Below are 54792 nucleotides of genomic sequence, written 5' to 3'. Positions count from 1 at the left end.
GCGGCCAGCTCCGCCGCGGTGACCCGGCCGCGGGACTGCATCAGCAGGAGGGTGGCGATGAGCCGGTCGGCGCGCATGACGAAAGTCTGTCAGGGAAAGTGCTCAGAAGATGAGCACTTTGAGCGAGAGGGTGGAGTCATCGCCCGGCAACCGGCCGGGCGGACGAACCGAGGGAGACCACCATGCTGCGCGGACTGACGACCGTCTCGATCTTCGCCGACGACCTGTCGGCGGCCAAGGCCTGGTACACCGAGCTGCTGGGCGTGGAGCCCTACTTCGAGGTGCCGGACGCGTACTACGAGTTCCGGGTCGGCGACTACCAGCACGAGCTGGGGATCATCGACCGGCGGCACGCCCCGGCCGGCCTGGGCGGCCCGCAGGGGCAGGTGGTCTACTGGCACGTCGACGACCTGGAGGCGACCGTCCGGCAGCTGCGCGAGCTCGGCGCCACGATCGTCGAGGACGTGCGCGACCGCGGGCACGGCTTCGTCACCGCGACGCTCGCCGACCCGTTCGGCAACCTGCTGGGGGTCATGACGAACCCGCACTACCTGGAGGTGCTGGAGCGCCGGGGCGCGGGCACGGACTGAGGGTGCGCGGGCGGCCTCGGCCGGAGGCCGCGAGGACGGCGACGTGATCGGCAGTTCGGTGCGTGATCGGCAGTTCGAACTGCCTATCACGCACCGAACTGCCGATCACACGGGCCGGGCCGGGGCCGGGCAGGCCGGGTCCGGGCCGCGGGACGCGCGGGTCAGCCCTGCGCGTCCGCCACCGCGAGCCAGCTCAGGGCGGGCGACTCCGTGCCGCCGTTGCTCGCCACCATGTAGGTGACCACGGCCGCCTCGGGCAGCGTGAACGTCCCCGAGACCACGGCGGACTGCCCGCTGCTCCCGTTCGGGAAGGCCACGGAGCCCACGGGCACCGTGGTGACGGAACCGTCGGTCGCGGTCCAGGAGACCGCCGTGGCCATGCGCCGCGACCGCCCTGAGCCCGGGTTCCACCACTCGGTGTGCCCGGACGACACGGTGTACGTGCCGGCGGGCAGCGTGAGCCGGTACTGGAGCGGCGTTCCCGTCCCGGACGTGTACCAGCCGGTCTCGCGCAGCTTGTCGTAGGGGTTCAGGTTGAGCAGCCCCTTGGCGCTGTACGACGCCGCGCGGCCCCAGCCCCGCTCCGCCGACCACGCGGCGTCCGCCTCGCCGTTGAGCAGCGCGCGGCCCTGGGCGGACGCCCAGGCGCTCACCGCCGGGTACGCGACGGCGTTCGGCGCGGCCGGGGCGTTCGCGTCGACGAAGTAGCGGAGCCCGGCGGGCACCACCTCCACGTGCACGGAGACCCGCAGCGACGGGTCCTTCACGAACGTCCCGTCGACACGGACGAGGGAGTACGGGGTACCGAACGCGCCCTCGGGCACGAACCACGAGACCTCGGCGTCGATCGTCGCCCCGGTGGCCGACACGGCCCGGACGGTCCGGGGCAGGTCAGGAGCCTGCCCGACGGCGGTCGCCGCCCGGGCCGGCGCCTCCACCACGGTGACCGGACGCTCGGCCGGGTCGGCCTGCCGCACCTTGGCGCCGCCCGTCAGCGCGTCGACGCCGTCGAGCGTGTACGTCCCGCTGACCACCCGCACGGTCACGCTGTGCGCACGCTGCTGCAGGCCGCGCAGCCAGTACGACGTCTGTCGGGTGCCCGTGGTGCCCACCTGCTCGGTCCGGGGCGCGCCGCCGTCGATCCGCACCTCGAGGGTCGCGGCGCCGGTGGCCCCGAACAGGTTCAGCCCTGTGCCGGTGAAGTCGATCTTCACCGACTGCCCGGCCCGCAGCACGTGCTGGGTCCGGTTGAAGTGCGCGAAGCCCGCCTGCGCGAACGTGAACCCGTCCGGGTAGGACAGGCGCGGGTCGGAGTCGTCGATCTTCTCCGACGACCACGCGTAGCCCTTGACCGGGGTGACGGCGAGGTTGTCGTACCGGGTGTTGTAGAAGCCGCTCACCAGGGCGATCCGCCCCGCCAGCACCGGATCGGCCGACGGGTCGACGTGCTGCACGAGCCGCGTCCCGTCGAGCGTCGCCGTGATGACGTTCTCGCGAGCCTCGACCGCCAGCGTGTGCCACGCGGCGCCGTCGAACCCGGCCACCGTGCCCGACGCGACCACGACGTCGAGCCTGCGGAGCTGCCACCGGCCGTCCTCGTGCACGCGGACCGCATAGGTGGCCTGGTCGCCGCCCCGCGCGTACGTCTGGCGCACGCCCAGCCCGGCGAAGTTCTCCAGGCTCGCGTCGCGGTCCACCGGGTCGAGCTGGAAGTCCACCGTCGCCGTGTAGTCCGTCCAGCGGTGGTCACCCAGCACCGTCGACGGCGCCGCCGTCTGGAGCACGTCCTGCCGGCCGTTGCCCCACACGTTCCAGGTGAAGCCACGGTTCTGGCCGTGGATCTGCTGCTGCAGCACGTGGCGGTGCGCCGCGTCGTCCGACCCGACCACCTCGAACGCGCCGTCCTGGTCGGCCGTGTACCGCGGGGTGCCGCCCCGCCGCTCCAGGTACGTGAGCTCCCGCCCGTTGACGGTGGTCACCGGGTAGTCGTCGTACTCGAAGTTGTCCCGGTACGGCAGCTCGAGGATCGTGTCCTCGGCGTCGGGCGCGAAGTCTCCTGGCACGTACTCCGCCGTCGTGCCGTGCACGCCGTCCTCCAGCGTCGACAGCGTGACGATCGAGTACGCCGGGACCTTCACGCGGTACACCGTGTGCTCCACGCCGCCCACCGTCTCCGTGCGGACCGGCGCGTAGAAGCCCGTCTTCTGGAAGTAGTTCGCGTCGTACGCCTCCCCGGCGCCCGGGCCGCGCGTCTCCCACGCGTAGAGCGGACGGTCGGCGGCGCCCAGGTCGGCCACCTTCACCTCGAAGTACCGGTCCGTGCGCGTGTTGTTCGCGTGCACCTGCGACCACTGCGGATCGCCGTCGGCGCTCGCGGGCGTGCGCGCCGTCAGGACGGTGCGCGTGGAGGTGTCCACGTTGGTGCCGCCGTCGCCCTTGGTGCCGTCACCGCCCGTGGCGCCCTCGACGTACTCCCAGCCGTCCTCGACGAACTGGTGGAAGTGCCGCACGGCGACCAGGCCCACGTCGCCCTCCCAGTACCCCGACCACGGGTCGGACGCGCGCACCAGGTGCTTGGGGGAGTACTGCGTGCCCTCGTACATGGCGCTGACCGCGGGCTGGAACAGGAACGTCGTCATGTGCGCCGGGTCGCTGCCCGCGCCGCTCCAGCGGTAGGCGTTGATGAACCGGTCGGCGATGTCGGCGGCGCCCACGGTGCCACCGATGCCGCCGCGGGCCGGGTCGGCCGCGACCCGGTACTGCGGGTCGATCATCGGCGCCACGCCCTCGGAGTACAGGATCTCCTTGCCGAACTCCTTGTTGAGCCGCGTGACGTTCGGGCCGCCGACGATGTCGTAGTGGTAGCCGAGGGCGTCCACCTGCTCGAGCGCGGCCGGGTCCGCGAGGATGCGGCCCGCGATCGCGTCGCCCTCCCGGTACGAGTCCAGGGCGACGATCTTGATCGTCGAGTAGTCGTAGCGGGCTCCGGGCGCGACGGCGTCACGCTCCAGCCACTGCGCGAACTGGACCGTCCAGGCCAGCTCGGACGCCTGGTAGGTGGCTCCGCGCACCTCGTTCTGCGACGGGCTCATCCAGTCGAACTCGACGCCGAACGTGTCGTACGCGGCGTCGATCGTCTCCTTGTACCACTGGTACCGCTTGACCGGGTCGTTCCCCGTCCACGACGGCTCGCCCCAGCGCAGCGCCTCGATCTCGATGTCGGGGTTGATCGACAGCGCGTCCGAGATGAAGTGGAACCCGGCCCCGCGCAGCACGTTCGCCGGCTCGTCGGCGCTCCGCTTCGTGGCCGGCTCCGCACCCGACGAGCTGTTGCTGTCGGCGCCCAGCTCCACCTTGATGTGCTTGAGGCCGGCGCCGGTCTCGGTGTCGAACAGCATGCGCATGATCGCCCAGTAGGCGTCCGGGTTCTCCTCCTTGTAGTCGAGGAGGAGGTTCGACGTGTTGTTGCACGAGACGGACCCGAAGCCGCCGAAGGTGTTGTAGGGAGTGCCGTCCGCGCGGCGCTCGACGTCGTCGCCGTCGACCACGAGCTCGCGCCAGGTGATCGACGGGTCGTCGAGGCGGAGCTCGGGGAGGGGGGTGGGGGTGGTCGTCGTGGCGGTGGTGGAGGTGGTGGAGGCGGTGGTGGAGGCCGGGGCGGAGGCGGCGGCCGGGGCGGGCGCGGCGCTCGCCGGCGCCATGAGGCCGCCGGCCGCGAGGGTGAGGACCGCGGCCGTGGCGGCGCCAGCGGCCGCGAGGCGGTGTGTACGTGGCATGGGAACTCTCCGTCGTCTTTGACTGGTCGTACGGAGAGAGCGGTGATCGATAGTGATCACTTATGACCGGATCAAGGCGGCCCGGAGGTGCTCTCTGGGCCTGAACGTACGGCGCGGTGTCTTGAAACGTCAATAATGTGATCGATAGTGATCAGTTGGGAGGGGCGGCGGCTGGCGCCGGCGCCGGCCCGGCCCTGGCGCTGCGGCCCTGCGCTGGCGCTGGCCCAGCCCTGGCGCTGCGGCCCCGGCGCCGGCCCCGCTCGATCGGTAGTTCGGTGGGGGGGGGGGCGGGGGGGGGGGCCCGGCCCCCCCCCCCCCCCCCCGCCCCGCCCCGCCCCCGGCTCTCGCGTTTGTTGGTGGGGGGCGCGCCCGTTACACGGCCCCCCCCCCCACCGAACTGCCGATCACCGCGCGATACCGGGGCCGGAGCGAGCAGGAGCCGCGCGCCTGCCCCGGTCACGCGCGCCAGGCTTACAGCCGCACGTCGGCCCAGACCAGCCGGTGGTCGCTGCTCGGGAACGGGTAGACGCCGGTCAGCCGGGAGAGCGGGTCGGCCGCCGTCGGCCAGAAGACGCCCGCGCCCACCGGGCGCAGGTCGCGTGACAGGAGCACGTAGTCCGCCCGGAGGTTGCCCGGGGCGGTGTCGGCGAAGTCCGCGGTGTCCAGTGCCGGGTCGCCCTCGTGCGTGAGGTTCGCGCCGCCCTGCAGAGCGGAGGCCTCGGACGCGCCGGCCGAGGTCGGCGAGGGGTCCACGATGCGGCGGTGGTCGAGGAGCTGGTCGATCGCCGCGTCCACCGAGTCGCCGTCCAGCGGGTCGGCGTTGTAGTCGCCCACGATCACGAACGACTCGCCCGCCTTGAGGCCGCCGCGGCGGCCGTCGTCGTCGTACACGTAGCGGCCCTTGCCCGGCGTCACGTAGTCGGCCCAGAACCGGATCTCGTCATGGTTGCGGAGCCCGTTGCGGTCCTCGGCCCCGTCGAACGTGGGCGGGGTCGGGTGCGCGGCGAGCACGTGCACCGTCTCCCGGCCCACGCGGACCGGGACGTCCCAGTGCGACTTCGACGAGAGCGGCAGCACGGCCAGCTCCTCCGCCGTGTACCAGTCGGCGGGCTCGGGCGTGGCCGGGTCGTCGGGGAGGAGGGCGCCCGGCATGTCCTTCCAGAGGAAGTTCTGGAAGGTCCGCACCCGCTCCTGCTGGATCGGGTACTTCGACAGCACGAGCATCCCGTACTGCCCCGGGAAGACGCCGAAGCCGAGCGCGTCGTCCCCGCCGCCGACCACTCCGTTGTTGTTGAGGTCGAAGCCGCTCGGGATGCCGGTGTTCGACGGCGCCACGAACGCGTACGGGTACTCGACCGCCTCGGCCGTGCCCTGCGGCACCTCGAGGTAGTTCTCGCGGAACAGGTCGGCGGCCGCGTACGGGTCGGCGTCGCCCGAGTAGTCGAACTCGTTGAGCAGCACCACGTCGGGGTCGGCGTGCTGGATCACCTCGGCGACCGTGGCGGCCTGGACGTCGTCGGGCGTCGACAGGTCGGCGACGAGCTCGCCCTCCACCGCGCGGTTCAGCGACAGGTTGTAGGTCGCGACGCGCAGCTCCTGGGGCGTGGGGCGGTGCTGGCCGACGGCGGCCTCGGCGCCCGGGTGCACCGGGGCGGCCTCGGTCGTGGCCGCGTGAGCGACACCACCGGTGCTCACCAGGGCGGCGGCGATCAGCGCGCCGGCGAGGCGCGAGGGGTTCGGGACGGGCATTGCTGCTCCTTCGTCGGGGCGGACTGTGCTGCCCGGCCACGGTAGGACCGCGGGCGCTCCGGCGGGTGAACACACGGTGAACTCACGTGCCGTACGGGTAAGGTCGGGAGCGACGGCTCGTCCGCCGGAGCCCCGCAGACCCGGGAGGGAAACATGCGCTGCACCGTCGCACCGCTCGTCCTCGTCCTGGCCGGAGCCGCTGTGCTGGCCGGGTGCACCGGGGGCAGGGCTGAGCCGCCCGAGGTGGCCGGCGCGGCTGAGATCGACGGCTGCTACGACGGCGACTGCGAGGTGGCCGTCGAGGCGCCCACCACGATCCCGCTGGACCCCGCGTTCGGTGTCGACGAGCTCGTGGTCGAGGGTGTGGGGCCCGAGCGGGTCTTCGTGAAGCACGAGGGCGGCGACTTCAGCATCGCGGTGGACAACAGCATGATGCTGGAGTTCGAGGAGGCTGATCTCGAGCTCTCGTGCACCCTGGTGTCCCTGACCGACGGCGTGGCCGTCCTCCGCCTGGAGCCCGTCGAGTAGGGCGGGCTCCAGGCGGAGGTCGCGGCGGAGGTCATGCCGTGCGGTCGGCTCGGTAGGCCCTGAGCACCGAGTCGACGACCGCGACGGCACCGCCCACGATCATCAGGACGGCGAGGCACAGGGCGACGACACCGCCGGGGCCGACGAGCGGGGTGAGCCCGTCCCAGCCCGCGTGGTCGAGGAACGACTGGTTGAACAGCCGGCCCTCGAGGAGCAGCAGGACGAACGGCGCCACGAACGCGACGTTCAGGAGGGAGTAGGCGCCGGCGAACCCCCACGTCCAGCGGCCGCGTGCGAGCAGCAGCCCGAGGACGACGAGCTCCACCGCGAGCACGGCCAGGAGGAACCACCGCAAGGTGGTCCACGAGGTCGGGTCGAAGAAGGGGATCACGTCACCGGCGGCGTCCCGGTACGGGAGGAACCGCTCGTGGAGCACGATCGCGAGCCCTGTCACGGCCACGAGCACCGCGCTGGCGATGGTGTCGACGCGGAGCGACGACTCCTTCTCGGCCCCGGTCGGCAGGAGGTCCGGCGTCCACTCCGCCACGCCTTCGCCGCCGGCGCTCCGTTCGACGAGGAAGAAGACCAGGGTGGTCCAGAACGCGATGTGGATCGCCACGCTGATGACGGTGGCGACCGTGGCGCCGAGGATCGCCCCGAAGGGCTCGCCGGCCAGAGCCTGCACGAGCGGGAGCACGATGGCTACCGCCGGGAGCACCGACGCCAGCAGGACCTTGAGCAGACGCTGCCAGGCGAAGTAGTAGCGAGGGCCGACCAGGTGCATCGGCCGGTCGAGGTACGTGGCCGCGACCGCGCCCGGTTCGCCGAGGGCGGTGAGGGCCTCGCGCTCCGCGTCGGCGGGGGCGGCACCGGCCTCGACCCGTGCGTCGACGTCGTCCCCGATGCGCTCGGCGAGCTCGCGCCGGAGCTCCTCCCGCTGCTGCAGGGGCACGGTGCGGGCCGCGGCCCAGAGGTAGCGGTCGGTGAGGCTGGTCATGGGGTCTCTCCTCCGGTGTCGGTGGTCGGGATGTCGGTGGTCGGGATGTCGGTGGTCGGGGTGCCGGGGGCGTCCGTGGTGCCCGGCCGGCGGGGCTGCGCGATACCGCGGATCGCTCCGTCGAGGCGGTTCCAGTCCTCGACGAGGACCTGCGCGACGGCGTCGCCCGCGGCGCTGGTCCGGTAGAACTTGCGCGGTCGTGCCTCGTCGGTGTTCCACTCGCTGACGAGCAGCCCCTGCTTCTCGAGGCGGCGGAGCAAGGGGTAGAGCGTGTTGGCGTCCGTGGAGACGCCGAGGTCCTCGAGGGACTCGAGGAGCGCGTAGCCGTAGTCGGGGCGGCGAAGCCGCACCAGGCAGGCGAGCACCACGGTTCCGCGGCGCAGCTCCTGCAGGTGACCGGCTGTGACCTCGTCGCTCGGTGAGGCGTTCATGACTCACACCATAGTGTGTCTCACACACTATGACAAGAGGCACATGGTTGTATCGCGCGTTCCGCCTGCATACTGCGGTGGTGGGCGAACGAGGGGGACGTCATGGACGGTGCTGAACCGGACCGCTGGTCCGACGTCGCCGCGGAGTGGGCGCGGCTCTGGGGCGCGCTCGCCGAGCCGGCCTGGTCTGCCGTGGTGGACGCGAGCGGGATCGGCGCGGGCGCCCGCGTCCTCGACGTCGGCTGCGGGAGCGGCGACCTCCTGGCGTACCTGGACCGGCTCGGCATGGCCGCCGCCGGTATCGATCCCGCGCCCGGCATGGTGTCGCTCGCGCGTGCGCGCGTCCCCGCCGCTGACGTGCGGCAGGGAGTCGCGGAGCGCCTGCCGTGGCCCGGTGGCTCGTTCGACCTCGCGGTGTCGGTCAACGCCCTGCAGTTCTCGGACGACGTCGACGACGCCCTCGCCGAGGTGGTCCGCGTCGTCGTGCCGGGTGGTCACGTCGCCGTGGCGAACTGGGCGGAGGGACGCCTGAACGATCTCGACGTCGTCGAGAGGGCCGTCGCGCTGGCTCGCGACGAGGAGCCCTTGCCCGACGGCGACCTCCGCGAGCCCGGCGGGCTCGAGGAGCTGTTCGTCGACGGGGGACTGGAGGTGGTCGCCTCGGGCCTGGTCGAGGTCCCGTGGCGTGCGCCCGACGACGACGCCCTCGTCCGCGGTGTGCTGCTCGGCGAGGACGACGACGTCGTCGCGGGGCTCAGCGCGACCGTCCTCGCGGCGAGCGCCGGATTCCGGACTTCTGCCGGCGGGTACCTGCTGCGCAACCACTTCCGGTACGTGGTGGGCCGGGTCTGAGGCTGGAGGGGTTCGGCCACGGCCGAAAGGCGGGCGGGCCGACGTGATCGTGGTCCACGATGCGGCCATGACTCGAACGGATCGAAGGTATCGGCGAGTTGTCAGCGCGCTCCTCGTGCTCGCCGTCGGAGTGCCGCTGCTCGCGGCGTCGTCCTGGGGCCCCGGCGCCGCGCCGGCCGAGGCCGACCCGCCCGTGGAGATCTCGGCCGACGTCGACCCGCCTGTGGACGCCCTGGCCGAGTCGCCGCGGCAGCCCCCGGCCGAGCCGGGTGGCGAGGACGTCGACACGTGCCTCGCCAGCGAGGAAGCCCACAGCAAGGCAGGCCGGGTGTACAACCGCTTCCTCTGGTGCCAGCGCTGGGAGCTGCACGCCGAGCGCGTGAGCGTCGGCGTCCCGTTCCCGGGCAAGCCTCCTACGCAGATGACGATGAAGTTCTCGGCCGTGGCCTACGGCAGGGACGACGGGCACCGGGGTGTGACGGTGTTCTTCCGCGGTGACGAGGCCACCTTCGACCCTGTACGGAAGGGGTACCTGCGCCCGACGTCCGTCCTCACGCAGGGGGTGGCGTGCGTGGCCTCGTGCGACACCAGCGCGCCCACCAGCAAGAAGATCGAGGACTGGTTGGGGGAGTGGACCCGGTTCGACATCACCTCCGACCCGGCGTCGGGGAACGGCCCCGACCTGGTGTCCACCGACAAGTGGCACTTCTCCGGCTCGGTGCTGGACGAGTTCAACTACCACTACGGCGACATCTACCCGGGCAGCTCCGCCGAGCCGCACACGATCCGCTGCGACTCAGCCACCTATTTCGGGACCAACCGTACGGGGGCCTGCGTCCTCGACGACGTCACCCCACGGATCACCTACTCGGTGAACGACCCACGGATGAACGAGGTGGCAGAGCACATCCGGTGCGCTCAGGCGGAGCCGTACTGCGAGCGGGACGGCGCGCCCTACCAGACGTACCCGCGAGAGGGCCACGAAAAGGTCATCCCCGGCGAGTACTCGCCCAGCGACCGGGACGAGGAGTTCGCGCTGAACCGGATCCGGACGGGTGAGGTGGCGCCGGACCCCTCGTACTCCGAGAACGTCAAGAGGCGAAAGGCCGAGTGCTCCGAGCTTCCCTTGCACGTCTACGACCCGGTCGCCGGACAGCAGTGCGACGAGTACCCCTTCGCGTCGGTGGCGGAAGGGCTGTCGCACCGAGACTGGGACTACTCCCTGCAGGGCGTCTCGAAGGACGACAACGAGTGTGCCGGCCGCGCCCTGCAGCACTACTACCGGATCGACCGGATCCTCAGGGCGTACCGCGACCAGGTCGGCGACCTCCACAAGGTGGACCCGTTCTTCGTCGACATCACCGACGATCCGCTGGTCGAGATCCCGGGGAACTGCGAGCCGGTCGGTCCCGGTGAGGGCGACGACGCCGTCGTCGTGCCGCCGGTGAACCTTCCGCCCACCGTCGACGCGGGACCTGACGTGGCCGGCGACGAGGGCTCGCCCGTGCAGCTCGGCGGTTCGGCGAGCGACCCCGAGGACGCGAGCCTGCAGCTCTCGTGGCGGGCCACGCCCGGCCCCGGCGTCGACCCCGGCGCGACGTGCTCCTTCAGCACCACTGTGAGCCTCGAGCCCTCCGTGTCCTGCACGGATGACGGGACGTTCACCGTGACGTTGACGGCCAGCGACGGGGTGAGTGCGGTGAGTGACAGCGCCACGCTGACGCTCGCGAACGTGGCGCCGGACTTCGGGCCCCCGCTCGTACCGACGGCTGTGCCCGGCACGCCGGTCGCGGCCGCTGCCGTCGCGACGGACGAGCCGATCGACACCCCTGGCGTGGTGCAGCCGCAGCCCTGGCAGGCGTTCCGGGCGGGTACGGAGGTGAACCTGGTCGCCCGGTTCGCGGAACCGGGCGCCAACGACACCCACACCTGTGTCACCGACTGGGACGACGGCACCACGTCGAGCTACGTACCCACGGATCTGGCGTGCCGCGCCACGCACGTCTTCGAGCACCCCGGGATGTACACGATCGAGACTGCGGCGCTGGACGACGACACCGGGTCGGGGGCGGTCGAGGTCATGGTGGTGGTCTACGACCCTGACGCCGGGTTCGCCACCGGCGGAGGCTTGTACGACGACGGAGGCGCCCGTGCGCACTTCCAGCTCAACCCCAAGTACCACCCGCACGACGAGGGCCCGGTGCCGAGCCTCGGCAAGGTCCGGTACCGGGTGCCGGGACTGCTCGACCTCGAGTCCACCGCGTTGGAGTGGCTCGTCGTCACGCCCGCGGACCTGGTGGCGGTCAAGGGGGTGGGGACGGTCGACGACGAGTCCGGCTACGGCTTCGTCGTCTATGGCGACGCGAACGATCCGGACCGGCTGCGTGTGACGGTGTGGCCTCTTGGCGCGGGCGCGTACCCGGCCGCCACGATCACTCACGACACGGCACCGGGTGCCGACTACGACCTCGACCGTGCGGAGCTCGAGCAGATCATGAACGGTTCGATCCACGTGGCGAGCTGAAGGTGGTGGCGCTCACCGGACTGCCTGGCTGCTTCGGGCGGCCTGGCCACTGCGGGTGGCCTGGCCACTGCGGGTGGCCTGGCCACTGCGGGTGGCCTGGCCACTGCGGGTGGCCTGGCCACTGCCGGGCGGCGGTGCCACCCTGGACGTATGGCGACGTGGCAATGGCACACCACCGAAGGTGACCCTGCCCGGGTCGCGACCCTGCTGCCCGGGTCTGGGTACACCACGGCAGGACCGCTCCTGCACTACGCGCGCGTCGCGCTGGCGAACCAGGGCTGGACCGTTCGGGCCCTCGACTGGCTGGAGCGCCCCGACACGGCCACGGCCCGCTCCGTCTACAACATCGCGGTGTCCGACGGCGGAGGGTCGGCCCTCCCGGGCGCGCGCCACCTGGTCGTGGCCAAGTCGCTCGGCACGCTCGCGCTGCCGGCGGCGGCCCGGCTCGGGGTGCCCGGGGTGTGGCTGACGCCCGTGCTGACCGGCCCCTCCGCGGACGAGGTCCGGGCCGCGGTGATCGACCTCGGGGCGGCCGACCTGCTGGTCGGCGGCACGGCGGACCAGCTCTGGGACGGTGCCGTGGCCGCCACGTCCGCGGCGCAGGTGCTGGAGATCCAGGGTGCGGACCACAGCCTGGAGATCGAGGGCGGGTGGCGTCAGTCGCTGGCGGTCCTGGAACAGGTGACGGCGGCGATCGAGGAGGTCGCGCGGTCGGTCGGCGGGGATCAGGCGTAGATCGCTGCGGATTGCGGCACCGATCAGCGGTACTCCGCGACCACCTCGATCTGCCCGACGATGTTCTGGTTGAGCTCGTCGAGGTCCTCCGCGGGGATCCAGTACTCGAGGATCGTCTGACCGCCGGCCTGCTGGACCTCGTACCGGTCGAGGAAGCCCTTCGCCACCTCGAACCGGGTCACGTAGCCGACGCCGCTGGCCTTGACGTTCCAGTCACGCGCGATGCGCGTCGCGTAGTCCTCGTTCAGCACCGGGTAGAAGATCGGCTGGTCCGGGAGCCGCGGTGGCCAGGTGCGCCAACCGGACTCCTCGACGAGCGCCAGCTCCTGCGGCCCTGTCGGCCGCCACAGCGTCACAGTCTCCATGCGGGGATTGTGGCGTCCTTGAAGAGAACCGCCGAGGTGATTTCGGGGAGACCTCTGCGTCGCTCGTGACGGTGGTGTGGGGGTGGGAGGCCGACCACAGGTCGTGGTTTCGGGGTTCTGTGCACAGATTGGCTGGTCAGCGGGCCGTCAGAACGCGTGTTCGATAGGATGGGGAGGGTCAGGAACGGCCGGATCATGCGGGTTTCGAGGGGGTGCGGGGATGGTCGTCGGAGCGATCGGTACGCGTGTCTCTGTGCCCGGGACGGGCCTGGCAGGGACTGACGCTGGGTCCGGCACGGACGCCACGGTGCCCCGTGCGACGCCCGCACCCGCGGGACTGTCCTCTGCCGGGCCTGTCACTGGGCGTTCGTTTGAGGTCGTGCTCGCGGACCTGGAAGCGGTCGCGGATGAGCTGGTCGCGGTGGCCGGGCCGGGGGCGCTGGACGCCCTGGAGGTGGCGGGCGGGTTGGTGGTCGCGCGGCTGGTCGAGGCGGGGACCCGGGTCCGGACCCTGACGAGCCGGTTGGACACGTTGCGCCTGTCGTTCCTGCCCCGGGTCGAGGCCGACGGGCGGTGGGGCACCGGGTCGGGGGCCGGGGCGAGGTCGTTCGCGACCTGGCACGCCGCGACGAGCAACATCTCCGTGCCCAGCGCCCGGCGTGAGGTCCGTGCCGCCCGGGTCCTGGACCAGGACCTGCCCGCCACGAGGGCCGCGGCCCTGGCCGGGACCCTCGGCCCCGACCACCTGACGATCCTGGTCAACGGGGCCCCCACCAGCCCGGCCCGCAAGGCGGCACTGGCAGCCCCCCTGCCCGGCACCGGGCCCGTGCCCGGCCCCGACGGCCCCTTCGGCCCGGACGGTCCGGCGGACGGCCCCGACGCCCCGGCGGGCGGTCCGGGCGCGGACGGTGTGGAGGCGGTCTCGGGTGAGATGTTCCTCCTGGCCCAGGCCCGCGCGCACCGGCCCGCGCAGTTCCGGCGGCTGGTGGCCCGGTTCGCGACCGTGACCGACCCGGACGCGGACGAACGCGGTCACACCCACGCGCGCGACCGGGAGCACCTGGAGCTGTCCAAGACGTTCGGCGGGTACCACCTGAACGGGTTCCTGACCGACGAGCACGGCCTGACCCTCGCCACCGCCCTGAACTCCGTCATCCGACCCCCCACCCCCGACACCGCACGCACCACCACCCAACGCCGCGCCCAAGCCCTGGCAGACCTGGCCCGCATCGTCCTGGACAACGGCCACACCGGCACCGGCGCCGCAGTACGCCCCCACCTGACCGTCACCGTCTCCTGGACCGAGCTGCAGACCCTGGCCGCCCGCACCGGCAACACCCTCACCGGCCTCGGAAGCTTCAGGGACACCCAGAGCGCGAGCACGGGCGGGGCGGTGTTCACCGAGACCGGCACCCCCGTCCCCCCAGCCCTGCTCGCCAAGATCGCCTGCGACAGTCAGGTCACCCGGGTCGTGTTCGGCCCCGAGTCACAGGTCCTGGACGTGGGCCGCACCCGCAGAACCATCACCGGCGAGCTCCGCCGCGCCGTCATCGCCCGCGACCGGCACTGCACCTGGCCCGGCTGTGACGAACCACCCTCCCGCTGCGAAGTCCACCACGCCACCCACCACTGGGCCGCCGGCGGCCACACCAGCGTCCCCAACAGCGCCCTGCTCTGCTGGCACCACCACAACCACGTCGACACCAACAACATCACCATGACCCACCACAACGGCACCTGGACCTTCACCGACCATCACGGCAAACCCATCACCGAGCCCCGACCCTGGCGACGACTGGCGACGACTGGCGATAGCCGGCGATGACGGGCCCCGCGCTGCCGTCGGTCCCCGGCAACCCCTCCGTCAGCTCCGGCTCGGAGGCGGCATCGGCTGGGTGCGGGCGTCCTCGTCATACTCGGAGAGCTCCTCGGACCGGGTCGTCTGGACGGTGCTCTCGGGATCGACGCCCTCGGAGCCCAGGCCACCGGCGTTGCCGCCAGGTTCGCCCGTCGACTCCTCCAGGCTCTCGGGGCCCATGCCTTCCCGTCCGCCCGACTGCAGCGGCTCCTGCGGCTCGAACTCTTCAGCGTTCTCGGTCATCTCGACTCCTCGCTGCGGTGCTTGGGAGGCCGGCCCACGCCGGCCGTTCGGGCGCATGGCGCCCGCGGGAAACATATGCCGGGCGGCGCCGACTCGCGATGCGTGAGATCTGCGGGCAGGTTCCGCGCAGATGAACAGCAGGTGACGGCGCTCCGCCCCGCTTGCGCGCCTGTATTGAACGCTGTCAACATAGAGACACGTCGATACAGACCGCCAGGGCCCGCGCCCGCCCACGACATTCCGAGCAGACCTGAGGTAGCCGCGATGAGCACGTCGTCCCCGCTGAAGATCGTTGTCGTCGGGTCGGTCGCCGCCGGCACGTCGGCCGCGGCCAAGGCCCGTCGCAACACCGAGACGGCGCAGATCGCCGTCTACGAGCGTGACCACGACATCTCCTACTCCGGCTGCGGGCTGCCGTACTTCGTCGGCGGTGAGGTCGCCGACATCGACGAGCTCACCCCCCGCGACGCTGCGTGGTTCAAGGCCCGGTACGACGTCGACGTGCTCACCGGTCACGAGGTCGTCGCCGTCGACTCGGCGGCCCGTACCGTCACGGTGCGCGAGCTGGCGACGGACCGCGTCGTCGTCGACACCTACGACGAGCTGGTACTCGCGACGGGCGTGCGCGCGGTCGTGCCGCCGGTCCCCGGCATCGATGCCCCCGGCGTGTTTTCCGTGCGCACCCCCAGCGACGCCCGGGCGATCCGCGGCTGGATCGAGTCCACCGGCGCTGCGCGCGCCGTCGTGGTCGGGGCGGGGTACATCGGGCTCGAGATGACCGAGCAGCTCGTGGGGCTGGGTCTCGAGGTCACGGTCGTCGAGGCTCTCGACCACGCAATGCCGCGGATGGACCCGGACATGTCCGCGCGGGTCGACGCCGAGCTCCGCAAGCACGGGGTGGACCTGCGCCTGGCCACCAAGGTCGTCGGGATCGACGGGAACGATGACGGCGTGACAGGCGTCGCGGTCCAGGGTCCGACGGGCGGCACCGAGCGCGTCGGGGCCGACCTCGTGATCGTCTCCGTCGGCGTGCGTCCCACCGTGGACCTGGCGGTGCAGGCGGGCGCGCGGCTCGGCCCCACCGGCGCCGTCGCCGTCGACCGGCGCCAGCGCACCAGCGTGGAGCACGTGTGGGCGGTCGGCGACGTGGCGGAGTCGTTCCATGTCGTCACCGGCGAACCGGTCTGGGTCCCGCTCGGCTCCACCGCCAACAAGACCGGCCGCATCGCGGGTGACGCCATGACGGGCGGGCCGCTGGAGCACCGCGGCATCCTCGGTACGTCGATCGTGCGGGTCTTCGACGTCGGTGTGGCGCAGACAGGGCTCACCGAGCGTCAGGCGCGGGAGGCGGGCTATGACGTCGAGGTGCTGCACAACCTCAAGCCCGACCGCCCCGAGTACCTCGGCGGTACGCCGCTGATCCTCAAGGCTGTCGCCGACCGCGCGAGCGGACGCCTCCTCGGTGCCCAGGCGATCGGCGCCTCCGGGGCGGACAAGCGCATCGACGTGCTCGCCACGGCGATCACCTACGGTGCCGACGTGGCCGACCTGTTCCACCTCGACCTGGCCTACTCGCCCACCTACGCGACCACCAAGGACCCGGTCCACTACACCGGTATGGCCCTGACGAACGCGATCCACGGGACGGCACCGCTGATCACGCCGGCGGAGCTGTCCCGGCGGCGCGCCCAGGGAGAGTGCATCCAGGTGGTCGACGTGCGGTCCGCCAAGGACCGCGCCCGGTCGGCGGTCCCTGACTCCGTCCACATCCCGCTCAAGGAGCTGCGCCGGCGGGCGGGCGAGCTCGACCCCGCCCTGCCCACCGTGACGTACTGCAACAAGGGCGTCACCGGGAACGCCGGCCAGAACGTGCTGCGCAACCTCGGGTTCGACGACGTCGCGAACCTTTCGGGCGGCAACCAGAACTATCAGTCGTTCGAGGCCTCGCCGGCCTGAGACGTCGCCGTAGCAGAGACCGCCTCGGCCGCCTGAGCCAGGAGCCGCGCGAGCGCTGCCGGCTGCGTGAACATGGGCCAGTGGCCGGAGTCGAGGTCCACGAGGTCCACGTGCTTCGCGCGCTCGAGCTCGGGCACGTCGCCGGAGCCGATCCACTCCCGGGCCTGGGCGGGGGAGAACTCAGCGCACACGACGGTGACGGGCACCTCGAACCTCCGCTCGTCCGTCAAGCGCACCACGCCCCTGGCCACGCCCTCGGGTACCGGGATCGCCGTGGTGGCCATGGCGTGCCGGGTGTCCTCGTCGAGGTCCGCGGAGCTCGGACCCTCGAACGGGGCCCAGCCCGGGAACGGCATGACGCCGTCGGTCACCTCGAAGAGGTCCGCGAACGGCTTGCCGTCGTCCCAGGGGAAGCCGCCCACGAGCGCCGCACCGGCGACGTCCTCCGGCCGGCGGTCGGCGGCCAGCCACGCGAGAGTGCATGCGGCGGAGTGACCCACCACGAGCGGCTTCCCCGCGGCGGCGTCGACGGCCGCGAGCACGGCGCCCACCTGGTCGTCGAGCGTGGCAGACGTCGTGCCGGCGCCCTGGCCCGGGAGCGTCACGGGCGTGGCGCGGTGCCCGAGCGCCTCGAGCTCAGGAACAACGTCGTCCCAGGCCGACGCGTCGAGCCACAGTCCGGCGATGAGGAGGATGTCCATGATGAGTGTCTTTCTCTCGTGCGGTCCGGAAGTCCTTCAGGACCTACGCTAGAACCGATTCCGGACGATCTACTTCCGGTACGCCAAAACTCGTTCTAGCCTCGTCGGATGGCCACCGAGCTCAGCCCCACCGCGCGGGCGCTCCGCGCGCTCGACCTGCTCCAGAACCGGCCCGGCACCACGGCGGACGAGCTCGCCCGTCGTCTCGGGGTGACCGAGCGGGCAGCACGCCGGTACGTGGGGATCCTCCGGGAGGCGGGCATCCCCGTCACCTCGACGCGCGGGCCCCACGGCGGGTACCGACTGGGACGCGGGACCCGGCTCCCGCCGGTCGTGTTCACCGAGAACGAGGCGCTCGGCCTGGTCATGGCCGTGCTCGACGGCCATCCCTCCGCCGCCGACGTCGACGACCTCGTCGGGACCGCCCTGGGCAAGGTGATCACGGCCCTCCCCGACCAGGTGGGGCGCCAGGCGGCCGCGCTGCGCGAGCACGCGGCGGCCGCTCCCGCCCGCTACGCGGCCCACGCCGACCCGGCGGTCACCAGCGCCCTGGTCGCAGCGGTCGCTGCCCGACGACGGATCCTGGTCACCTACCGCAGCGAGTCCGGCACCGAGTGGCAGGGCGAGGCCGAGCCGTGGGCCGTCGTCGTCCGCTACGGACGCTGGTACCTCCTGTGCCGCTCCCTGCGCGCCGACGCAGTCCGTACCTACCGGGTCGACCGGATCCTCGCCGTCGAGCAGACCGAGCACGCCTTCGAACCGCCATCGGACCTCGACCCGGTCGCTGCGCTCGAGGAGAACCTCGGCACCGGGTGGCGATACACCACGCGGGTGGTGTTCGACGAGCCCCTCGCCGACGTCGCCCCCTGGGTCCGCCCGCCCATGGGCCGGCTCGAGCCCCTGGGGGAGGGGTGCGTCCTCGTCGGCAGCACACGGAACGTGACGATGTACGCCCAGGAGTGGCTCGCGTCCCTCCCGTTCGGGTTCCGCGTAGAGGGCGGCCCGGAGCTGCGGGCCGAGATGGCGGCGCTCGCGGCGCGGCTGACCGCGGCGGTGGCGGACCCGGCGCCGTTGGGCCGTGCGCCGGCGGACCAGGGGGAGACGGCCGTCGTCCTACGGCTCCGCGAGCCGGGACCGCGCGGGGCGCGTGCGCCGGGCCAGCCAGGCGATGGGGAAGAACAGCCAGAACCCTGAGGCGGGTGTGAGCAGGACGCCCCACACCCCGGTGACCGCCAAGGCCGCGGCGAAACTGGCGGGAGGCCCGTCTCCGCGCCGCTCGGCGCGCAGCACCGTCCACCCGACGAGCCCGAGGAAGAATCCGACGGTCACGTACCAGAAGGCAGCACCGCGGAGAGTGGCCAGCTCCGGGTCCTTGTCGAGCGCGCCCACGACGCCGGCCTCGAGGATGCTGCGGACGGAGTCGCCGTAGAAGAGCGGCACCGTGGCGATGTGGGTCGCCGCGAGGAGGAGGGTCCAGAACCCCGAGCATCGTGCCAGTCTCATCAGGTGCTCCGTCCGTCGGCTGTCGATCCGTCCCGACGACCGTACCATACCGTATGGTACGGTCGGGCGCATGGACAGCGACCACACCTTCAGACTGCCCGACAGCGCCCACACCGCCGCCCCGTGGCGCATCCACGACGTCGCCCCCGACTTCGAGCTGGAGGACGTCTGGGCGCTGCCGACCCCCGGCGGACCCGACGACTTCCCGCGGCTGGTGCGGCAGTTCGCGTCGGAGGACGACGAAGAGCTGTCCGCCTTCGCCGTCCGGAGCCTCTTCGCCGTCCGCCGCGGGCTGGGCAGGGTCCTGGGGTGGGACAGCCCGGGGACCGGCATCGGCTCCGGCGTCCCGTCCCTGCGTGACCGCCTCCCCGACGACCTGTGGGTGCCCGCGGGCGACGGCTACCGGGGGCAGCTGGCAGCGCTCGTGAAGCCCGTCGGGAGGCTCGGCCGCACCTATATGGCCGGCATCCGGCCGATACGCCGTGCGGTCGTGTACCCGCCGTTCGTCCGCTCCGTCGGGCAAGCCTGGCCGAGGTATGCCTGAGGCGGGGCCGCCGCGCCCCGCAGGGTCGGCGTGATAGAACCGCAGGCATGACACCGAGGCGCAGATGGCTGGACGAGGGCCTCGACCTCCTGGCCGAGGCCGGCCCGGCGGGACTGACGATCGACGCGCTCTGCGGGCGGCTGGGCCTCAGCAAGGGCTCGTTCTACCACCACTTCAAGGGCATCGCGGGCTACCGGACCGCCCTGCTCGAGCACTACGAGGAGCGCGGCGCCCAGGTGTTCATCGACCTGGTCGAGTCGCTGCCCATGCCCGACGGCGCGGAGAAGCTCAGGCGGCTCGTCGAGGTGACGCTCGCGGACGAGACGCCCGACGAGGTCGAGATCCAGGTGCGCGCCTGGGCGAGCAGGGACGCCGAGGCGCGCGCCCACCTGGAACGCATCGATCAGAAGCGGGTCGACTACGTGCGGCGGCAGTGCCGGGCGGTCGTCGACGACGTCGACCTGGCGGACGACGTGACGCAGCTGATCTACCTCGTCCTCGTGGGATCCGCCTACGCCGTCCCTCCGGTGCCGGTGCGCGAGCAGGCCCGTCTGTGGAACCGGCTCATCGCCTACCTGGAGTCGGGAACCGCCGGCTCCGTGCGGTGACGTGACCGCCTCAAGGTGCGGGCGAAGACGAACCAGGGCATGGTCGACATAACGCAGCGCGACAGTGCGCTGTGCAGACCGAAGGAGACCGAGATGCCTACGTGGCTCATCCTCATCCTGGTCGGCGTTGTCCTCGTGATCTTGGGCGTCGCCACCGACATCGGCCAGTTCCTCATCTGGATCGGCGTGATCGTCCTGGTGGTCAGCCTGATCCTCGGCCTGATGGGCCGACGCAGGACATAGCCTCCGGCGACGAGGTCGGTGTCTCCTGACAGCGACCGAGAAGCGGAGACGAGCGAGGCCGGGTCCACTGCGGGCCCGGCCTCGCTCGGTCGTCAGAGGTCGTCGATCAGAGGATCGTCCGGGCGTCGTTCGCGTAGATGTTCCGGTACAGGCGGAGCGCCCGGTCGCGGAGCTCGTCCTGGTCGCCGCCGTCGAACCGGTCGACGGCGAGCTCGCGGGGAACGGGGCTGTCGGCGGTGAGGGCGTCCGCGAGGAGGCGGGCGGCGCCTGCTGCGTGGGTGACCCAGATCGCCTGAGCGACCCACAAGCCCGGCCTGCCGGGGTAGGCGCCGAGGAAGGGCAGGTTGTCCGGCGTCATGGCGAACACGCCGTTGACCTTGTCGGCGGCGTGAAACCGGGCCGGCTGCCGGAGCAGGCGCTGCGCGGACGTGATGGCCGGCTCGAAGGCGTGGGTCCAGCCGAGGCGTGCGCCGTCGGTGAGGTCGGTGCTGTCGACAGGGGAGGGCCGGTGGTCGTACGAGCCCAGACCCAGGCGGTCTCCGTGGTCGCGGGCGTAGACGTGGTGCTCCGGCCAGCGGACGAACGGCCCGGCGCCGAGGCGGGCGTCGGGAGCCGCGTCGACGGAGGGAGCCGAGTAGACGTAGGGGTGAGCCACGGGCACGAGCGGCAGCGTCAGGCCGGCCAGGCGGGCGAGGCCGGCGCCCCAGGCCCCGCCGGCCAGAACGACGTCGTCGGCCCGGAGCCGGGCGCCGCCGGTGCTGACGACCGTGAACGCGCTCGCCGGGTCGCCGAGACCTGAGGCGTGCCAGCCGCCGAGGAACACCGCGCCGGCGGCCTCGGCCTGGGACCGGAGCGATGCGGTGAGCACCGTCGGGTCGGTGACGGCGTCGTCGGGGAAGTGTGTCGCCGCGGTGACCTGCGTGGTGTCGACGAACGTGCGGACGCTGCCCGGGACGTCGGCGACGGACAGGGATCGCGCCGACAGTCCCGCGGCGCGTGCGGCCTCCGCCCGTCGCTCGATCTCGTGAGCGCCCGCGCCGGAGGTGGCGAGCTCCAGGCCGCCCGACCTGGCGAACCCCGCGCCGACGGCCTCGTACACCTGCGCCGAGCTGCGCGCCAGCTCCAGGAGCACAGGTGCGTCGTTGTAGAGGCCGATGAATCCTGGCGCGAACGCGGTGGAACCCCGTGGCGGGCCGTCGTCGCGTTCCACCACCGTCACCCGGACTCCCGGGCGGCGGGCAAGCTCCCTCGCCACCGAGACCCCGACGATCCCGGCCCCGACCACGATCACGTCACGCGTCACGACGGTCCCCCTGGGTGCTCGGTCCGGTGCTCCTCACCGTAGACGCGAGCGGGCCGGAGGGTGAGACGGGGCTTGCCAGGGTGGGAAACCGGTTACTAGAGTGCCGGAAACCGGTTACCCGAGGGTTTTGTGTGGTCTGTGCCTGGTCCAGCGCCGGGGCGGGCACGCCGCACCGGGCACGACTGCCTGTGGGCGGGTGCCCCGGGGGACGGCAAGTGCACGTTCTTCTCCCGCATTCAACGAAGAGTGAGGCAAGTTCATGAGAGCACGAGTGGGACTACGCGCCCTTGCGGCGGGGGCCACCCTGGCCCTGGCCGCCACGGTCGGCATCACCTCCCTGGCGGCGGCCCCGGATGCCCACGCGGCGACCGGGAGCGCGACAGGCTTCGCGACCGGTAACGGCGGTACCACCGGCGGTGCCGGTGGTCAGACCGTGCGGGCCACCACGGGGACCGCGATCCACGCTGCGCTGTGCGCCCGGCCGACCACGAGCACGCCGATCATCATCCAGGTCGAAGGCACCATCAACCACGGGAACACCACCGCGGTGTCCGGACCCGGGTGCTCCACCGCGGCCGGCGTGATCGAGCTCAAGTCGATCAGCAACGTCACGATCGTCGGCGTCGGCGCCGGAGCGGTGTTCGACCAGCTGGGCATCCACATCCGCGACTCGCGCAACATCATCATCCAGAACGTCACCGTCCGGAACGTCAAGAAGTCCGGCTCGCCGCTCTCCAACGGCGGCGACGCCATCAGCATGGAGAGCAACGTCCGCAACATCTGGGTGGACCACACCACGCTCGAGGCGTCCGGTGGCGAGTCCGAGGGCTACGACGGCCTGTTCGACATGAAGAACAACACCCAGTACGTGACCCTGTCGTACTCGATCCTGCGCAACTCCGGCCGCGGTGGCCTCATCGGCTCGAGCGAGACCGACCTGACCAACGGCTACGTCACGTTCCACCACAACCTGTACGAGAACATCGACTCGCGCGCGCCTCTGCTGCGTGGCGGCATCGCGCACATCTACAACAACTACTACGTGGGCCTCAACTCGTCGGGCATCAACTCCCGCGCGGGGGCGAAGGCCAAGGTCGACAACAACTACTTCAAGGACTCCAAGGACGTCCTGGGCACCTTCTACACCGACGCCGCCGGGTACTGGCAGGTCGCGGGCAACATCTTCGACAACGTGACCTGGTCGGCCCGCAGTGCCGACAACAACCCCGCCGGGCCCAACCCGACGTCGACGACGACCGTCAGCATCCCCTACGCCTACTCGCTCGACGGTGCGAGCTGCGTGCCCAGCGTCGTGGCCGCCACCGCGGGCGCGAACAAGGGCCTGCGCGTCTCGGACGGCAGCTGCACGCCGACAGCTCCGACGCCCACGCCGACCCCCACCCCGGGCGTCCCGACGCCCACCCCGACCCCGACCCCCACCCCGGGCGTCCCGACCGGGCCGAACCTGAGCCTCGGCGCCGGGGCCGACGGGACCAGCAAGGCCGACGGCACCAGCTACGGCAACGTGATCGACGGCAACGCCAGCACCTACTGGTCCCCGTCCAGCTCCACCGGCACCGTCTCGGTCAAGTGGTCCTCGGCCAAGACGGTGTCGAAGGTGGTCATCCGTGAGGCGTCCGGCGCGACCGGCCGGATCGGTGCGTGGCGACTGGTGAACGCCGCGACCGGTGCCACCCTCGCCTCCGGCACGGGCGTCACCACCACCCCCGTCACCTTCACCGCGACCTCGCTGACCAAGATCAGCCTCGTGATCACCAGCTCGAGCAGCACGCCGCGGGTGGCTGAGTTCGAGACCTACGCCGGATAACGACGTCTGTCTCCACCGACGGCTGTGGGTGGTGTCCTGAGGGAGTGCGGCGCTGCCTCCTCCAGGACGCCACCCGCAGCCTTTTCCGCTGTGGTTCTTCCGGGAACTGCGGAATTCTCCGGATGTCGCTGTTCAACCCTATTCGTCGGGTGAAATGACTGGTCGTCGATCGCATTCCCTGCGCGCGCGCACTTCCTCGCTTACCTTTCTCGGAGCAGGGGGGCGCATGGAATTTCACACAGTCGACAGGGGAGATGTCTCCGGTCCATGGGGAGCGGAGAACGAGTCAGACAGGGGCGGTGAGTCACCGAGGGCCGTACCGGAACGGTGGGGCCGGGTCGTCGGGCGAGAGCGCGAGTCCCGGGTCATCCGTTCCTTCGCCGCCGGATTCGACCTCTCGGCTCTTGTTGTGTCCGGGCCTGCCGGGATGGGGAAGACGGCCACCACTGTGGCCGCCCTGCGCGCGGCGCGAGGGCAGGCCGCGGCGGTGCGCCTCGGGGGCCTGAGCGCGGGCCGCCCGCACGCTGTCAGCCTGAACCGCCGCTACGGCATCGACCTGGCCCGGTGGTCCTCCCTCCGCCCGGGGTCCGACGGACAGCTCCTCACCGGCATGGACCACGGTGCGTTCCTGGACAGGCTGACGCAGGAGGTCGAGCGGCAGGGCGAGCGGGACCCGGTACGGCTCCTGTTCGTCGACGACGTCGGGCACCTGACGCCCGGCAAGGAGGACGCGCTCGACGCCCCGCCTGGTCGCCGTCGCCTGGCGGTGGGTCGCGGACTCCGACAGTGTCGAGGTCCGCCGCTCCCTGCTGGCCACAGCCTCGACCCCGGATGTCTACCTGCGGCTGGTCAAGGACCGCCGCGCCCTGGTCCGCCGCCGTGGCGCCGTGGTCGTGGGTGCGGCCGGCGCTGCCGGTATCGCCGGGACCGCCGTGCTGTCGTCCGCGCCCGAGCTCGTGCAGGCCGGCGCCGCCGTGCTCCTGGTCGGCGCCCTCGGCGTCCTGGGCCGCAAGGCGGACGCGCGGATCACGGACAACTCCGCCGTGAGCGCTCAGGTGCCCGTGCTGGACCAGGGACTCATCCGCGAGGCCCTGTCGGTCCTCGGTGTCGGGTCCCTGTCCTCGGTGGGCAAGGACCCGAACGCGATCCGGTTCGTCACCCCGATTGTCCGCGACGGTGCCGGCTACCGGGCCGACATCGACCTACCCCCGGGGGCGACCGCCACCCAGGTCATGGAGAAGCGTTCCCAGCTCGCCTCCGCCCTGCGCCGCCCCCTCGGGTGCGTATGGGTCACCGGAGACCCCGACGTGCACGAGGGCCGCCTCATCCTCTACGTAGCCGACCGGTCCCTGTCGCAGTCCAAGCCCACCGCCTGGCCCCTGGCCACCAAGGGCACCGCGAACCTGTTCGACCCCATCCCGCTCGGCGTCGACCCGCGCGGGCGCCTGGTGGAGACCACGCTGATGTTCTCCGCCGGGATCATCGGCGCCATCCCCCGCATGGGCAAGACCTTCACCCTGCGCCTCCTGCTCCTGGCCGCCGCCCTCGACCCCCGCGCCGAGCTCCACATCCACGACCTCAAGGGCGGCGCCGACCTCGCACCCCTGGGGAAGGTCGCGCACTACTACCGGTCCGGGGACGACCCGGCCGACATCGCCGCCCTCCTGGCGGACCTCAAGGCGATGCAGAAGGAGGTAGGCCGCCGTGCACGCCTGATCCGCACCGACCTCGCCGGCGACCCGCGCTGCGCCGAGGGGAAGGTGACCGACGAGCTCGCCTCGATCAAGTCCCTGGGCCTGCACCCGATCCTGGCCGCGTATGACGAGACCCAGGTGTTGTTCGAGCACCCCGACCACGGCAAGGAAGCCCGCGCCATCGTCGAGGACCTGGTCCGCCGTGGCCCGTTCGTCGGGATCATGGTCTGGCTCGCCACCCAGCGCCCCGACGACAAGTCCATCCCCAAGTCCGTCTCCTCCAACGCCGGCCTCCGCCTGGCGCTGAAGGTCATGGACGCCGGGGTCAACAACATGATCCTCGGACCCGGGATGTACGGGTCGGGGTACTCCGCCACCACGTTCGGCCGCAAGGACCGCGGCGTCGCCTACCTCGCCGGAGAGGGCGACGACCCCGTGATCGTGCGCACCGCGTACATCGACGGACCGACCGCCGAAACCATCGCCGACCGTGCCCGCGCGGTGCGGCAGGCCAAGGGCTACCTGACCGGCATGGCGGCGGGGGAGGACCCCGCCGACACGGACCAGTCCACGATCCTGGACCACCTGCTCGCGGTGTGGCCTGCCGAGGACCCCGAGTGGCCCAACGGGAAGGTCTGGGCCGACGACCTCGCCACGCGCCTTGCCAGCCACAAGCCCGACTACTACGAGACCTGGACCGGCCCCCAGGTCCTGGCCGCCGCGAAGAACCACGGCGTTCCGGGCGTGCAGGTCAAGCACGACGGCTCCAACCGGCGCGGCCTGGCCCGCGCCGATGTCGTCGCCGCCCTGGGCGAGACCACCGACCTCACCGAGGAGGACTGACCATGGACCACACCACCACGACGCCGGGCGGGTCGCGCCGCCTGGTCCTGACCCTCGCCGTCGCCGTCGCGCTGCTCTGCACCGGCGTGGCCTACGAGGGCATGTACGGCTTCGGCCGCGACATGCTCGACTGGACCGTTGCCGTGGCCCTGGCGTTCGCGGGGATCTTCGAGCTCGCACAGCTCACCGTCGCGCTGCTCGCCCGCGAGGCGATCAAGGACGGCCGCCCGGCCGGCACGCTGCTCACGATCACGTGGATGCTCGCCGGGGTCTCCGGGCTGCTGGCCGCGTGGCACGAGCTCGCGGCCGGCCACGGGCTCGGGGCGGCCTTGTTCCGCATCGCCGCCCCGGTCCTGGCCGCCGGACTGTGGCACCTGGTCCTGCTCGGTGACCAGCACCTGGCGACCGGGCGGACCTGGTCCCAGATCCGGCAGACCGCCCGCATGCACGCCCTGTTCCTGACCGTCGAGGACGCCGCCCGCGCCTACGCCGCCGGCACCGACACCCCCGCCGCCCGGCGGGCCATCGCCCGGGCCGAGGCCAGGCGCCGCCGCGCCCGTGCCATCGCGTTGAAGACCGTCCCCCCGACCGAGGTCGCCGCCGAGGTGTCCGCCTGGCTCAAGTCGCTGTCCGCCGTCGGTGACGCGGTCGCGGACGTGGCCCGTATGCACATCGAGACCAACAACCGCGTCGCCGGCCTCGCCCACACGCCCGCCCTGTCCGCCGTGTCCGGCAGCGAGTACGAGGACCGGGCCGCCGAGGCTGTCCGCGCCGAACTGACGGACATGGCCCGGGCGGACAGCGCGCACCTGGTGTCCGCTGCCGGACAGGACCGGCCCCCTGTCCGGGCCGCTGTCCGGACACACACGCCCCGCCCTGTCCGCCGCAGTGTCCGGCCCGCCGGACCGGCCGAGGCGGACAAGGCCACGGACAAGGCCGCCCGCCTGGCGATCGTGTCCGCCCTGCTCGCGGACCGTCCGGACGCGGACAGCGCCGACGCCCTCGCCGCGCTGACCGCCGCCGGTCACGAGGTCACCGACCGCACCGCCCGCCGCGACCTGGAGACCGTCCGCGCCGCACACGTCGAGGAGGTCAACGCATGAACGCCACCCCCGACCGGTCCTGGGCCGACTCCTCCTGGGCCGACCTGTACGCCATGACCGCGCGGCTGCCCCGCGACCTGGAGGCCATGAGCACCGCCGCCACCCACGACGAGCTCAACGCCCGCACCGCCTCCCTCCTGCTCGACGCGGCCGCCGCCCTGGCGAACCAGACCCCAGAGCTCGCGCACCGCATCGTGCGGCACGCCGCCATCACCTACACCGCCTGGGTCGCCGAGACCACCCGGCAGAACCAGGACGCCGACCGCGACGAGTGGCAGGCAGCGACCGCCCCCGACCTCGCCGACGAGCTGCGCACCGAGGGCATCACCGATCCACCGTTCTGACCCCGCGCCGAGCCCGCTCGCAGGTAGCAGGAGCCCTGCTACCGGTAGCGGCCCCGCTACCGGCACAAACCGCATGATCTGGCCGAAGTAGCGCGGTAGCAGCCCATCGCGCACCACCCCGAAACACCCTCCATCCCGCCCCGCAAGGGGTCCGGGTCGCGCTACCGCTACCCGGACCCCCTGCGTCAGCCATGCCCGAAACAGGGCTGGACCAGCACGGAAGGACCCACCGACATGACCGCCACGAACGTCGCGAACGCCGCCGGCCAGGTGCCGAACGGCGCGCTGCTCGCCTCCGCCCTGGAGTACGCCGCCCGAGGCTGGGCCGTGTTCCCCCTGATCCCCGGCGGGAAGCGTCCCGCCGCACCCCGGCACCCCGCCCACGAGTGCGACCGCCGTACCGACTTCTGGTGCCGCAACGGTCACACCGGCTGGCAGGAGCGCGCCACGACCGACCCCGGGCGGATCACGCGCGCCTGGTCCAGCCGTCCCTACGGCCTGGGCATCGCGACCGGACCGTCCGGCCTGCTCGTCATCGACACCGACGCCCCCAAGCCCGGCGCCCGCACCCCAGCCGAATGGACCGGGCGTGCGACCTGCGGTGAGGAGGTGCTGTCCGCGCTCGTGACCGACCACGAGCCACTGCCGGACACGTGGACCGTGCGGACCCCGTCCGGCGGCACCCACCGCTACTACCTCCGCCCCGACGGCATCGAGCTGGGCAACACCGCCGGACGCCTCGGCTGGCTGATCGACACCCGCGCCGCCGGCGGGTACGTCGTCGCCCCGCCGACCCGGACCAACACCGGCCTGTACGAGGTCACGAGCTACGCCGCCCCGGCGCCGCTGCCCGCCTGGGTCACCGCCCTGCTCGCCGGACCAGCCGTCCCACCGCCCGGCACCCGCCGGACGACCTCGACCGACCTCTACGGGGTGACCGGGTACGTCCGGGCCGCCGTCGAGGGCGAGACCGCCCGCGTCCGGCAGGCGACCGAGGGCACCCGCAACCACGCCCTGTTCATCGCCGCCGTCGCCCTCGGGCAGCTCGTGGCCGGCGGCGCCCTGACCGAGGCCACCGCGACCGGGGTTCTGCTCGACGCCGCCGCCGGGCACGTCACCGCCCGCGCGTTCACCCAGGCCGAGGCGCTGGCAACCGTCCGATCCGGGATGCGCCGCGGCGCCAACAACCCCCGCACCCTCACACCCCGCCCGGCCCACCACCGCGCCGCCTGAAACGGAGCCCACGCCATGAGCCTGACCACGACCGCGCGGCGCATCCTCGCCGCCCTCACCACAACCCGCCCCGCGCCCGCGCCCGCGCCGGCCGTCGAGCCGTGCGCCGTGCAGCTCATGGTCTGGGACGTGTGGGACGAGCACCTCGAGGACGGGATCTTCCACCTCGACCCGCCCTGCCGCGCACCCGCCGTCGCCACCGTGCACACCTACTGCCCCGACTGCGGCACCGACACCCACGAGCCCGCGTGCGCCGAGTGCGCCGGCCACGGAGCGACCGCACCGCTCGACCTCGACGGCACCTGCCCGAGCTGCGCCTACCCCGCCGCGCACTACGCCATCCGCCCGCGCTGAACCAGAGGGAGAACGCCATGACCACCACGCCCGCACCCGCCAGCACGCCGGCCGCCGCGCCGGAGCTGCCGCCCACCGACCCCTACCAGGCCGCCGACTGGCTCGTGAACCGCCACGAGTGGGCGCGCCAGCTGGTGGCCCGCGTGATCCCTGGCGGGACCACCGACCCGGACTGGCTCGACCACTACGCCCACGTGTTCGCCGCCTACGAGGACCACGTCACCGCGTGGAAGACCTACCGCGAGACGCACTGGATCTCCGACTACGCCACCGACGCCGAGTACGACGCCTGGCAGGCTGCCGGCCCCCAGGCACCACCCGCCGCCGCAAGCCTCGGGGGCATGTCCTCGGGGGAGGCGCGCATGTGCCGCCTGATCGCCACCCTGCACCCCGCCCAGCGCGTGGCCTGGAGCCTGGCGGACGTCGACTTCGACGCCCGAGGCATCGCGTTCTTCGCCGACCTGGCCGCCGTGGCCATGCGCCCCTACACGCACTGCTACCCCGTCGCCGCCCGGGCCGTCATCGCCCTGGCGACCGCCACCACCAAGGAGACGAACTGATGACCGCCACGACCGCCAAGGCCGGCACCACGTCTGCCGCCCGCGCACTGCTCACGCCCCAGGAGGTGGCCGACCTGCTGCGCATCCCGGTCCGGACGCTGTACGTGCAGCGGTCCGCCGGGCGCCCGACCCCGCCCGGGGTCAAGATCGGCCGCCACCTGCGCTACCGCCTCGCGGACGTCGAGGCGTGGATCGAGGAGCAGTTCACCCGGAGCGCAGCATGAGCGCCCGCAACCCGGAGCCGGAGCCGGTTCCGGCCGAGGACACCGCGACCACGGCGACCGAGACCGCGCCCGAGACGCCGGCAGGCGAGCCGGCCGCCGAGCGGAAGTCTGCTGCTGCCCTGCTGGCTGACCTGGCCCTGGAGCGGTACGACCTGGGCTGCACCCCGGACGGTGACCCGTACGCGGTGCCCAGGTCGGGCGGGAACGTCGTGCGCACGCTGCGTAAGGACGCCCTGCGCGCGGAGCTGGCGAAGGTGTACCGACAGCAGACGGGCGCGATCCCGCCGGGACAGGCACTGTCGGACGCGCTGCTCGTGCTGGAGGGCATGGCCGCCGACACCGAGCCGGAGGAGGTCCACCTCCGGGTCGCCGAGCTCGGCGGGGCAACGTGGATCGACCTCGGCGACACGACCGAGCGGGTGGTCCGCGTGGACGGGCGCGGCTGGCAGGTGGTCACCGAGTGCCCGGTCCTGTTCCGCCGGAGCGTGCTCACCGCTGCGCTGCCGACCCCGGAGCCGGGCGGGAGCCTGGACGAGCTGTGGGCGCTGCTGAACGTCACCCCGGAGGACCGGCCGCTCGTGCTCGGCTGGCTCGTGGCCGCCCTCGGCTTCGCCCGCATCCCTCACCCGATGCTGGCGCTGCTGGGCGAGCAGGGCACCGGGAAGTCGTCCGCGTCCAAGAACCTGGTGCAGCTCGTGGACCCGTCCCCGGTCGCCGTGCGCAAGCCGCCCAAGGACATGGACACGTGGGTCACGGCGGCTCAGGGGTCCTGGGTCGTCGGGCTGGACAACATGTCCACCATCCCAGCGTGGCTGTCGGACTCCCTGTGCCGGGCAGTCACGGGGGACGGTGACGTCCGCCGCGCGCTGTACAGCAACGACGGGCTCGCCGTGTTCTCGTTCCGCCGCGTCCTGGTCATGAACGGCATCGACGTGGGCGCGATGGCACCGGACCTCGCGGACCGGTCCATCGTGGTCAACCTCGACCGGATCACCGAGGACCGCCGCCGCCCGGAGTCGCAGCTCATGAGCGCGTGGGAGGCCGCGTGGCCGCGCATCTTCGGTGCCCTGCTGGACCAGGTCGCCGCGTGCAAGGCTCGCATCGGCTCGGTGCGTCTGGAGTCGATGCCGCGCATGGCTGACTTCGCCATGGTGCTCGGTGCGCTGGACCAGATGCACGGCACGGACTCCCTGACCGCGTACCGGGACCAGGCGAGCAACCTCGCGGCCGACGCCGTGACGTCGGACCCCTTCCTCGCGGCGATCACCGAGCACGTGCGGGCGCCGTGGGAGGGAACCGCCGCGCAGCTCCTCGCCTTGGTCCAGCCTGACGGCGTGCTGCCGCGAGCCTGGCCGCGCAACTCCCGGGCCGCGACCGGCGTCTTGAAGCGCAACGCACCCGCCCTACGGTCCGCCGGCTGGGCCGTGGACGACCTCGGCGCGGCGAACAAGAACGGCGTGACCGTCTGGGGACTCACACCCCCAGAGACGGCACGGAATCCTTCCCCGCCTTCCCCGCCTAACCCGTCTGTGCAGGTCAGGACGCTGCACCTGGCGGGGAACGGCGGGGAGAGGCGGGGAACCGGCGGGGAACCGTTCCCCGCCCATCCCCGCCATGACCCGCCCATCCCCGCCACCTCCGACGCTGTGACCTGCGACGACGGGGAGGCGGGGAAGGCGGGGAACGAATCCGGGGCACCTGAGGACGTCGCCTGCCCCGACTGCGGCGAACCGCTCACCGGCCCGGGCTTCACTGCCCGCTGCCGCCCGAACCACACCGTTACCACCCTGGGAGACCGTCACCATGTCGCGTAAGCCACTGCCCGTGGGATCGCACGGGAAGATCAACACCACGCCGTACTACAAGGGCACGCGCCTTGAAGGGTCAGGTAAGAGCTGGCACACGCCGGCGGGGGAGAAAGTGCCCGTCAAGGCGATCCGCTGGGCTGCCCGTGCTCGCTTCCGTGACAACGACGGCCGCACCCGCCCCGTCGAGGCGTGGGGGAGTTCCCTTGCGGAAGCAGAGACCCGGCTCCGCGAGGAGCTGACAGCGCGCAAGCGCACGTCGTCGGAGCTCATCACTGCTGACACGCGCCTGGAGGTGCTGGCGGACTACTGGCTCCGTACGAAGATCGACACGAGCACCCTCGCGGTGAACACCAAGCAGCGATACCGCTACACCACTGAGCAGTACGTCATCCCCGGGCTGGGTGGCCTTCGCCTTCGGGAGTGCATGGTCTCGCGGCTGGAGGCGTGGGTGGCCGGCGAGGTGGAGAAGCACCCGGCTAACGCCCGGCTCGCCCTGACGTGCCTCAAGGGCATGCTCGACGTGGCGGTCCGTGAGGACGCCATTACCGCCAACCCGGCCCGGTCGGTGTCACCGGTCCCCGCGACCGGCGGCGGAGACGTCAAGGCGCTGACGGTCGAAGATGTGGTCCTGCTGCGTGCGGCTCTGGCCGCCGACCCGCGCGCGACCGCGCAGAACCTCGGCGACCTGGTGGACGTCATGCTCGCTACCGGCTGCCGCATCGGTGAAGCCCTCGCGCTCCGCTGGGAGGACGTCGACCTCGACAAGCACGTGGTCTATCTGACCGGGACCGTCGTCCGTGAGTTCGGGGTCCGACTCTTCCGGCAGGACACCACCAAGGGGAAGAGGCCGCGCGGATACCTGGTGCCGCTGTTCGCAGTGAAGATGCTGGAGCGTCGGCTCTCCGAGGTGCCGGCCAACGAGCTCGGACTCGTGTTCCCCTCGATCCGCAACGGACTCCGCGAGGTCTCGACCGTCGACAAGCAGTGGCGCAAGTTCCGTGAGCGTCACCCGGAGTGGACGTGGATCACGCCGCACACGTTCCGCAAGAGCGTCGGGACGGCTGTGGAGCGCGGCGCGGACATCGAAGCGGCCGCCAAGCAGCTCGGGCACAGCGGGACTGTCGTGACGGCCAAGCACTACGTCGCGGCGCCCGATCTAGGGCCGGATCACCGGAGCATCCTGGAGCAGTTCGGAGGCTGACGGCCTGCATTGCGGGGCCCTGACGTCGTGCTGTCGGGGCCCCGCTCGGACGTCGCCCTACTCGGTGTCGGCCCGACACCCATGGGGACGGGAGTAGTCGCGCATCGCCGTACGTCAAGGAGACCACACCCAGCATGGAGCCACCCAGCACGTCGAGCACGCACGAGAGCGCCCCGCCCCCAACGAAGGGGGAACGGGGCGCCCAGCAGGGGGCTTCGGGCTAGCCGGGAAAACCGCCCTGCGCGTCGGCATCTGACTCTTCCTCGGAGGAGGAGTCCTTTTCGCTAGGAGTCCCCTCAACCGCCGCCACCCAGACGTGATAACTCACAAGAGGGTCTATCCCTCCACGAGAGCGCCGACGGTCGCGGGCCTGGCGTAGGCGGTCGTTGAGTGAATCAATCGCCTCGTCGAGTTGTTCAAATCGGGACGGCTCGATAAAGAGTGAACGCACTCTCCCGTCATGTACAGGCGGAAGAAGCGCCGATGAGACCCCGAAGCGGGACTGTGCGGCCTGTCGGGTCACGCCTAGAGTGCGGCCAATGTCAGCCCATGAGTAGCCGGCCTCGCGCGCAGCGTAAACCGCCTCGCGTAGCTCGCTCTCTGCGGCTGACAGGGCGCGCTGAGACAGACCTATGCGGCGCAGCTCTGCGGGGTCCTTGACCTCAACCTCAGCAGGGGAGGCCGTTTCCAGGCTCTCCAGCCATGCCTCTACAGGTGTCGTGGTGTCGTTGTTCGTGGTTTCTGTCGTGGCGTTTTTTGTCTGTGTCATGGGGGTGTCTACCTTCGACGGTTCCCCTCGAGAGGGAATCGCTGAGTTGCCCGGTCGCTATCGGGCGAGGGTGCTGATTGACCTTGCTCAGAGATGCTTGTGAAGGCTGCTCCTTAGCTTCATCGCGTGGATAACACGCGGGTTGTCTGATTCGGGGTCGGCTATCACAAGCTCCAGCAGTTGCGACGAACTATCCGCCGCGATGACTAACAATTTGTCCGAAGCCTGACGAATTTCGCGCAAGGGCACTTGTAGGGCAGATCGGATCTGTCGGTCGGTGATGCCGTGCTTGTGCGCGTCGTCGAGGATTCGCACCTGTCAAGGTTCTCTTGACACCCTGCCTCCTGTCAAGACTTCCTTGACATGGGTGGCGATGGTGCCGCTCGCTGGTGGTCTCTCTGAAGAGCTGCGGGTGTCGTAGAGCGCCCTGAGGTGGCACGACATTGCCCAACTTCCCCGGCGGGGGCTGTCGTGCTGTTGGTGGGGCCGTCCGGCGACGATCACGGGCACTGTCTCATCGGTGTGGGCGGGGGTGGCGTCGAGCTCGCCGGTCTCCTCCTGGCCGTCGTCGTCGGTGATGAGCTCGGCCCGGGCCCGCCGCCGCCCGTGAGGGCGTGCCTGAACCAGTTCGGGGGTGGGTCTTCGCCTATGCGCCGCGGCAGGCAGTTCCCAGCGACTGGTTGGTGCCGATCCCTGTCCGGAACGTGCATCTGGATCGTGTGACGCTTCGTCGCGAAAGCCGCTGGGGATCGTCGGTGAAGACGTTGCCAACCGATGGCGCGGACTGACGGAATGCCGCTGGGTTTCCGATGGGTCGGAACCTAACAGCGGGAGCAGTGGAGGCCCGGAGCCGCAAGGTTCCGGGCCTCCGGTGCCCCGTACAGGACTTGAACCTGTGACCGAGAGATTATGAGTCTCCTGCTCTGACCAGCTGAGCTAACGGGGCGCTACCGGCGAGAATACCGGTTCGCATGGCCTGCCCGGCCATCGGGGACACCCCGCCGGCTCACGCCTTCAGCGGATCGCCCAGCAGGACGACGCCGGCGGGGAAGCGGCCGTCCGCGACCTGCTGTACCTGCCGTCGGACCTCGTCGGCGGTGCCCGTCGCGCGCACGTGGAGCTCACGGGTCGTCGGGCCCGGGTCGGGACGGTCCGCGCTGTCCTGCGACCCCAGCGCCTCGTCGACCACGTCGGCGTGCAGCCCGGCGGAGCGCAGCGCCCCCACAAGCGCCTCCGCCTCGCGCGTAGCCATGTCGAGGTCCGGGAAAGTCACGGGCACGATGTAGCTGTCCATGCCCCATGGTGGTGCGCGCTCGGCGGGCCTCGCATCCGGGGGCGACCACGGCCGCCGTCGGCCATGATGGTGCTAAATCGCTGGTACCCGCCCGGGCCGTGGCCCTAGGTTCTGCGAGCGGCGCGGACGCGCCGCACGGCGCCGAGCGCGCCCACCCGAGGGCGCCGACCGGCGCCAGCCCCTGGACCGACGAAGGAACCATCATGTCCATGACCTTTCCGGTCGCCCTGTCGGGCGCCCGGGCCGAGACCCTGATGTGGGCGCACGAGCACGAGGTGGAGCCGGCCGCGCTGAACCAGCTGCGGAACATCTCGCGACTCCCCTGGGTGGAGGGCCTGCGTGTCATGCCCGACGTCCACCTCGGCAAGGGTGCGACCGTCGGCTCGGTGATCGCGATGCGGGACGCTGTCTCGCCCAACGCGGTCGGCGTGGACATCGGCTGCGGCATGATCGGTGTGCGGACCTCCCTCACGGCCGACGACCTGCCCGACGACCTGGGCCGCCTGCGCTCCCGGATCGAGGCGGCCATCCCGGTGGGCTTCCACGCGCACGAGGAGCAGGTGGACCTGCGCCGGCTGCGCCCGGTCCGGGGATCAGGCGGCGCGGAGCGGCTCCGCGGGGAGCAGGCGTTCTGGGACCGGTTCGAGACGCTGCACCCCAAGGTGCGGCAGCTCGAGGCCCGGGCGCGCAAGCAGCTCGGCAGCCTAGGTGGCGGCAACCACTTCGTCGAGGTGTGCCTGGACCAGGACGACGCCGTCTGGCTGCAGCTCCACTCCGGCTCGCGGAACATCGGTAAGGAGCTCGCCGAGCACCACGTCGGCATCGCGAAGCGCCTGGACCACAACCAGGGCATCGTCGACCGCGAGCTCGCGGTCTTCCTGGCGGGTACCCCCGAGATGGACGCATACCTCAACGATCTCTGGTGGGCGCAGGAGTACGCGGCGCGGTCGCGCGCCGTGATGATGGCGCTCGCGGTGCAGGCGTTCCGGGACGAGTTCCCGAGGGTGGACGTCACCTTCGACGAGGGCGTCAACGTGCACCACAACTACGTGGCGCGGGAGCAGGTCGACGGGGCCGAGCTGATCGTCACGCGGAAGGGTGCGATCCGCGCCGGCAAGGGCGACCTCGGGCTGATCCCCGGCTCGATGGGCACGGGCTCCTACGTGGTGCGCGGGCTCGGCAACCCGCGGTCGTACTGGTCGGCGTCGCACGGGGCGGGCCGCCGGATGTCGCGGACCAAGGCCAAGCTGGTCTTCACCACGGACGACCTCGCCGCGCAGACGGCGGGCGTCGAGTGCCGCAAGGACGCCGGGGTGCTCGACGAGATCCCGGGTGCGTACAAGGACCTGGACAGCGTCATCGCCGCTCAGCAGGACCTGGTGGAGGTAGTCGCCCGCCTGCGCACGGTCCTGTGTGTGAAGGGCTGACCCGTCCGTCACCCGCAATGTCCGACGGCGGCGCCCGCCTTCTCGAGATGGGCGCCGCCGTCGGCTCGTGTGATGCTGATCCCCCGTGGTGAGGGCCAGCGTCGATCCCGCGTCGCGCCGACGCTCGGGCAGGGCGCTCAGCCCACCTGGTGCAGCCAGCGGACGGGCGCGCCGGCACCGGCGTACCGGAAGGGCTCCAGCTCGTCGTCCCACGCGGCACCCAGGGCGAGGTCGAGGGCGTCCCGCACGGCTCGGGGGTCCTTGAGCTCGATGGCGGCGCGGACCCGGTCCTCGGGGACCACCACGTTGCCGTGCACATCGGTCATCGCGTGGAAGATGCCGAGGTCGGGGGTGTGGGACCAGCGCGCGCCGTCGGCGCCGTGGCTGGCCTCCTCCGTCACCTCGTAGCGCAGGTGCGACCAGCCGCGCAGCGCAGAGGCGAGCTGCGCGCCCGTGCCCTGGGGCCCCTGCCACGAGTACTCGGCACGGTAGAGACCACGTCCGGCCGGCTGCGCGGTCCAGTCCATGGATACGCGCACGCCGAGGACGTTCCCCGCCGCCCACTCGATGTGGGGGCACAGGGCAGTTGGCGCAGAGTGCACAAAAAGCACGCCGCGGGTGATGGCACCGGCCATGTCTTCCTCCCTGGGTCGAGGTACGTCTTCCCCTACGTCCTCACCCGGGCGGTGACGCTGTGGCACGGAGCACGCGCGGTGTTCCGATCCACATACTGCCCGACTCCCCGGCGTCCTGCGAGGCGAAACGGCGCGAGACTTCAGGAAAATCATCCATGCATGACACCTTCGTGCCGCACATTCTTGCCGAAACGGGCGTACCGGGACTAGTCCTTCTTCGCATTTTCCTGATAACACTTCATGGCGTTCTCGTTACGCGAAGCATCCGGGCGCGCGCGCACGACGCGCCGGACGGCGCAAGATTCCCACCGAAATGTCACGGGTTGACCCGCGTGGCGACGGCCCGACACGCCGGGCCGGGCGGAGCGCTCAGAGGCGCTCGCGCAGCTCCCGCATGGCCTGCTTCCGCACCGAGCGCTCGAGCCGGTCGAGGTAGAGCTTTCCGTCGAGGTGGTCCGTCTCGTGCTGGAGGCACCGTGCCATGAGGCCCGTGCCCTCCACGACGACCGGGTTGCCGTCGAGGTCGATGCCCTCCACCTTCGCGTACCAGGCGCGGGTGGTCGGGTACCAGAGGCCGGGGACCGAGAGGCAGCCCTCGCCGCCGTCCTGCGTGTCCTCGGACAGCTCGACGATGCGCGGGTTGATGACGTAGCCGATCTCGTCCTCGATGTTCCACGAGAAGGCGCGGAGGTTCACGCCGATCTGGTTCGCCGCCAGGCCGGCGCGTCCCTCCAGGTCGACCGTCTCCACGAGGTCGGCGACCAGGCCGCGTACCCGGTCGTCGATCGTGGTGATCTCCTCGCACGCGGTCCGCAGGACGGGGTCGGGGATCACTCGGATGTCACGCATGGCCATGTCCGGCATTCTTCCACGTGACACCGACAGAGCCCGTGCCGGACGCCGGCACGGGCTCTGTGACGTGCTCCGACCGGGTCGGGGCGTGAGCGGTCAGGCGGTGATCAAGCGTTCGTCACGACCAGTGCCACGTTGTGGCCGCCGAACCCGAACGAGTTGTTGATCGCCGCGATGTCGCCGCCGGGCAGCTTGGCCGGCTCGTCGCGGACGAGCGGCACCTGGAGCTCCGGGTCGGGGTTCGCCACGTTGATCGTGGGCGGGGCCAGCCGCTCGGCCACGGCCTTGACCGTGAAGATGGTCTCCAGCGCGCCGGCACCGCCGAGCAGGTGCCCGGTCATCGACTTGGTGGCCGACAGCAGCACGTGGTCCGCGTCGTCACCGAGCAGGGACCGGATGGAGCGCGTCTCGGTGAGGTCGCCCACCTTCGTGGACGTGGCGTGGGCGTTGACGTGGGCCACGTCACGGCCGGTGATGCCGGCCTCCTCGACCGCGCGGCGCATGGCCGCGACCTGGCCACGGCCCTCCGGGTCGGGGGAGGTGATGTGGTACGCGTCGGAGGACAGGCCTACGCCGGCGATCTTGGCGTAGACGCGCGCCCCGCGGGCGGCGGCGTGCTCGGCGCTCTCCAGCACCACGACTCCCGCACCCTCACCGACGACGAAGCCGTCGCGGTCGACGTCGTAGGGCCGCGACGCGGCCGCCGGGTCGTCGTTGCGCAGGGACAGCGTGCGCGACGCGGCGAACGCCGCGATCGGCATGGGGTGGATCGTGGCCTCGGTGCCGCCGCACACCACGATGTCGGCGCGTCCGGAGCGGATCATGTCGACGCCGTAGCCGATGGCCTCCGCGCCGGACGCGCACGCCGAGACCAGGGCGTGAGCCCCGGCCCGCGCGCCGAGCTCGAGCGACACGTACGCCGTCGGCGAGTTCGGCATGAGCATGGGCACCGTCATGGGCAGCATGCGGCGGGCGCCACGCTCGCGCAGCGTGTCCCACGCGTCGAGGGTGGTCCAGATGCCGCCGATGCCCGACGACACCACGGCGCCGAGCCGGTCGCCGTCCACCTCGGGGGAGCCGGCGTCGGCCCAGGCCTCGCGTGCCGCGATGATCGCGTACTGCGCGGACGGGTCCATCCGCTTGAGCTCGGGCCGGGGGAGCACCTCCTCCGGCTTCACCTTGATGGTGGCCGCGAAGTTCACGGGGATCTCGTAGCGCTCCGCCCAGTCGTTCTCGAGCGTGCGCGCGCCCGACTGGCCCGCGAGGGCGGCGTCCCAGGTGGACGGCACGTCCCCGCCGAGCGGCGTGGTCGCGCCGAGGCCGGTGACGACGACGTCGCGCAGGGTCCGGTCGGAGGTCATGTGGTTCTCCCTCGTGGTGGTGTGCTCGGTCTTCGGTGCCCGACGCCGGAGCCCGGCTCTCGTACGAGAGGTGACCACCCGGCGCCGGACACTATGAAAAGAACGTCAGGCCTGGGCCTTGGCGATGAAGTTGACGGCGTCGCCGACCGTGGCGAGGTTCTTGACCTCCTCGTCGGGGATGCGGACCCCGAACTTGTCCTCGGCGTGCGTGACGATGGTCATCATCGACAGGGAGTCGATGTCGAGGTCGTCCGTGAAGGACTTCTCGAGCGAGACAGCGTCCGTGGGGAGACCGGTCTCCTCGGCGACGATCTCGGCGAGGCCCTCGAGGATCTCCTGCTCGGTGTTGGCCATGAAACTTCCTCTACTTTCGTGATGGGCAACCGGCGGCGTGGATGCCGGATGCTGTTCTCCGTCGTACGGGGGCGTACGTGCGGAAGATTACGGCAGCACGACCACCTGCGCGGCGTACACCAGCCCCGCCCCGAAGCCGATCTGGAGCGCGAGGTCGCCCGGCTGGGCGACGCCCTCGCTCAACAGGCGCTCGGTGGCGAGCGGGATGGACGCGGCGGAGGTGTTGCCGGAGTCGGCGATGTCGCGGGCGACCACGACGGTGTCCGGCAGGCCGAGCTGCTTGACCATCTGGTCGATGATCCGCATGTTCGCCTGGTGCGGCACGAAGACCTTGATGTCCTCGGGCGTGACACCGGCCTCGGCCATCGCCTTGGCGGCGACCGGGGCCATCTGGAAGCTCGCCCACTTGAAGACGGTCTGGCCGTCCTGGCGCAGCGTGGGCCAGCCCAGCTCGGGGTCCTGGCGCAGCTCGGTCCAGGAGTGGGTCTGGCGGATGGACGTGGCCTTGCTGCCGTCCGAGCCCCAGACCGTCGGGCCGATGCCCGGGGTGTCCGAGGGGCCGACGACGGCTGCCCCGGCCCCGTCCCCGAGGAGGAACGAGATGGTCCGGTCCGTCGGGTCGATGATGTCGGAGAGCTTCTCGGCGCCGATCACCAGGACGTTGCGGGCGAGGCCCGAGCGCACCAGCGCGTCGGCCTGGCCGATGCCGTACGCGTAGCCCGCGCAGGCGGCCGAGATGTCGTACGCGGCGGCGGGCGTGGCACCCAGCCGGTCGGCGAGGATCGCGGCGCCCGACGGCGTCTGGTGGAAGTGCGTGATCGTCGACAGGATCACCGCGTCGACGTCCGCGCCGGTGAGGCCCGCGGCGTCGAGCGCCTTGCGGGCCGCGGCCTCGGCGAGGTCCAGCACGTCGACGTCGGCCCCCGCGCGCACGCGGGTGACGATGCCCGTGCGCTGGCGGATCCACTCGTCCGACGAGTCGATCGGGCCCGCGATGTCGTCGTTCGTGACGACGTTCTCGCCGCGCTCCGCGCCGATCGCGAGGATCCGGGAGAACTGCGTGGGCTGAGCCTGCTGGAGGAGAGTCACTGAGGTGCTCCGGTCGTCGAGGAGGAGGCGTCGCTGTGGCGGGCGATCAGGTCACGGGCTGCGTCCACGTCGTCGGGCGACTTCACCGCGACCGTCTCGACACCCTTGAGGCCGCGCTTGGCGAGGCCGGTGAGGACCCCGCCCGGCGCCAGCTCCAGGAGCGCGGTGACGCCGCGTGCGGCGAGCGTCTCCGAGCAGAGGTCCCAGCGCACCGGCGCGGTGACCTGGCCGGCGAGGTTCGTCAGCACGTCGGACGCCCGGCCGTGGCCGTGGGCGCCCCCTGTGTAGGCCGTGCCGTCCAGGTCCGCGAGGAGCGGCAGCACCGGGTCCGAGGCACTCCAGCCGAGGGCGACCGGCTCGAAGGCCGCGCGCGCCGGCTCCATGAACGGCGTGTGGAACGCGCCGGCCACCTGGAGCGGGATCACACGGGCGCGGGCCGGCGGGTTCTCGGCCAGCTTCGCCAGGCCCTCGTGCGACCCGGCCGCGACGACCTGCCCGCTGCCGTTCACGTTCGCGGGCCACAGGCCGGCGGCCTCGATCGCGGCGAGAACCTCGTCCGGGTCGCCGCCCACGACGGCGCTCATGCCCGAGGGCGCGGCCGCCGCGGCCTGCGCCATCGCCCGGGCGCGGTGCGCGACCAGCCCGGCCGCGCCGTCGTCGGACAGGACGCCTGCCACCGCAGCGGCAGCCAGCTCGCCGACCGAGTGGCCGGCGGTGACGTCCACGACGTCGGCGGCCTCACGGCCGTCCAGGACGACGCGCAGCGCGAGGAGCGAGGACGCGACGATCAGCGGCTGCGCCACCGCCGTGTCCCGGATCGTGTCCGCGTCGGAGGTGGTCCCGTGGAGGGTCAGGTCGACCTGGGCCGCCTCGGAGGCCGAGCCCAGGCGTTCGGCGGATCCGGGCAGCTCCAGCCAGGGGCTGAGCATCCCGGGGGTCTGAGAGCCCTGTCCAGGGCAGACGACGGCGAGCACCCGTCAACTGTGCCAACCGCCGGGCCGGACCGGACGTCGCGACCCGTACCAACCTTGGAGAGGGCGGTTGTGCGGAACCTACAAGGCGCGGACGGGCACCGCGTGCGACCGCCCGCTCAGGACTGCTCGCCGGACGTGCCGAGCTGGCCCAACGCGAGGGCCACCTGCAGCACGAACGACTCCCGGGCGTCGAGCGGGTCCCACCCGGTGATCTCCGAGACCTTGCGGAGGCGGTAGCGCACCGTGTTGGGGTGGACATACAGACGGCGGGCCGCCGCCTCGAGCGAACGGCCCGTGCCGAGGTACGCCGACAGCGTCTCCAGGACCGCGCCACCCGCCTCCTCGAGGGGGCGGAATGCCTGCGCTACGAGGGCGCGGCGAGCCGTGACGTCGCCGGTCAGGACGCGCTCCGGCAGGAGGTCGTCGGCCCGCACGGGCCGCGGGGCCTGCGGCCACGCCGGAGCCGCGGCGAGACCTGCGAGCGCCGCGCGAGCAGACCGTGCCGCGTCGGTGAGCGACGGCACCGCGGAGCCGATGACGACCGGGCCCGGGCCGAACCGCGGGAGGAGGGCCGCGGCCGCGGCCGTGAGGTCGCCCTCCCCGCCGAGGACGAGGACGAGCCGGTCGCCGTGGATGCCGACGAGCGCGTCCCCCGCGGCGCGACGTGCCACGCGGCGCAGCTCCGCCGTCCGGACGTCGTCGAGGGCGGCCGTGGCCGAGCCGACCACCACCAGGGCGCTGCCACGCCCGCTCCAGCCGAGGGCGGAGACCCGGGAGCGCAGCGAGTCGTCGGCGTCGCCGCGCACCAGGGCGTCGACGACGAGCGCCTCGAGGCGCGCGTCCCACGCACCGCGCATCTCGGCCGCGCGGGCGTACACCTCGGCCGCGGAGAACGCGACCTCCCGGGAGTAGCGCAGCACCGCCTCGCGCAGGTCCCGCTCCGCGCCGGGCGCGGCGATCTGGTCGGAGTGGGTCTCCACGACGTCCACCACCATGCGGACCAGCTGCAGCGTCTGCTGCAGGGAGATCGAGCGCGTCAGCTCCGGGGGAGCGGCGGAGAACATGTCGCCCACCCCGTGCGGAGGGGTGTTCGGGTTGGTGAACCACGACGTGAAGGCGTTGATGCCGGCCTGGGCGACGAGGCCCACGTAGGACCGGTCCTCGGCCGGGAGGTCCCGGTACCAGGAGAGCTCCTCGTCCAGCCGGCGGAGCGCCGAGGCCGTGAGGAGGCCGCTCGCGTCACGGACCCGCTGGAGGTTCTGGCCTGCCTCGACGTGCCCCGCGGACGGGCTCGCGGGCGGGAGGCTGGTGGTGCGACGGGTGGCTGACACCCCGTGAGCATACGAGGGTGACTTGTCGACAGTCCACAAACGGGCAGAGTGCTCGCACGACCAAGCGGGCGAAACGGTAGGGTCAAGGTATGCCCCTGTTGCAACGGCTTCGTCAGCTCCTCCGGCGGCCCCTGTCCGCGTCGACCGTCGGAGTGCGCCGACAGTCGCCGTCCGCGCCCAAGCGCGGCGACACGGTGCACGAGGACGCGCTGCGGGCTGTTCTGGTGGACGACCCCAACAACGAGGAGGCGTTCCAGGCGCTTGCGGAGCTGGTCCGGCGTCGGGCGGCGGAGTCGCCGGGGCCGGATGACCCGCTGGCGGCGGCGCCCGACGACCAGACGGCCGAGGAGCTGCGCGCCCAGGCCGCCGACCTGGCGGTGTGGGCGCTCGCGGAGGAGCTCGCGGGCCACCCCCGCGGCTGGTACCCGCTGCTGGAGCTGGGCCGCCTCTCGCTCGCGGACGACTCGGAGGGTGCGGTGCGCCGGCTCACCACGGCGGCGGAGCGGGACCCGTCGGGGCGTGCTCTCGCCGAGGGGCTCGCCATCCTGCGGGACGCCGGGATGCACGTGGAGGCGCTGGGGCTCGGCGTGGGCCACTGGCGGGTGCGGGACCACACGCCGGACGTGGGGCGGCACCTCGTGCTGGCGGCGATCGACGCCGACCGCGTCCACGAGGCGCGCCACCACCTCGACGCGCTCGCCACGCACCCGGACCGGAGCGCCGTGGCGAAGCTGCGGCCGGAGCTCGAGCGGGTCATCAGCGAGGCCGAGGCGGCGCGCGGCGGCGCACCGGCCTGAGGCCCGCCGGTCAGATCCAGCCCTCCTCCCACGCCCGGTGGGCCGCGGCGTGGCGCGTGGCGACGCCGAGCTTGGCCATCGCCGACGACAGGTAGTTGCGCACGGTGCCCGGCGCGAGGTGCACGGCGGCGGCGATCTGCGCCACCGGCGCCCCGGTACGCGCCTCCCGCAGCACCTCCAGCTCCCGGTCCGTGAGCGGGCACTCGTTCTCCGTGAGCGCGGACGCGGCGATCTCGGGGTCCACGTACCGGCGCCCGGCGGCGACGTCGCGCACGATCTGCGCAAGGCGCGCCACCGGCGTCGACTTGGGCACGAAGCCGCTCACGCCCGCGGCGAGGGCGCGGCGCAGGACGGCGGGCCGGGCGTGCCGCGTCACGATGACGACCCGCGGGGCCGTCCCGTCGGTGACGCCCAGGAGCTGCGCGGCCGCGTGCAGGCCGTCGGTGGGCGGCATCTCCAGGTCGAGCACGGCGACGTCCGGCCGGTGCTGCGCGGCGAGCCGCACCGCGTCCGTGGTGGTGGCCGCCTGTGCCACGACCTGGAGGTCGTCCTCGAGGTCGAGCAGGGCGCAGAGGGCCCCGCGGAGCAGCTCCTCGTCGTCGGCGAGCAGGACGCGGATCATCCGGCCACCGTCGCGGTGACGACGAACCGGTCGCCCTCGCTCGCCCACGTCAGCCGCCCGCCGACGGCGTCGAGGCGCTCTGCGAGGGAGGCGAGGCCGGTGCCGTCGCCCGTCCCGGCCGGGCGGGCACCGTCGTTGTCGATCACGAGGCGGGCCCCGGCGTCGTCGGGCACCAGGACGATCGCGGCACGCGTGGCGCGGCTGTGCCGCAGCACGTTCGTGGTGGCCTCGCGGACCACCAGGCCGAGGAGGCTGCGCGGCGCCGGGGGCAGGGACGCGGCGAGGCCGGCGTCGACGTCGGTGCGGACGTCCACGCCCGCGGCGGCCAAGACCTTCGACGCGTTGGCGATCTCCGCGTCCAGGGTGGTGCGCCGGTAGCCCTGGACGAGCGCGCGGGTCTCGCGCAGCGCGTCGCCGGCGAGCTGCTGGACCTCACGCATCTGGTCGGCGGCGCGGGCCGGGTCGGCCTCGGCGAGCCGCGCGGCGAGCTCGCTCTTCAGGGCGATGACCTGCAGGTGGTGCCCCTGGATGTCGTGGAGGTCGGCGGCGAAGCGGAGCCGCTCGTCGGCGACGGCGAGGTCGCCGGCGAGCCGCCGCGCCTCGTCGAGGCGGGCGGCGACCTGCCACGCGCGCAGCATGCCGAGCATGGCCGGGCCGAAGGCCACGACCATGAGCGCGGGCATCCACGTCGCGTGCCCCACGTGCGGCTCGCCCATCGACCGCGCCGCCAGGAGACCGACGACCGGCAGCACCACGAGGCCCGCGCCGAGCGCCTGCCACGCCCGCCGGGACGGCAGGAACATCACCAGCACCGCGAGGGTCGCGGCGGGCGCGATCGACCAGAGCCCGAAGTTGCCGACGGCGAGCGGCGCCGCCCCCGCGAGCACCGCCGCGCAGCCGGCGGCCACGAGCCAGGCGGCCGACGGCGGCTCGTCGCGCACCCGCCGCGCGAGCAGGACGCCGCACGCCACGACCGTGGCGACAGACGCCAGACCGGTCAGGGCGCGCACCGCGGGCGGGACGTCCGGGTCGAGCACCCAGTCGCCGACGGCGAAGCCCAGCACGCACGCGACCGTCCCCGCGAGGCCCCACCACGTGTTGCGGCGGAAGGTCGCGAGGCCGTCGCCGTCGTCCGCGACGGCCGGGGCGGTGCTCATGACGCCATCCTGCCAGCGGGGGCGCGGGTCGGGGACGGGCCGCGAGGCCTTCATGACATCTGTCATGGCAGGTGGTGACACGTGTGCGGGCGCGGGTGCGGTCCGGCACTACTGGGCCGGCACGCCGTCGGACAGCGTGGGGAGCGAACGCGGCGAGGAGCGCCGCCCGGGTGGAGGAGACCGAGATGATGGCGGAGACGACAGACCAGGTTCAGGCGGTGGTGCGCCGGGGTCCTGGTGCTCACGGGACGCACGAGACCCACGGGACGCATGCGGTGCCGTCCGCGACGGCCGGCCGGAAGGTCGGGAGGTTCCTCGCGCACCTGGCCGAGATGGTCGTGGTGATGGTGCTCGGCATGATGCTGCTGGCCCCCGCGTGGGACTGGGCCGGGGCGGCCCTGGGGGTCGAGGCGCTGCTGGCCCGGCCTGACGTCGCGGCGGTCGTGATGGTGCTGGACATGGTGGCCGCGATGACCGTGTGGATGCGGTTCCGCCGGCACCGCTGGGCCGCGACCTGGGAGATGAACGCCGCGATGGTGGTGCCGTTCGTGGTGCTGCTGGCGATGTACTGGGCCGGGGTGGCGACCCCGGGCGACGTGATGCTGTGGGGGCACGTCCTGATGGTGCCCGCGATGGCGGGGGCGATGCTCCTGCGGCCGGCCGAGTACGCCGAGCACGTCCACGGCGTGGACCTGGCGTGGGTAGGCCGCCGCTGGCCCGTGCTGCTCGGGCTGGTCCTGTTCGGCGCGACGGTCGCCGGGGGAGCGGAGGGGACGCCCGCCTGGCTGGTGCTCGGGGTGGCCCTCGTGTACCCGGTGGTGGGAGTGCTCCGGCGGAGCATCCGCGGTCGGTCGTCGGCCCTGCTGCAGGCCGCGGGGATCGTGGTGTTCGCGGGGGTCAGCCTGCTGGCGTGGGTGCTCGCCGGGCAGGACACCGGTGCCCACGTGGTCGCGGCGGGACTCGTGGGCCACGCGGTCTGGGACGCGTTCCACCACCGGGCGAACGCCGTGGTGTGGCGGTGGTACGCCGAGGCGTGCGTGGTCTACGACCTGCTGCTCGCCGCGGCGGTGGTGGCCGTCGCCGCGGCGAGCTGACCGCGGGGGCCGGGGGGGGCGCCCCCGGGGGCGCCCCCCCCCCCGCCCCCCCGCGGGGGGGGGGGGGGGGGGGGGGGGCCCCGGCCGGGGCGGCCCCCCGGCGCCCGCCCCCCCCGGAGGGGTCGGTGCTCAGAGGGTCCAGCGCTGGTTGGTCCCGGTGTTGCACGTGTACTGCTTCAGCCGCGTGCTGTTCGCCGTGGACCCGCTCGGCACGTCCAGGCACTTGCCGGAGTGGCGCGCGACGAGCTGGACGTAGCTGCCCGCGGCGCGCAGCTCCCACTGCTGGTTGGTTCCGCTGCCGCACGTGTACTGGATGATCGCCGCGCCGTCGGCGGTGGAGGCGCCGTTGACGTCCAGGCACTTGCCGGAGTGCTGGGCCACCACGTTGTAGTAGCCGTTGCCGAGGTTCTGCAGGGCCCACTGCTGGTTGGCCGCGCCGCTGCAGGTGTACTGGGCCACCTCGGCGGCGTTCGCGGTCGAGGCCGAGACCACGTCGACGCACTTGCCCGAGTTCTGGTTGACGATGTCGGTCACCGTGGTGCCTCCGCCTCCGTTGCCCGCGTTGGGGTCCACGTTGTCGCCGAAGGCGTACTTGTAGCGGTTGGCACCCGACGCGTTGCGGATGGTCAGGTTGATGCCGGTGCCCGTGCCGCTGCGGGAGAAGATCGAGTACCCGTCGTAGCCCAGGTCGCCGGTGTACTTTCCGCCGAGCGCCGGCCAGTAGGTCCCGCCCAGGTTCTGTTCGCGCATGATGTCGGTCAGGGTGCGGAAGTAGCGCACGAAGCTGGGGGCGGTGCTGCTGGGGTCGCCGTAGTTCAGGCCCGTGTGCATCGCGGCGCCGAACTCCGTGATCACGGCGCGCGAGGCGCAGCTGCCCAGGCGCGTGGTGATGTTGGTGCGCCAGGCCGCGGGGGTCAGGTCGCCGTAGAAGAACTCGTAGGTGTGGAACGAGAACAGCGTGCCGGCGAACCGGGTGTCGCCGCACAGGTCGCGCAGGTCCTGGCTGTAGCCGGTGCCACCGATGAGGATGCGGCCGTGGGGCACCGAGGTACGCGCGCTCATCCAGCTCGCGGCGACGTCGCGCCACTCGGCGGAGGAGTAGCCGTGCGGCTCGTTCATGGGCTCGAAGTAGACCAGGCTGTTGGAGCCGTACTGCGCGACCACGGTGTTCCACATGGTGTTGAACGCCGACATGTTGGTGATCCGGCCGCCGGACGCGGCGCCGTCCTCCCAGTAGGCGACGATCACCTTCCAGCCGCGGGCGGTGGCCGCGTCGATCACGCCGCGGTACGCGTTCCACCACGTCGTGCCGACGGTGTGGGTGTTGATCGGGATGCGCACCGTGTTGGTGCCCAGCAGCGACGCCATGTCGTCGTACACGGCGTTGGCCTTGGCCTGGACGGTGGCGTTGCTGTCGGAGGTGCTCAGGCCCTCCAGGACGAGCGGCCCGGTGGTGAAGTTGTCGCCCAGCATGGCCCAGTTCGAGCCTCGGAACTGGTTGGTGGCGGCCGTGGCCGGAGTCGTGACGGCCAGTGCCGTGAACGGCAGAAGGACCAGGGCGGCCAGCATGCTGAGGAGGACCCGGTGGAAGGGCCGTCGCTGCCCGGGCAGGGCGGACCGGCGGTGAGGTGTGTTCATGGTGATGACCTATCTCGTGCGGCGTTGCACGTAGCAGGGCGTGAACTCTGGATGACGTCGGCGTGGGATGTTAACGTCAACATCGGCGCCAAGTTTCACACCGGGTCTCTGTGCAGTCAAGGAATGTTGCCCCAGGCCGGGTGACGCGGCCGTGGGTCTTCGCTACCTTGGCGGCAGGGAAGGCGGGGCGGACGAGGGGCGGGGGGCATCGGATGACGGTCACGCGCCATGCGCGCACGGACGACGGGCTGCCCCTCGCGGGTCTCGTGCTCCTCTCCGCCCTCGCCGGCGCCGCCTTCGGCACCGGTACGGTGCTCCTCAACCACAGCGACCACGGTGCCCTGAGAGGGCTGGCGGCGGTCGTCGGAGCAGCCTCGGGCTGGGCGGCGGCGGGGGTGCTCGTGGGCTGGTGCGCCCTCCGGCTGATGCAGCCGGCCTGGCGCACCGCGCTGCTGTGCACGGTCTTCCTGGCCTGCGCCTCGGTGGCCTACTTCGTGGCCGACCACCTGTTCGCGCTCGCGGCGTACACGCCCGTCCCGGTCGGCGTGCGGTTGCCGCCGGGAGGGACGGAGGCCGGCCCGCCCGGCTTTCACACCAGCGAGACGATCTTCTGGGTGGCCGTGTCGCTCGTGTGCGGTCCTGCGTGCGCCGGGGTTGCGTGGCTCGCGCGCCGCCCGGGGATCCCCGGCCTGCTCGGAGGGCTCTGCGTCCCCGCGGGGATGGCGCTCTGGTCGGGCCTGCTCCTCACCAACCGGTTCGAGTTCCCCCGCGGGCTGCCGGTCTGGGCGGCGCACTGGACGGTGATCGCGGTGTGCGTGGTGGGGGCGGGCGTGCTCGTGGCGCGGCGGGTCGCGGCCGTCCGGCCTCGGCTCGCGGGCTGAGTCGCGCGGGCTGAGTCGCGCTCGCTGACCCCGCTGCATCGACCCCCGCTGCATCGGCCCCCCTGCTCGGGAGCCGTCAGGTGACGTCCCAGCCCGGGGCGACCAGGACGCCGTCGTGCACCGTGGCGGGGACTGTGCGGACCACCGCGCTCACCGGGACCGCGCCGTAGGCGTGGGGGAAGAGCTCGCCGCCGGGGTCGCGCGGGTCGCCGGGCTCGGCCCGGACCTCGACGCCGGCGGCCGCGAGCGCGGTCGTGCTGATCCCCAGGAGGACGAGCGGGCCGGCGTCGGCGTAGACGGCCGCCGCGACGCGGCCCGTCTGGTCGGTGTCGAACGACGCGTGCAGGTAGCCCACGTCCGCGACCGTGCGCCCACGGGTCGAGACGGCGTAGGTTCCCGCCTGCCGGGCGTCGCTCCAGTCGCGGTCGAGCGCGATGTGCCAGATGATCGGTACCACCCGTGGAACGTAGCAGCGCCGCTGCGCCCAGTTGCCGGCACCCGCCCGTGTTCGACAGGCGAACATGGACAGTTCTTTGGTGCTTCCTTGTCGATTCTCACAGACTTGTGTGGCGATTCGCGTATACCCGCCTGGTCTGGCCGTTTTGCCGGTCCTGCCTGCCGCCGGGTGCCGCTACCGTCGCGCGCCATGGGGATTCATTGCGAGTATGCGCGGCTTGCGTCAGGGGAGCTCGACAAGGCTCGGACCGACGAGGGGTGGGCGCTCGAGAAGCTCGACGCGCTCGCCGACGAGTGGGTGGAGTACGACCTCCCGCCGGAGGACGCCCGGTACTTCAGCCTGGGACGCGCCTGGGGGCCGCTCCACGGGATGCTGCTCGCCCAGCCGGGGATGCCGGTGGACGTGGTCCAGGGGGGTTCGCCGCTCGGCCTGGACGGCGGCATCGGGCCTGTGCGCTACCTGACCCCCCATGACGTGCTGTCCGCAGCGGTCTTCCTGGGGGCCACGCCGTTCACCGCCCTGGCGGAGCGGTACGACGTGGCGGAGACCTGCGGCGGGGAGCCGTGCGCCGACCCGGACGAGCACCTGCCGGAGGAGGCCCTGCCGCTGCTGGGGCAGCGGTACGCGGAGCTGCGGCGGTTCTACGCCGCGGCGGCCGCGGCGGGCGACGCCGTCGTGCTGATGCTCAACTGAGGTCGGGTGGCCTGACGGTCGCCGCGCGGCGGCCGTCAGGCTCGCCGTGCGCGCCCGGCCGGGGCCGGCCCGGTCCGGCCCCGCCCAGGGCGCGACGCGACGAGCAGGCCCGTTCCGGCCAGGACGGCGCCGACGACGCAGGTGGCGGTCCAGCCGCCGGCGACCCAGAGGAACGGGGCGAGGGCCCCTCCGGCGGCGCCGCTGACGAAGAACAGGGTCATGAAGACGGCGTTGATCCGGTTGCGGGCTTCGGGCCTCAGCTCGTAGCAGGTGGTCTGGGCGGCGTTCAGGACGGCGGTCTGGCCCACGTTGATCAGGACGATGCCGACGACGAGCCAGGCCACCTGCCCGCCCTGCGCCGGGAGCATCACCAGCCACGCCGACGTGGCGAGCAGCAGGCCGGTCGTGAGCACAGCCGGGGTGCGGCCCCGGTCGACGAGACGTCCTGCCAGGGGCATGGACAGCGGCCCGACGGCGCCGGCCAGCCCGACGAGCCCGATGGTCCCCGCGCTCCAGCCGTACGGCGGGCCCACCAGGAGCAGCGTCAGGGTCGCCAGGTGGACGACGTACGACGCCATGGCCAGCGACGCCAGCAGGACCGGCCGGCGCAGGCCGGGCAGCTCGGCGAGCAGCCTCGCCGTGGACCGCATCAGGTCGAGCAGGGGCGGGTCGCCGGCAGGTGGCGCAGGGTTCCGCGGCAGCACCCGGACGACCACGACGGCCACGACGAGCAGCGCGGCCGCGGTGACCCAGTAGACGGTCCGCCACCCGGCGACGTCGGCCACCACGCCCGCGACGGCGCGGCCGACCAGCCCGCCGGCGATGACGCCGCCCATGACGACGCCGAGGTTGCGGCCCCTGCGGCCGGACGTGCTCAGCTCGGCGACGAAGGGCACCAGAACCTGCGCGCCGACGGACGTCACGGCGGCCAGCCCGGTGGTCGTCAGCAGGACCGCACCGTGGGCCGCGGATCCCGTGAGGGCCAGGAGCGCGCCCGTGGCGGCCAGCAGGACGGCGGCCAGCCCGCGGCGGGAGAACCGGTCGCCGAGCGGGACGAGGAACCAGAGACCGGCCGCGTAGCCGGCCTGCGCCACGGCCACCGTCAGGCCTGCGGTGGTGGTGGTCAGGTGCAGCTCCGAGCGGAGCACCCCGAGCAGCGGCTGGGCGAAGTAGTTGCCTGCGACCGAGAGGCCCGCGGCCACCGTCATGACCAGGAGCAGGACGGGGGTGAGCGGCGTGACGCCCGCGCTCTGCGGGGCCGGAGCGGTGCGCGTCATGAGCGCGTGCGCCCGGCCGTCAGCCAGGCCTCGAAGGTGAGCAGCCCGGGGTGCCTCTCCCGCAGGGCCGCAAGGTCCGCCTGGAACCCCGTGCTGCCGATCCAGCGGAACATCTTCGCCACCTCGGCCGAGCGGGCCCACAGCTCGTCGTCGGGCAACCGCTCCAGGCGGGTCGGGACGCCGTCGACCGCGCTGAGCACCTCGGCGACCCGCCGCACGGTCAGCTCGTCGCCGGCGACGTCGACGGTGGCGCCCGCGAACTCGTCGGGCGCGCGGAACGCCTCGGCCGCGATCCGGCCGATGTCGGCCACGGCGACCATCTGGAGCGGCGTGCCGGGATCGAGCGCGATCGAACCGACCCGCTCGCCGCCGTCCGCGAGCGCCTCCGGGACCGTCGACGTCCAGTTCTCCATGAAGTACACCGGCCGCAGCACCGTGGCCGGGACGCCGAGGTCGCGCACGTAGGCCTCGATCTCGGCCTTGCTCTCGAAGTGGGCCACGCCGGAACCGCGCCCCGCGGCGGCAGCGGAGCTGTAGACGAGGTGAGCGACCCCCGTGGCGCGGGCCGCGTCGGCGACGTTCCTGCCTCGCCGCACCTCGAGCTCGGGCCGGGGATCGGCCAGGTCGGACGGCTGCACGCTGAACACGCCGTGCGCGCCGTCCATGGCGGTGCGGAGGGACGCCTCGTCGTCCAGGTCGCCGACGGCGAGCTCCGCGCCCTGGTCGGCGAGGAGGCGCGCTCGGTCGTCGGCTGCGTCGCGGACGAGGGCGCGGACGCGCCAGCCGTCCTCGAGGAGGCTGCGCGCGACGGCCCCGCCCTGGCGGCCGGTCGCTCCGGTGACCAGCACGACCGGGGCACCCGCCACGGGAAGGTCCTTTCGTCGGTACGTCATGCCGATGATCGTTACCGATCGCTGAAGCGCGGTCCAATGCCCATTTGTCATCGAAAGGATCGCAGCGGAGGATCGATCTATGGACCTGCAGCAGATGCGCTATGTCGTCGCCATCGCCGAGACGAACAGCTTCACCCGGGCCGCCGAACGGTGCCACGTGGTCCAGTCCGCCCTGAGCCACCGGGTGGCCCGCCTGGAGCGCGAGCTCGGGGCGCGCCTCTTCGAGCGCACCAGCCGGTCCGTGCGGCTCACCCCGGCCGGCGAAGCCTTCCTGCCCGCCGCGCGGCAGTGCCTCGCCGCCGCCGAACGGGTCACGGCCGACGTCGCGGCCGCCGTGGGCCAGGTTCGAGGCCGGCTGGCGGTGGGTTTGATCCCGACCGTCGCGGCAGTGGACCTCCCGGGCGCCCTCCGGGACTTCCGCCGGCTGTACCCCGACGTCCGCATCACGCTCCGCGTCGGGGCGAGCGACGACCTGGTCGAGCAGGTCAGGCGCGGCGAGATCGAGGTCGCCTTCCTCGGCCTGCCGCCGACCGCGCGGCCCCAGGGCGTCGATGCCCGTGAGCTCGCCCGCGACTCGCTGGTCGCCGTCGTCGGGCCCGGCCACCCGCTCGCGGGCGAGCCCACCACGAGCCTGAAGCAGCTCTCCGGCGAGGTCTTCGTCGACCTGCCGGCGGGGACCGCCGGACGGCTCCAGTCCGACCAGGCGTTCGCCGCCGCGGGGATCGCGCGGGACGTCACCTTCGAGGTGACCACCGTGGACTTCATGGCCCGGCTGGTCAGCGAAGGGCTGGGGATCGCGATGCTGCCGTCCACCTATGTGCACCACCTCACCGGGATCACGACCGTCGAGGTCACGGACGCGCCGACCCGCGTGGAGCACGTCGTCTGGGGGAACGCCGGCGTCACCCCGGCCGCCGGTGCCTTCCTGGAGATCCTGGGCATCGACACGAGGTCCGGGGGCTCCGCCGCTCCGTAGCCGCCTCTAGGCTGGGCCGAGGACGCGACAGGCAGGAGACCACGGTGGCTCAGACCACGACGGCACCACCCCTGGCCCAGGTGCTCGCCGAGCTGGCCGCGCTCGAGGACCCGCGGGCGCGCGCGGTGAACGAGAAGCACGGCGACGACCACGGGGTGAACCTCGGCGCGCTGCGGGCCGTGGCGAAGCGGCTGAAGACCCAGCACGAGCTCGCCTGCGACCTCTGGGCCACCGGCGACACGGCCGCGCGGCTGCTGGCGCTCCTGGTCTGCCGCCCCAAGGCGTTCGCGCGCGACGAGCTGGACGCCATGCTTCGGGAGGCGCGCACGCCCAAGGTCCACGACTGGCTCGTCGGCTACGTGGTGAAGAAGAGCCCGTCCTGCGAGGAGCTGCGCACGGCCTGGCTCGCCGACCCGGACCCCGTGGTCGCGAGCGCCGGCTGGGCCCTCACCACCGACCGGGTGGCGAAGCGGCCCGACGGCCTGGACCTGGCCGGGCTGCTCGACGTGATCGAGGCCGAGCTGAAGGAGGCCCCGGACCGGTTGCAGTGGGCCATGAACCACTGCCTCGCGCAGATCGGCATCGAGCACCCCGAGCACCGCGCTCGCGCGGTCGCCATCGGCGAGCGCCTGCAGGTCCTCAGGGACTATCCCACGCCGCCGACCTGCACGTCCCCGTTCGCGCCCACCTGGATCGCGGAGATGGTGCGCCGCCGGGGCGGCGAGCAGTAGCGGGCCCGGCCCTACGGCCGGGCCTGGGCCTGCGCGGCCTGAACCTGCGCGGCCTGAATCTGCGCCGCCTGAACCTGCGCGACGACGTCGTGCGTCGTGTGCCCGACGACGTCCGGCTCGCCCTCGCCCGACCAGGTGCGGCCGTGCGAGACCCATCCGGTGCGCACGCCGGACGCGAGCCCCACGGCGACGTCGGCGTGCGCGGCGTCGCCGATCATCCAGACGGTAGAGGGGTCGGCGTCCTCGGCGCCGAGGAGGCTGAGGGCGGTGCGGACGGTGCGCGGGTCCGGCTTGGCGAATCCCACCTCTCCCGACACGACCACCGCGTCGACGAGCGGGGCGAGGCCGGCGAGCCCGAGCTTGGCGCGCTGGTGCGTGCCGTCGCCGTTGGTGACGATCCCGATCCGGTCCCCGGCCGCGCGCAGCCCGGCGAGCAGCCCGGCCACGTCCGGGTACGCCACCACGTGGGCGCGGATCCCCGCGCGCATCTCCTCGATCATCTCCGCGACCGGGCCCGTGCGGCCGGTCGCGTCGAGGATCGCCTGGGCGACGAGGGGCTTGGGCGCGAAGCCTCCGGCGTCGGCCCGCAGGACCTCCGCGAGGGCGGAGGAGGGGCAGCCGGAGTCGGCGAGGGTCGCGGCTGCCCAGTCGTGGAACGCCCCGTCCCGGTCGACGAGCGTGTTGTCGAGGTCGAAGAGCCAGATCACGCCCCGACGGTAGCGAGGCGTGATCCGGTGGGTGCCGGGTGTCCACGGCGGGCAGAAGCCCCGCCCCGCCGTCCCGCCCCCGCCC

The 54792-nt window shown here is 72.6% G+C and carries 55 protein-coding genes and 1 tRNA gene (1 of these 56 only partly in view); 28 read left to right on the top strand and 28 right to left on the bottom strand.

Translation table 11 applies throughout. The features are described from left to right. Positions 1-77, bottom strand: partial view of a helix-turn-helix transcriptional regulator gene (locus AC060K_RS18685; protein WP_483766854.1) — the start only. It extends 865 nt beyond the left edge of the window; only the first 77 of its 942 coding nucleotides appear in the window; the start codon lies at positions 75-77; the stop codon falls past the left edge of the window. A gap of 105 nt (positions 78-182) precedes the next feature. On the opposite strand from AC060K_RS18685, the gene AC060K_RS18680 reads away from it, so the two are divergent. Further along, the gene (locus AC060K_RS18680) at positions 183-590 is read left to right on the top strand and encodes a VOC family protein (RefSeq protein ID WP_483766853.1); all 408 of its coding nucleotides are present in this window, start codon (positions 183-185) and stop codon (positions 588-590) included. A 161-nt stretch (positions 591-751) separates the two neighbouring features. Here the strand turns inward: AC060K_RS18680 and AC060K_RS18675 are convergent, their stop codons facing one another. Further along, positions 752-4366 (bottom strand): glycoside hydrolase family 30 protein, encoded by a 3615-nt coding sequence (locus tag AC060K_RS18675; RefSeq protein ID WP_483766852.1) that lies wholly within the window; start codon positions 4364-4366, stop codon positions 752-754. Between the two features lie 471 nt (positions 4367-4837). Further along, a complete protein-coding gene (locus AC060K_RS18670; RefSeq protein ID WP_483766851.1) occupies positions 4838-6115 on the bottom strand; it encodes an endonuclease/exonuclease/phosphatase family protein in 1278 nt (425 codons plus the stop codon). A 153-nt stretch (positions 6116-6268) separates the two neighbouring features. On the opposite strand from AC060K_RS18670, the gene AC060K_RS18665 reads away from it, so the two are divergent. After that, on the top strand, positions 6269-6643 hold the full coding sequence (locus AC060K_RS18665; protein ID WP_483766850.1) for a hypothetical protein: 375 nt from the start codon (positions 6269-6271) through the stop codon (positions 6641-6643). Positions 6644-6674: 31 nt separating this feature from the next. Here AC060K_RS18665 and AC060K_RS18660 read toward each other — a convergent pair whose 3' ends face one another. Both AC060K_RS18660 and AC060K_RS18655 read right to left on the bottom strand, forming a co-directional pair. Next, a complete protein-coding gene (locus tag AC060K_RS18660; protein WP_483766849.1) occupies positions 6675-7640 on the bottom strand; it encodes a permease prefix domain 1-containing protein in 966 nt (321 codons plus the stop codon). After that, the gene (locus AC060K_RS18655) at positions 7637-8071 is read right to left on the bottom strand and encodes a PadR family transcriptional regulator (RefSeq protein ID WP_483766848.1); all 435 of its coding nucleotides are present in this window, start codon (positions 8069-8071) and stop codon (positions 7637-7639) included. Before AC060K_RS18655 ends, AC060K_RS18660 begins: the two co-directional genes overlap by 4 nt. 102 nt (positions 8072-8173) lie before the next feature. Here AC060K_RS18655 and AC060K_RS18650 point away from each other — a divergent pair, with 102 nt between their 5' ends. The 3 genes from AC060K_RS18650 (at position 8174) to AC060K_RS18640 (ending at position 12182) form a co-directional block, all read left to right on the top strand. Next, positions 8174-8923, top strand: a complete 750-nt coding sequence (locus tag AC060K_RS18650) for a class I SAM-dependent methyltransferase (RefSeq protein WP_483766847.1) — start codon at positions 8174-8176, stop codon at positions 8921-8923. A gap of 67 nt (positions 8924-8990) precedes the next feature. Then, positions 8991-11447 carry a NucA/NucB deoxyribonuclease domain-containing protein gene (locus AC060K_RS18645; protein ID WP_483766846.1) on the top strand — a complete coding sequence of 819 codons (2457 nt, stop codon included), beginning with the start codon at positions 8991-8993 and terminating at the stop codon, positions 11445-11447. Between the two features lie 150 nt (positions 11448-11597). Beyond that, positions 11598-12182, top strand: coding sequence for a hypothetical protein (locus AC060K_RS18640; RefSeq protein WP_483766845.1), 585 nt, complete (start codon positions 11598-11600; stop codon positions 12180-12182). Between the two features lie 23 nt (positions 12183-12205). Here AC060K_RS18640 and AC060K_RS18635 read toward each other — a convergent pair whose 3' ends face one another. Further along, a complete protein-coding gene (locus AC060K_RS18635) occupies positions 12206-12547 on the bottom strand; it encodes a hypothetical protein (protein WP_483766844.1) in 342 nt (113 codons plus the stop codon). Between the two features lie 379 nt (positions 12548-12926). Here AC060K_RS18635 and AC060K_RS18630 point away from each other — a divergent pair, with 379 nt between their 5' ends. Next, on the top strand, positions 12927-14372 hold the full coding sequence (locus AC060K_RS18630; protein WP_483766843.1) for an HNH endonuclease signature motif containing protein: 1446 nt from the start codon (positions 12927-12929) through the stop codon (positions 14370-14372). A gap of 39 nt (positions 14373-14411) precedes the next feature. Here AC060K_RS18630 and AC060K_RS18625 read toward each other — a convergent pair whose 3' ends face one another. After that, positions 14412-14648 (bottom strand): hypothetical protein, encoded by a 237-nt coding sequence (locus AC060K_RS18625; protein WP_483766842.1) that lies wholly within the window; start codon positions 14646-14648, stop codon positions 14412-14414. A 264-nt stretch (positions 14649-14912) separates the two neighbouring features. Here AC060K_RS18625 and AC060K_RS18620 point away from each other — a divergent pair, with 264 nt between their 5' ends. Beyond that, entirely contained in the window at positions 14913-16604 is a 1692-nt protein-coding gene (locus AC060K_RS18620) for an FAD-dependent oxidoreductase (RefSeq protein ID WP_483766841.1), read from the top strand. On the opposite strand, the gene AC060K_RS18615 is transcribed toward AC060K_RS18620, so the two are convergent. Next, positions 16577-17305, bottom strand: a complete 729-nt coding sequence (locus tag AC060K_RS18615; protein ID WP_483766840.1) for an alpha/beta fold hydrolase — start codon at positions 17303-17305, stop codon at positions 16577-16579. The two genes, AC060K_RS18620 and AC060K_RS18615, sit on opposite strands and share 28 nt — an antisense overlap. A 108-nt stretch (positions 17306-17413) precedes the next feature. Between AC060K_RS18615 and AC060K_RS18610 the strand changes: the two genes are divergently transcribed. Next, complete coding sequence (locus AC060K_RS18610; RefSeq protein WP_483766839.1) at positions 17414-18499, top strand: helix-turn-helix transcriptional regulator; 1086 nt, start codon at positions 17414-17416, stop codon at positions 18497-18499. On the opposite strand, the gene AC060K_RS18605 is transcribed toward AC060K_RS18610, so the two are convergent. Further along, positions 18419-18808: a DUF6463 family protein gene (locus AC060K_RS18605; protein ID WP_483766838.1), complete on the bottom strand. Its 390-nt coding sequence runs from the start codon at positions 18806-18808 to the stop codon at positions 18419-18421. The genes AC060K_RS18610 and AC060K_RS18605 overlap by 81 nt on opposite strands. A 70-nt stretch (positions 18809-18878) precedes the next feature. Here AC060K_RS18605 and AC060K_RS18600 point away from each other — a divergent pair, with 70 nt between their 5' ends. The 3 genes from AC060K_RS18600 (at position 18879) to AC060K_RS18590 (ending at position 20203) form a co-directional block, all read left to right on the top strand. Then, on the top strand, positions 18879-19352 hold the full coding sequence (locus AC060K_RS18600; protein WP_483766837.1) for a DUF2867 domain-containing protein: 474 nt from the start codon (positions 18879-18881) through the stop codon (positions 19350-19352). Positions 19353-19399: 47 nt separating this feature from the next. Next, positions 19400-19960: a TetR/AcrR family transcriptional regulator gene (locus tag AC060K_RS18595; protein ID WP_483766836.1), complete on the top strand. Its 561-nt coding sequence runs from the start codon at positions 19400-19402 to the stop codon at positions 19958-19960. Positions 19961-20053: 93 nt separating this feature from the next. Next, positions 20054-20203, top strand: coding sequence for a hypothetical protein (locus AC060K_RS18590; RefSeq protein ID WP_483766835.1), 150 nt, complete (start codon positions 20054-20056; stop codon positions 20201-20203). Positions 20204-20309: 106 nt separating this feature from the next. Here AC060K_RS18590 and AC060K_RS18585 read toward each other — a convergent pair whose 3' ends face one another. Beyond that, on the bottom strand, positions 20310-21506 hold the full coding sequence (locus AC060K_RS18585) for an NAD(P)/FAD-dependent oxidoreductase (protein WP_483766834.1): 1197 nt from the start codon (positions 21504-21506) through the stop codon (positions 20310-20312). A 259-nt stretch (positions 21507-21765) separates the two neighbouring features. Between AC060K_RS18585 and AC060K_RS18580 the strand changes: the two genes are divergently transcribed. From AC060K_RS18580 to AC060K_RS18535, 10 genes are all read left to right on the top strand, one after another. Further along, entirely contained in the window at positions 21766-23334 is a 1569-nt protein-coding gene (locus AC060K_RS18580) for a pectate lyase family protein (RefSeq protein WP_483766833.1), read from the top strand. 887 nt (positions 23335-24221) lie between these two features. Then, on the top strand, positions 24222-25871 hold the full coding sequence (locus AC060K_RS18575; RefSeq protein WP_483766832.1) for a hypothetical protein: 1650 nt from the start codon (positions 24222-24224) through the stop codon (positions 25869-25871). Positions 25872-25873: 2 nt separating this feature from the next. Next, the gene (locus AC060K_RS18570) at positions 25874-26974 is read left to right on the top strand and encodes a hypothetical protein (protein WP_483766831.1); all 1101 of its coding nucleotides are present in this window, start codon (positions 25874-25876) and stop codon (positions 26972-26974) included. Beyond that, on the top strand, positions 26971-27318 hold the full coding sequence (locus AC060K_RS18565; protein ID WP_483766830.1) for a hypothetical protein: 348 nt from the start codon (positions 26971-26973) through the stop codon (positions 27316-27318). The genes AC060K_RS18570 and AC060K_RS18565 overlap by 4 nt, the downstream gene beginning before the upstream one ends. 234 nt (positions 27319-27552) lie before the next feature. Continuing rightward, positions 27553-28551, top strand: a complete 999-nt coding sequence (locus tag AC060K_RS18560; RefSeq protein WP_483766829.1) for a bifunctional DNA primase/polymerase — start codon at positions 27553-27555, stop codon at positions 28549-28551. Between the two features lie 15 nt (positions 28552-28566). Further along, positions 28567-28905 (top strand): hypothetical protein, encoded by a 339-nt coding sequence (locus AC060K_RS18555; protein WP_483766828.1) that lies wholly within the window; start codon positions 28567-28569, stop codon positions 28903-28905. 17 nt (positions 28906-28922) lie between these two features. Next, entirely contained in the window at positions 28923-29465 is a 543-nt protein-coding gene (locus AC060K_RS18550; RefSeq protein WP_483766827.1) for a hypothetical protein, read from the top strand. Beyond that, on the top strand, positions 29465-29689 hold the full coding sequence (locus AC060K_RS18545) for a helix-turn-helix domain-containing protein (RefSeq protein ID WP_483766826.1): 225 nt from the start codon (positions 29465-29467) through the stop codon (positions 29687-29689). The genes AC060K_RS18550 and AC060K_RS18545 overlap by 1 nt, the downstream gene beginning before the upstream one ends. After that, a complete protein-coding gene (locus AC060K_RS18540) occupies positions 29686-31503 on the top strand; it encodes a hypothetical protein (RefSeq protein WP_483766825.1) in 1818 nt (605 codons plus the stop codon). Before AC060K_RS18545 ends, AC060K_RS18540 begins: the two co-directional genes overlap by 4 nt. Then, the gene (locus AC060K_RS18535) at positions 31493-32698 is read left to right on the top strand and encodes a tyrosine-type recombinase/integrase (RefSeq protein ID WP_483766824.1); all 1206 of its coding nucleotides are present in this window, start codon (positions 31493-31495) and stop codon (positions 32696-32698) included. Before AC060K_RS18540 ends, AC060K_RS18535 begins: the two co-directional genes overlap by 11 nt. A gap of 220 nt (positions 32699-32918) precedes the next feature. On the opposite strand, the gene AC060K_RS18530 is transcribed toward AC060K_RS18535, so the two are convergent. From AC060K_RS18530 to AC060K_RS18515, 4 genes are all read right to left on the bottom strand, one after another. After that, a complete protein-coding gene (locus AC060K_RS18530) occupies positions 32919-33467 on the bottom strand; it encodes a hypothetical protein (RefSeq protein WP_483766823.1) in 549 nt (182 codons plus the stop codon). Positions 33468-33554: 87 nt separating this feature from the next. Beyond that, the gene (locus AC060K_RS18525; protein WP_483766822.1) at positions 33555-33782 is read right to left on the bottom strand and encodes a hypothetical protein; all 228 of its coding nucleotides are present in this window, start codon (positions 33780-33782) and stop codon (positions 33555-33557) included. 557 nt (positions 33783-34339) lie between these two features. Beyond that, positions 34340-34413, bottom strand: a tRNA-Ile gene (locus tag AC060K_RS18520). A 60-nt stretch (positions 34414-34473) separates the two neighbouring features. Continuing rightward, complete coding sequence (locus AC060K_RS18515; RefSeq protein ID WP_483766821.1) at positions 34474-34761, bottom strand: hypothetical protein; 288 nt, start codon at positions 34759-34761, stop codon at positions 34474-34476. Between the two features lie 203 nt (positions 34762-34964). Here AC060K_RS18515 and AC060K_RS18510 point away from each other — a divergent pair, with 203 nt between their 5' ends. Beyond that, on the top strand, positions 34965-36188 hold the full coding sequence (locus tag AC060K_RS18510) for an RtcB family protein (protein WP_483766820.1): 1224 nt from the start codon (positions 34965-34967) through the stop codon (positions 36186-36188). A gap of 137 nt (positions 36189-36325) precedes the next feature. Here AC060K_RS18510 and AC060K_RS18505 read toward each other — a convergent pair whose 3' ends face one another. From AC060K_RS18505 to AC060K_RS18475, 7 genes are all read right to left on the bottom strand, one after another. Beyond that, positions 36326-36823 carry a DUF3145 domain-containing protein gene (locus tag AC060K_RS18505; protein WP_483766819.1) on the bottom strand — a complete coding sequence of 166 codons (498 nt, stop codon included), beginning with the start codon at positions 36821-36823 and terminating at the stop codon, positions 36326-36328. 369 nt (positions 36824-37192) lie between these two features. Further along, positions 37193-37678 (bottom strand): peptide deformylase, encoded by a 486-nt coding sequence (gene def, locus AC060K_RS18500; protein WP_483766818.1) that lies wholly within the window; start codon positions 37676-37678, stop codon positions 37193-37195. Between the two features lie 104 nt (positions 37679-37782). Further along, positions 37783-39036, bottom strand: coding sequence for a beta-ketoacyl-[acyl-carrier-protein] synthase family protein (locus AC060K_RS18495; RefSeq protein ID WP_483766817.1), 1254 nt, complete (start codon positions 39034-39036; stop codon positions 37783-37785). Positions 39037-39141: 105 nt separating this feature from the next. Beyond that, on the bottom strand, positions 39142-39390 hold the full coding sequence (locus AC060K_RS18490) for an acyl carrier protein (protein WP_483766816.1): 249 nt from the start codon (positions 39388-39390) through the stop codon (positions 39142-39144). A gap of 87 nt (positions 39391-39477) precedes the next feature. Then, a complete protein-coding gene (locus AC060K_RS18485; RefSeq protein WP_483766815.1) occupies positions 39478-40479 on the bottom strand; it encodes a beta-ketoacyl-ACP synthase III in 1002 nt (333 codons plus the stop codon). Then, positions 40476-41453, bottom strand: a complete 978-nt coding sequence (locus tag AC060K_RS18480; RefSeq protein WP_483766814.1) for an ACP S-malonyltransferase — start codon at positions 41451-41453, stop codon at positions 40476-40478. The genes AC060K_RS18485 and AC060K_RS18480 overlap by 4 nt, the downstream gene beginning before the upstream one ends. Positions 41454-41569: 116 nt before the next feature. After that, positions 41570-42784: a PucR family transcriptional regulator gene (locus tag AC060K_RS18475; protein ID WP_483766813.1), complete on the bottom strand. Its 1215-nt coding sequence runs from the start codon at positions 42782-42784 to the stop codon at positions 41570-41572. An 89-nt stretch (positions 42785-42873) separates the two neighbouring features. Here AC060K_RS18475 and AC060K_RS18470 point away from each other — a divergent pair, with 89 nt between their 5' ends. Beyond that, positions 42874-43581, top strand: a complete 708-nt coding sequence (locus AC060K_RS18470; protein WP_483766812.1) for a hypothetical protein — start codon at positions 42874-42876, stop codon at positions 43579-43581. Positions 43582-43591: 10 nt separating this feature from the next. Here AC060K_RS18470 and AC060K_RS18465 read toward each other — a convergent pair whose 3' ends face one another. Together AC060K_RS18465 and AC060K_RS18460 are read right to left on the bottom strand one after the other, a co-directional pair. Continuing rightward, positions 43592-44203 carry a response regulator transcription factor gene (locus tag AC060K_RS18465; RefSeq protein ID WP_483766811.1) on the bottom strand — a complete coding sequence of 204 codons (612 nt, stop codon included), beginning with the start codon at positions 44201-44203 and terminating at the stop codon, positions 43592-43594. After that, positions 44200-45360 carry a sensor histidine kinase gene (locus tag AC060K_RS18460; RefSeq protein WP_483766810.1) on the bottom strand — a complete coding sequence of 387 codons (1161 nt, stop codon included), beginning with the start codon at positions 45358-45360 and terminating at the stop codon, positions 44200-44202. The genes AC060K_RS18465 and AC060K_RS18460 overlap by 4 nt, the downstream gene beginning before the upstream one ends. A 188-nt stretch (positions 45361-45548) precedes the next feature. Between AC060K_RS18460 and AC060K_RS18455 the strand changes: the two genes are divergently transcribed. Next, positions 45549-46454, top strand: coding sequence for a hypothetical protein (locus AC060K_RS18455; protein ID WP_483766809.1), 906 nt, complete (start codon positions 45549-45551; stop codon positions 46452-46454). A 129-nt stretch (positions 46455-46583) separates the two neighbouring features. Here the strand turns inward: AC060K_RS18455 and AC060K_RS18450 are convergent, their stop codons facing one another. Next, complete coding sequence (locus tag AC060K_RS18450; protein ID WP_483766808.1) at positions 46584-48092, bottom strand: RICIN domain-containing protein; 1509 nt, start codon at positions 48090-48092, stop codon at positions 46584-46586. Positions 48093-48304: 212 nt separating this feature from the next. Here AC060K_RS18450 and AC060K_RS18445 point away from each other — a divergent pair, with 212 nt between their 5' ends. Then, positions 48305-48973 carry a hypothetical protein gene (locus AC060K_RS18445; protein WP_483766807.1) on the top strand — a complete coding sequence of 223 codons (669 nt, stop codon included), beginning with the start codon at positions 48305-48307 and terminating at the stop codon, positions 48971-48973. Positions 48974-49049: 76 nt separating this feature from the next. Here AC060K_RS18445 and AC060K_RS18440 read toward each other — a convergent pair whose 3' ends face one another. Continuing rightward, complete coding sequence (locus tag AC060K_RS18440; protein ID WP_483766806.1) at positions 49050-49430, bottom strand: DUF952 domain-containing protein; 381 nt, start codon at positions 49428-49430, stop codon at positions 49050-49052. Positions 49431-49619: 189 nt separating this feature from the next. Here AC060K_RS18440 and AC060K_RS18435 point away from each other — a divergent pair, with 189 nt between their 5' ends. Further along, positions 49620-50123 (top strand): DUF1877 family protein, encoded by a 504-nt coding sequence (locus tag AC060K_RS18435; protein WP_483766805.1) that lies wholly within the window; start codon positions 49620-49622, stop codon positions 50121-50123. 35 nt (positions 50124-50158) lie between these two features. Here AC060K_RS18435 and AC060K_RS18430 read toward each other — a convergent pair whose 3' ends face one another. Together AC060K_RS18430 and AC060K_RS18425 are read right to left on the bottom strand one after the other, a co-directional pair. Then, positions 50159-51400 (bottom strand): MFS transporter, encoded by a 1242-nt coding sequence (locus tag AC060K_RS18430; protein WP_483766804.1) that lies wholly within the window; start codon positions 51398-51400, stop codon positions 50159-50161. After that, complete coding sequence (locus tag AC060K_RS18425) at positions 51397-52293, bottom strand: NmrA/HSCARG family protein (RefSeq protein WP_483766803.1); 897 nt, start codon at positions 52291-52293, stop codon at positions 51397-51399. The genes AC060K_RS18430 and AC060K_RS18425 overlap by 4 nt, the downstream gene beginning before the upstream one ends. A 79-nt stretch (positions 52294-52372) precedes the next feature. Between AC060K_RS18425 and AC060K_RS18420 the strand changes: the two genes are divergently transcribed. Together AC060K_RS18420 and AC060K_RS18415 are read left to right on the top strand one after the other, a co-directional pair. Continuing rightward, a complete protein-coding gene (locus tag AC060K_RS18420; protein ID WP_483766802.1) occupies positions 52373-53269 on the top strand; it encodes a LysR family transcriptional regulator in 897 nt (298 codons plus the stop codon). A gap of 44 nt (positions 53270-53313) precedes the next feature. Continuing rightward, a complete protein-coding gene (locus AC060K_RS18415; protein WP_483766801.1) occupies positions 53314-54000 on the top strand; it encodes a DNA alkylation repair protein in 687 nt (228 codons plus the stop codon). Between the two features lie 11 nt (positions 54001-54011). On the opposite strand, the gene AC060K_RS18410 is transcribed toward AC060K_RS18415, so the two are convergent. Next, the coding region (locus AC060K_RS18410) for an HAD family hydrolase (protein WP_483766800.1) at positions 54012-54792 on the bottom strand (781 nt) is incomplete at its 5' end.

Source organism: Antribacter sp. NEAU-D49, from assembly GCF_057158775.1.
The sequence above is the reverse complement of the archived record's forward strand: the minus strand, read 5'-3'. Positions and strand labels throughout refer to the sequence as shown.

What these genes read in the sequence shown, in the direction of transcription:
- AC060K_RS18435 (WP_483766805.1), top strand. Translation starts at nt 49,620, where the DNA reads ATGGGGATTCATTGCGAGTATGCGCGGCTTGCGTCAGGGGAGCTCGAC.
- AC060K_RS18590 (WP_483766835.1), top strand. Translation starts at nt 20,054, where the DNA reads ATGCCTACGTGGCTCATCCTCATCCTGGTCGGCGTTGTCCTCGTGATC.
- AC060K_RS18555 (WP_483766828.1), top strand. Translation starts at nt 28,567, where the DNA reads ATGAGCCTGACCACGACCGCGCGGCGCATCCTCGCCGCCCTCACCACA.
- AC060K_RS18550 (WP_483766827.1), top strand. Translation starts at nt 28,923, where the DNA reads ATGACCACCACGCCCGCACCCGCCAGCACGCCGGCCGCCGCGCCGGAG.
- AC060K_RS18580 (WP_483766833.1), top strand. Translation starts at nt 21,766, where the DNA reads ATGAGAGCACGAGTGGGACTACGCGCCCTTGCGGCGGGGGCCACCCTG.
- AC060K_RS18445 (WP_483766807.1), top strand. Translation starts at nt 48,305, where the DNA reads ATGACGGTCACGCGCCATGCGCGCACGGACGACGGGCTGCCCCTCGCG.
- AC060K_RS18605 (WP_483766838.1), bottom strand. Translation starts at nt 18,808, where the DNA reads ATGAGACTGGCACGATGCTCGGGGTTCTGGACCCTCCTCCTCGCGGCG.
- AC060K_RS18640 (WP_483766845.1), top strand. Translation starts at nt 11,598, where the DNA reads ATGGCGACGTGGCAATGGCACACCACCGAAGGTGACCCTGCCCGGGTC.
- AC060K_RS18615 (WP_483766840.1), bottom strand. Translation starts at nt 17,305, where the DNA reads ATGGACATCCTCCTCATCGCCGGACTGTGGCTCGACGCGTCGGCCTGG.
- AC060K_RS18425 (WP_483766803.1), bottom strand. Translation starts at nt 52,293, where the DNA reads ATGACGTACCGACGAAAGGACCTTCCCGTGGCGGGTGCCCCGGTCGTG.
- AC060K_RS18430 (WP_483766804.1), bottom strand. Translation starts at nt 51,400, where the DNA reads ATGACGCGCACCGCTCCGGCCCCGCAGAGCGCGGGCGTCACGCCGCTC.
- AC060K_RS18510 (WP_483766820.1), top strand. Translation starts at nt 34,965, where the DNA reads ATGTCCATGACCTTTCCGGTCGCCCTGTCGGGCGCCCGGGCCGAGACC.
- AC060K_RS18610 (WP_483766839.1), top strand. Translation starts at nt 17,414, where the DNA reads ATGGCCACCGAGCTCAGCCCCACCGCGCGGGCGCTCCGCGCGCTCGAC.
- AC060K_RS18645 (WP_483766846.1), top strand. Translation starts at nt 8,991, where the DNA reads ATGACTCGAACGGATCGAAGGTATCGGCGAGTTGTCAGCGCGCTCCTC.
- AC060K_RS18665 (WP_483766850.1), top strand. Translation starts at nt 6,269, where the DNA reads ATGCGCTGCACCGTCGCACCGCTCGTCCTCGTCCTGGCCGGAGCCGCT.
- AC060K_RS18540 (WP_483766825.1), top strand. Translation starts at nt 29,686, where the DNA reads ATGAGCGCCCGCAACCCGGAGCCGGAGCCGGTTCCGGCCGAGGACACC.
- AC060K_RS18680 (WP_483766853.1), top strand. Translation starts at nt 183, where the DNA reads ATGCTGCGCGGACTGACGACCGTCTCGATCTTCGCCGACGACCTGTCG.
- AC060K_RS18450 (WP_483766808.1), bottom strand. Translation starts at nt 48,092, where the DNA reads ATGAACACACCTCACCGCCGGTCCGCCCTGCCCGGGCAGCGACGGCCC.
- AC060K_RS18660 (WP_483766849.1), bottom strand. Translation starts at nt 7,640, where the DNA reads ATGACCAGCCTCACCGACCGCTACCTCTGGGCCGCGGCCCGCACCGTG.
- def (WP_483766818.1), bottom strand. Translation starts at nt 37,678, where the DNA reads ATGGCCATGCGTGACATCCGAGTGATCCCCGACCCCGTCCTGCGGACC.
- AC060K_RS18465 (WP_483766811.1), bottom strand. Translation starts at nt 44,203, where the DNA reads ATGATCCGCGTCCTGCTCGCCGACGACGAGGAGCTGCTCCGCGGGGCC.
- AC060K_RS18635 (WP_483766844.1), bottom strand. Translation starts at nt 12,547, where the DNA reads ATGGAGACTGTGACGCTGTGGCGGCCGACAGGGCCGCAGGAGCTGGCG.
- AC060K_RS18570 (WP_483766831.1), top strand. Translation starts at nt 25,874, where the DNA reads ATGGACCACACCACCACGACGCCGGGCGGGTCGCGCCGCCTGGTCCTG.
- AC060K_RS18675 (WP_483766852.1), bottom strand. Translation starts at nt 4,366, where the DNA reads ATGCCACGTACACACCGCCTCGCGGCCGCTGGCGCCGCCACGGCCGCG.
- AC060K_RS18535 (WP_483766824.1), top strand. Translation starts at nt 31,493, where the DNA reads ATGTCGCGTAAGCCACTGCCCGTGGGATCGCACGGGAAGATCAACACC.
- AC060K_RS18595 (WP_483766836.1), top strand. Translation starts at nt 19,400, where the DNA reads ATGACACCGAGGCGCAGATGGCTGGACGAGGGCCTCGACCTCCTGGCC.
- AC060K_RS18600 (WP_483766837.1), top strand. Translation starts at nt 18,879, where the DNA reads ATGGACAGCGACCACACCTTCAGACTGCCCGACAGCGCCCACACCGCC.
- AC060K_RS18530 (WP_483766823.1), bottom strand. Translation starts at nt 33,467, where the DNA reads ATGACACAGACAAAAAACGCCACGACAGAAACCACGAACAACGACACC.
- AC060K_RS18545 (WP_483766826.1), top strand. Translation starts at nt 29,465, where the DNA reads ATGACCGCCACGACCGCCAAGGCCGGCACCACGTCTGCCGCCCGCGCA.
- AC060K_RS18505 (WP_483766819.1), bottom strand. Translation starts at nt 36,823, where the DNA reads ATGGCCGGTGCCATCACCCGCGGCGTGCTTTTTGTGCACTCTGCGCCA.
- AC060K_RS18655 (WP_483766848.1), bottom strand. Translation starts at nt 8,071, where the DNA reads ATGAACGCCTCACCGAGCGACGAGGTCACAGCCGGTCACCTGCAGGAG.
- AC060K_RS18650 (WP_483766847.1), top strand. Translation starts at nt 8,174, where the DNA reads ATGGACGGTGCTGAACCGGACCGCTGGTCCGACGTCGCCGCGGAGTGG.
- AC060K_RS18495 (WP_483766817.1), bottom strand. Translation starts at nt 39,036, where the DNA reads ATGACCTCCGACCGGACCCTGCGCGACGTCGTCGTCACCGGCCTCGGC.
- AC060K_RS18515 (WP_483766821.1), bottom strand. Translation starts at nt 34,761, where the DNA reads ATGGACAGCTACATCGTGCCCGTGACTTTCCCGGACCTCGACATGGCT.
- AC060K_RS18470 (WP_483766812.1), top strand. Translation starts at nt 42,874, where the DNA reads ATGCCCCTGTTGCAACGGCTTCGTCAGCTCCTCCGGCGGCCCCTGTCC.
- AC060K_RS18420 (WP_483766802.1), top strand. Translation starts at nt 52,373, where the DNA reads ATGGACCTGCAGCAGATGCGCTATGTCGTCGCCATCGCCGAGACGAAC.
- AC060K_RS18620 (WP_483766841.1), top strand. Translation starts at nt 14,913, where the DNA reads ATGAGCACGTCGTCCCCGCTGAAGATCGTTGTCGTCGGGTCGGTCGCC.
- AC060K_RS18625 (WP_483766842.1), bottom strand. Translation starts at nt 14,648, where the DNA reads ATGACCGAGAACGCTGAAGAGTTCGAGCCGCAGGAGCCGCTGCAGTCG.
- AC060K_RS18565 (WP_483766830.1), top strand. Translation starts at nt 26,971, where the DNA reads ATGAACGCCACCCCCGACCGGTCCTGGGCCGACTCCTCCTGGGCCGAC.
- AC060K_RS18490 (WP_483766816.1), bottom strand. Translation starts at nt 39,390, where the DNA reads ATGGCCAACACCGAGCAGGAGATCCTCGAGGGCCTCGCCGAGATCGTC.
- AC060K_RS18670 (WP_483766851.1), bottom strand. Translation starts at nt 6,115, where the DNA reads ATGCCCGTCCCGAACCCCTCGCGCCTCGCCGGCGCGCTGATCGCCGCC.
- AC060K_RS18560 (WP_483766829.1), top strand. Translation starts at nt 27,553, where the DNA reads ATGACCGCCACGAACGTCGCGAACGCCGCCGGCCAGGTGCCGAACGGC.
- AC060K_RS18460 (WP_483766810.1), bottom strand. Translation starts at nt 45,360, where the DNA reads ATGAGCACCGCCCCGGCCGTCGCGGACGACGGCGACGGCCTCGCGACC.
- AC060K_RS18455 (WP_483766809.1), top strand. Translation starts at nt 45,549, where the DNA reads ATGGCGGAGACGACAGACCAGGTTCAGGCGGTGGTGCGCCGGGGTCCT.